Origin of the sequence: Nocardioides sp. NPDC004968 (assembly GCF_040608935.1) — a bacterium.
GTDB lineage: Bacteria > Actinomycetota > Actinomycetes > Propionibacteriales > Nocardioidaceae > Nocardioides.
On record NZ_JBEXJF010000013.1, the window covers coordinates 1 to 57,054 of the forward strand.

The following is a 57,054-nucleotide window of genomic DNA, read 5'->3' on the forward strand; positions in this document are numbered from 1 at the left end:
GTCGGTCTCGTAGGCCCAGTCGTAGAACTTCGAGCCGATCGGGAACGGCAGCGCTGCCGGCATGTGGATGAACGGGTCGATCTTGAAGTCGCTGTTTCTCGTCAGGATGAGCCGACTCGACGGATTAGCCGAAGCGACCGGAGATGTACGCCTCGGTGTCCGGGTTGTCCGGCTTGGTGAACATCTGCTTGGTGGGGTTGAACTCCACCAGACGGCCCGGCTGGCCGGCTGCCTTCAGGTTGAAGAACCCGGTGTCATCGGAGACGCGGGCGGCCTGCTGCATGTTGTGGGTGACGATCACGATCGTGTAGTCGGACTTCAACTCGTGGATGAGGTCCTCGATCGCGGCGGTCGAGATCGGGTCGAGAGCCGAGCACGGCTCGTCCATGAGCAGCACCTCCGGCTGGACCGCGATCGCGCGGGCGATGCAGAGCCGCTGCTGCTGACCACCGGACAGGCCCATGCCGGGCTTGCCGAGACGGTCCTTGACCTCGGTCCACAGGTTGGCGCCGCGCAGCGCCTTCTCCACGATCGAGTCCGCCTCGGACTTCTTGATCCGCTTGGCGTTGAGCCTGTTGCCGGCCAGCACGTTGTCGTAGATCGACATCGTCGGGAACGGGTTCGGCCGCTGGAAGACCATGCCGACCTTGCGGCGTACGGCCACCGGGTCGACGTTCGGCCCGTAGATGTCCTGGCCGGCGATCTGGATCTTCCCCTCGACGTACGCGCCGGGGATGACCTCGTGCATCCGGTTGAGGGTGCGCAGGAAGGTCGACTTGCCGCAGCCGGAGGGCCCGATGAAGGCCGTCACCGACTTCGGCTTGATGGACATGGAGACGTCCTCGACGGCCTTGAAGTCGCCGTAGAAGATGCTGGCGTCCTTGACTTGAATGGACATGTGTTTCTCCTAGCGCCCGGTCTTGGGGGCGAAGATCGTGCCGACGATACGGGCGATGAGGTTGAGGACCATGACGAGGATGAAGAGCACCAGTGCTCCACCCCAGGCGTACTCGACGCCCTTCGCCGTGGCCTCGGACAGCTGGGTGTAGATGAAGACCGGCACGGTCATCATCGGGCTGTCATCGAAGGCGTTGGTGTTCAGGTTCGGGTTGAAGCCCGAGGCGACCAGCAGCGGCGCGGTCTCGCCGATCACGCGCGAGATCGAGAGCACCACACCGGTGACGATGCCGCCGATCGCGGTCGGAAGCACCATCTTGGTGATGGTGCGCCACTTCGGCACCCCGAGGGCGTACGCGGCCTCGCGCAGGTCGTCGGGGACCAGCTTGAGCATCTCCTCGGTCGATCGGACGACGGTCGGGATCATCAGCAGCGAGAGCGCTACACCGCCGCCGAAGCCGAAGCGCGTGCCCGGCCCCATGAGCAGAGTGAAGAGCGCGAACGCGAACAGGCCCGCGACGATGGACGGGATGCCGGTCATGACGTCGACCAGGAATGTGATCGTCTTGGCGAGGCGGTTGCCCTTGCCGTACTCGATCAGGTAGATCGCGGTCATGATGCCGATCGGGATCGAGATCACCGCGGCGATGCCGGTGACGATCAGGGTGCCCATCAGTGCGTGGTAGAGACCGCCCTGCTCGTCGCCGGTGACCGAACGCATCGAGTACGTGAGGAACTCCGGGTTGATGGTCGCGGCGCCCTTGGAGACCACCGTGTAGACCAGCCAGATCAACGGGATGACCGCGACGGCGAAGGCCGTCCACACCAGCCCGGTGACGAGCTTGTCGGTGGCCGAGCGCCGGTTCTCCACCAGCAGCGCCCACAGCGGGTAGCCGATCAGGAACCCGAGCACGCCGATGACCGCTGCCCCGACGATGCTCGCGCCGAGGACGAGCGCCAGGCCGCCGAGAGCGACGGCTGCGACGCCGACCAGCCACTGGGCGCCTCGCGGGAGCGTGGCGTGGGAGAGCTTCGTCTGCTCGTTGGAGAGGTCGGTATTGCTCACTTGGCCCTCCCTCGGGCGACGATCCAGCGGGCGAGTGCGTTGACCAGGAAGGTGAAGGCGAACAGCACGAGGCCGGTCGCGATCAGCACGGAGAGTCGGTCGGGCGTGCTCTCCTTGTAGCCCTGGGCGATGTGCGCCGCGATGGTCTGCGGGTTGTTGGTGCCGATGATGAACAGCGAGATGAGGACCTTCGGCGAGACGATCATCGCGATCGCCATGGTCTCACCGAGAGCCCGGCCGAGGCCGAGCATGACCGCGGAGACCATGCCGGAGCGGGCGTAGGGGAAGACCGCGTAACGGATCATCTCCCAGCGCGTCGCGCCGAGCGCCAGCGCCGCCTCCTCGTGCAGTCGCGGCGTCTGCGCGAAGACCTCGCGGCAGATCGAGGTGATGATCGGCAGGATCATCACGGCCAGCACGATCGATGCGGTGAACAGCGTACGGCCGTTGCCGGAGGGCTGGCCGTCGAAGAACGGCAGCCAGGCCATGTTCTCGGAGAGCCAGGCATGGGCCGGCACCAGGTACGGACCGAGCACCACCGCACCCCACAGGCCGAAGACGACCGACGGGACCGCGGCGAGCAGGTCGATGACGTACGCCACGGGGGTCGCGATGCGCCGCGGGGCGTAGTGGCTGATGAAGAGCGCGATCGCCACGCTGAAGGGGACCGCGACGATCAGTGCCAGTACGGCGGCGTACATGGTGGCGTACAGCAGCGGCACGACCAGGCCCAGGAACGAGCCCTGGCCGGCGTAGTGCTGCTCGTCCACGTTGAAGCCCGGGATGCCCTCGATGCCCAGGAAGATGAAGACGGCTGCCAGCGCCACCATGATGAGAGTGGCGGCGATGACGGCGAGGCCCCGGAAGACGACATCCCCCATCGAGCCACGGCCGGACAGCTCCGACTTCGTGTCAACGCCAGGGTCGGCGCCGGGGTCAGCGGCGACAGTCACAAGGCATTCCTCGACTTTCTTGTTTCGGTTCTCAAGACAGCCGTACGGGCGGCGGCCGCAGCCACCGCCCGAACGGCGATCAGATCAGACGTACCGGCACTTACTTGATGCCGCCGACGAGCTCGAGAGCCTTGTCGGCAGTCTCACGGTCGAGCGGCGCGGAGCCGGCCTCCTCGGCGGCGACCTCCTGGCCGTCCTCGGAGAGGATGTACTCCAGGTAGCCCTTCACGTTGGCCGCGTCCTCGGCGTTCTCGTAGGTCGGGCAGGCCAGCAGGTAGGAGACCAGCACGACCGGGTAGACGCCGGCCTCGGTGGTCGTGCGGGCGACCTCGACGGCCATGTCGTTGTCGCTGGTGCCGACCGGCTTGGAGGCGGCCAGGATCTTCGCAGCGGCCTCGGCGGTCGGCTCGACGAAGTCCTCGCCGACCTTGACCTTGACAGTGGCGAGGTCGTTCTCGCGCGCCGCCGACTCGTCCATGAAGCCGATGTAGCCGGCACCCTGCATGGCGGTCACGACACCGGAGGTGCCGTCGCCGCCCTCGCCACCCTTGATGGAGGCGGGCCACTCACCGGAGGGCTCCTCGGCCCAGCCACCGGCGGCCGCGAGGTACTCGGTGAAGTTCTCCTGGGTGCCGGAGTCGTCCGAGCGGTGGACCGGGGTGATCGCGGTGTCCGGAAGCTTGGCGTCCGGGTTCGTGGCGGCGATCGCCGGGTCGTTCCACTTGGTGATCTTGCCCGCGAAGATGTCGGCGATCGTCTTGGGGTCGAGGTTGAGCTCGTCGACGCCCTCGACATTGAAGACGACGGCGATCGGCGAGACGTAGCCCGGGACCTGGATCGGGTCCGCGCCGCACTGCTCCTTGGCCTTGGCGAGCTCGCCCTCGTCGTCGTTGAGAGCGGAGTCGGTGCCGGCGAAGAGGTAGCCGCCGGTGATGAAGCCCTCACGACCCGAGCCGGAGCCCACGGGCTCGTAGACGACGCTGAGGTCGGGGTTCGCGTCCTGGATGCCGGCGACCCATGCCGCCTGGCCCTTCTCCTGTGAGGAGGCTCCGCCACCCTTGATGGTGCCCGAGAGGGTGCCTTCCCCGTCGCTACCGCTGTTCTGCTCGTTGGCGGCGCCGCAGGCGCTGATCGCAAGGGCAAGGGTCGCAGCAGTGATGCCCGGGACGAGTGCCCGGCGCAGCGAGGTGGTGTTCACGCAAGTCTCCTGATTGATGATGCAGTCGATTCGGAGTTGTCGCGATGACCGTAAGGAGCCGAGGTGGACGGGAAACTCGGTGAAGGTGAACGCAGGCTGAACGAGGAATTCAAAGTCGGTGGCAAATCAGTGTCAGTTCCGGGCACAGGAGATGAACAGGCAGGCCTCAAGCCTCTGCTAGACCTGAAATGCCTCAACAGCACGCACTTCACCGGCGCGCACGTGCAGCACCATCAGCTCGCCCTTCGCCAGCTTCGGGTCACGCATCCCCAGTCCCTCGAAGACCCACGGCAGCACCGGTCGGTGCGTGCAGATCACCGTCGGAACGGCCAGGTCACGCAGGGTGCCGGCAGCCAGGGCCGAAACGCCCCCTTCGTCCGCACCCTCCTCGCTCAGCAGTCTCATCTGCTCGGAAGCGACACCGGCGAGCCCGGCGTACGGCGCGACGGACTGCGTGCAGCGAACGCTGGGCGAGGTGACCACCCGGCGGATGTCGTAGGCCATCAGCAGGCCGGCCAGAGTGACCGCCTGGGTGCGGCCGGTGTCGTCGAGCGGCCGCTCCTGGTCCGCACCGGACCAGGCCGAACGGCCGACGGATGCGGCATGACGGAGGACCACGAGGGGCGTGGTGGGGTGGCGTACGTCCTCGGCCTGCTGCAGCGTCGCCCGATCGTGCGGGTACGTGAGCCGCTGGCGCGCCTCGTCCACCGGCAGCCACTCGACGTCGTCGATCTCGTCGTTGATCAGGTAGCCCTCGACATCGTCGTCGGCGCCGGCAGCGGTGCGGCCGACCCAGTAGTGGACCACCTTCTGACCCGCCTCGACGGGATAGCGCTGCGGCTGGAGCGGGCGGCCGAGCGCGACCCGCAGACCGGTCTCCTCACGCACCTCGCGGATCGCTGCCACCGGCACCGTCTCGCCGGGGTCGACCTTCCCCTTGGGAAAGGACCAGTCGTCGTACTTGGGTCTGTGGACCAGCGCCACCTCCGGCAGGTCTTCGTGCTCGCGAAAAACCACTACGCCGGCGGCCGGGATCTCGGGCATGCGCACAGGGTATGTCGAGAAGGCGGCTGATTCGTCTAAGGTTCCTCGCAATGCTCCGCACCCCCCAGCTTCTCGGCCGCCCCAGGACGTGGGCAGACCGATCATCCCGAGTCGTACGCGCCCACCCCTTGTTGACCATCGCGGTGGGCGTCGTCGTCGTTGCGCTGGTCATCTTCCTGGCCCGCGCATGGGCGACCCGCGGGGGCGACCTCGACGAGGCGCTGCGACTGGCCCCCGCCGAGGCGACACGGGTCTCCTTCACCGACTGGACGGGAATCCGCGAGAGCGTCGGTGCCGACCTCGATGCCGACTCCACACCGGAGGAGGTCCACGAGATGATCGATGAGGCCTATACGAAGGACCTCACCTCGACCTCGGTGCTGCCCGACGCCTCCGGGCTGCTGCAGCAGCACTTCGGCTGGTCACCCGCGACCCTCGACTGGGAGCTCTACACCCAGTCGACCGAGGGGGCGCTCATGGTCGGGCACCTCGAAGACATGGACGCCGACCACCTCGTCGACCAGCTCACCTCGATGGGGTTCACCGCTCCCGAGGACGACCCCGCAGACGGCGGCGTCTGGGACGGCACGCTGGTCCCGTTCTCCAGCTTCACCGACTCCGGGATCGACTCGACGATCAGCCCGCAGCTCACCTACATCGCCTTCCTGCCCGAGGATGACCTCATCCTGGCCTCGGACGGCCGGCGCTACCTGAGCGACCAGGTCGAGAGCCTCGGCGACGGTGACCTGCACGAGCCGATGACGGACGCCGCCGACCGGCTCGGCGACCCTCTCTCGGCGTTCGTGTACGACGGAGACTTCACCTGCACCGAGATCGGGCTGGGCGGTGCCTCGGCCGCGGACCAGGACCAGGCCGACGGCCTCGTCGACGCCGCGGGCGACATCAACCCGGTCGCGGGCTTCGCCATGGCAGCCGAGCCGAACGGCGACGTACGTGTCGCGATGTCGTTCGAGAACGACGACCAGGCGCGTACGAACGCCGACACGCGGGCCAAGCTCGCCGTCGGTCCGGCGCCCGGCCAGGGCGGCACGTTCGACGAGCGGTTCGAGCTCGGGAAGGTCGCGGCCGAGGACGAGGTCGTCACCATGCAGCTGCAGCCGAAGGACGGCACGGCCGTGCTCTCCGACCTGGCGAACGGGCCGCTGCTCTTCGCGACCTGCTGACGTCTTTAGGGGATGATCCCGAGGATGCGGTCGATCTCGTCCTGGGAGAGGTGATCCTCGGACTCGCTGGCGGCGACGATGAGATTGGTGGTGAGCTCGACCTCGAGGAGCAGCTCGGGATCTTCCAGCGTCACATCGAACTGATCAGCCACGCCCGCCTCCTCACCTCGCTCAAAAGCTCGTCTTCACATCATCGCCCAGTCTCGGGGGATCTGCGCGCTGATCCACCAAGAACCATCAAAAGTTGTCACATCAAGCGTGACACAGACGCCTGAGAGGGCTCCAATCAGACCACGAGGCCCCAGCCGAACGGCTGGGGCCTCGTTGCAGATGATCAGTGTCGGCAGGTGCCGAACCCGAGATCTTCTTACTTGTTCAGAGAGGGCGAACGTTCTCCGCCTGCGGGCCCTTCGGGCCCTGGGTGACGTCGAACTCGACCTTCTGGTTCTCGTCCAGCGACTTGTAGCCGTTGGTCTGAATCGCAGAGTAGTGAACGAAGACGTCGTCGCCGCCGTCCTCCTGCGCAATGAAGCCGAAACCCTTCTCGGCGTTGAACCACTTAACGGTGCCCTGAGCCATCTGCTCGTTACTCCTTAGTCGGGGCGAGAGGCCACCAGGTTCGGTAGCCCCGCATCAGGGGCGGGTGACACGTCGCTCCGACCTGTGTTCCCGAACCGGGGTCCGGGCGGGCACAGAGCAGAAACGCCGTTGGATCACAAACTCCGCAGGCGTCAGACCTTCTGGAACTTGCACCTGTTGCGGGAGTGACATTAGCAACTCACGCGCCTGAGCGAACCCCCCTTGACCGATCGTTTTACGCGCGAAGGGGTGAAGGTTGCCCAACAGAGCCGTGAAACGGCCGCTCTGCGGGACGTACGGCCACCGGTTCCGAGGCAGCTTCCGGCCCACGAGAGCCCCGCCGGCTCTGGCCACTGCCGCAATACTTGGCTAGCCACATGATTGGTGTTATGGTCATTATGTGGCTGGCCACATTATTCGCCAGAGCAACGCGACCCGAAGTGGAGTGTTCATGAAAGCGATCATTTTCGATGAGTTCGGCGGTCCGGATGTGCTGCACGAGGCGGACGTCGAAGTCCCGCAGCCCGGCCCCGGCCAGGTCCGAGTACGCGTCAAGGCTGCCGGGCTGAACGCGCTGGACGGCAAGAAGCGCGCCGGGATGCTCGAGGCGGTTTTCCCGACGACGTTCCCCGCCATCCCCGGCGGCGAGGTCGCAGGCGTGGTCGACGCGCTCGGTGAGGGCGTGAGCGACGTACAGGTCGGCGACGAGGTGCTCGGCTGGGCGGACACCGGCTCGTACGCCGAGTACGCCCTGGCCACCGCCGTGGCCCCCAAGCCCGCAGACCTCTCCTGGCAGGTCGCGGCCGCGCTGCCGGTCGCCAGCGAGACCGCCGAACGGGTCCTGGACGAGCTGGAGGTGACCGCCGGGGAGACCGTGCTGATGCACGGCGCCTCCGGAGCGGTCGGCACCGTGGCTGTCCAGCTCGCGACCGCCCGCGGTGCCCGCGTGATCGCCACGGCCGGCGCCTCGAACCAGGACTACCTCACCTCGCTCGGCGCGACCCCGACCACCTACGGCGAGGGCCTGGTCGAGCGGGTGCGGGCCCTGGCTCCCGACGGCGTGGACGCGGTCTTCGACCTGGCCGGCAAGGGCGCCCTGCCCGACTCCATCACCCTGCGCGGCGGCACCGAGCGCATCGTCACCATCGCCGACTTCGGTGCGGGCGAGCTCGGCGTCGCCTTCTCCCCCGGCGGCGGGGACTACCCCGTCGAGCGCCTGGCCGCCGTGGCTCAGGACGCCGCGGCCGGAACGCTGACCACCACCGTCACGGCGTACCCGCTGGCCAAGGCGGCCGACGCCCAGCAGGCCAGCGACGCCGGACACGTACGCGGCAAGCTCGTCCTCACCGTCGACTGAGCGTCCCGCCCCAACCCACCTGTTGCGGTGGCCATTCGGGCCACCACGTTCACCGAAAGAGACTTTTCATGCTGGAATCCCTGTGGGCCCCGATCACCCTCGGCGGCACCTCTCTGCCACACCGTCTGGTCATGGCCCCCATGACCCGTGACCGCTCCACCCCGGAGGGCGTGCCGACGGAGCTGAATGCCGAGTACTACGCACAGCGCGCCTCCAAGGCGCTGATCATCACCGAGGGCACCCAGCCCTCAGCCGATGGCCAGGGCTACCTGCTCACCCCTGGTGTCTACAACGACGCGCAGATCGCCGGGTGGCGCAAGGTCACCGATGCGGTGCACGCGGCAGGCAGCCGGGTGTTCATCCAACTGATGCACGTCGGCCGTATCTCCCACCCCGACAACACTCCGCACCACCGCCAGCCCGTCGCCCCCTCGGCAATCCGCCCGGCCGGCGTGATGTTCACCGGCTCCGGCCCTCAGGAGATGCCGGAGCCTCGTGCGCTCTCGACGCAGGAGGTCATCGAGACCGTCGAGGACTTCCGGCGGGCTGCTGCTGCGGCGGTTGCGGCGGGCGCGGACGGGGTGGAGATCCACGGCGCCAACGGCTACCTCGTCCACCAGTTCCTCTCCGGCAACGCCAACCAGCGCTCAGACCGCTACGGCGGCTCGATCGAGGCCCGTATCCGCTTCGCCGTGGAGGTTGTCGCCGCGGTGGCCGACGAGGTCGGTCCCGAGCGCACCGGCATCCGCATCTCGCCGGGAAACCCGTACAACGACATCGTCGAGTCCGACACCCACGAGCTGTACCCGGCGCTGGTGAAGGCGCTGCGCCCGCTGGGCCTGGCCTACCTGCACCTGATGCATGCGGGCGACGAGCAGCTGCTCGACACGCTCCGCGCGCAGTGGCCCGGCACTCTGATCCTCAACCGGCCAGGCGCCGACATCCCCGCTCGCGCCAAGGACGTCGACAACGGCACGGCCGACCTGGTCTCCGTCGGTGCACTGGCGCTTGCCAACCCCGACCTGGTCGAGCGGCTGCGCGTCGGGGCAGAGTTGAACACTCCCGACCCGGCGACCTTCTACGGTGGCGGAGCGGTCGGATACACCGACTACCCCACCCACACCGGCTGAAGAAGCGGAGACCATGCCCGAGATTCCCACCACTGCCGCAGGCGGGCCGATGAGCTACGCGATCTTCCAGCTCGCCCGCGCCCACCGCGCCTACGCCGGCGCCCTGCTGCGCAAGATGGATCTGCACCCCGGCCAGGAACTGCTCCTGATGCAGCTGCTGGATCGCGAGGGCCAGACCCAGTCCGAGCTTCTCGAGAGCGTCGGCCTCGACCACTCCACCGTCTCCAAGTCCCTGCGCCGCATGCAGGAAGCGGGCCTGCTGGTCCGCGAGCCGGCCGAGCACGACCGGCGGGTGATGGTCGTCCATCTCACGGACAAGGGCCGCGCCATGCGAGAACCCATCGCCGCCCTATGGCAGAGCCTGGAGGGAGCCTCGGCGGGCACTCTGACCGAGGAACAGGCAGCGGCGTTCGTCGAGACTGCCGGCGCGATCACCGACTCGATCAGCAGCCGACCGCTGCCGCAAGAAGAGTCCGGCTGACCCGCATCACACGGCCGAGCCCCGAGTCGCACATGCGGCTCGGGGCTCGATCCCGCTGTAGGCCGTGTCGGTCTCGAACCGACGACCCATGGATTAAAAGTCCACTGCTCTACCAACTGAGCTAACGGCCCGCCGGGAGTCTACCGGAGCGGCGGCCGTGTCCTATTCGTGGTCGCCCAGGCGCGTCGACGACCGTCCGCGCTCGCTGATGATCCGGGCGCATCGCTCGGCGGCCGCCTCGCCGGTCAGCGCATGCTCGAGCAGGAGCTGCGTCCAGCGCTCGTAGCGGGCGACCTCGACCGGATCGGCGATCTCGAGGTCGCCGGCGCTGGTCTCGAGGGTGACGATCCGGTCGCGCTGGTCCCAGCCGTGCTGGACCAGAACGGGGAATCTCTCGAAGGGGACGATCCCGATGGTCGCCTGGGTGGTGGTCGCAAGGTTGGCGATGTGATCGATCTGGGCACGCATGATGTCGGGCGAGCCCACCAGGTGATGGAGGGCGGCCTCGCCGACCAGGACGGTGATCGTCCGGCCGGGCTCGTAGAGGATCGCCGAGCGACGGAGCCTGGCCGCGATCACATGGGAGACCTCTCCGGCAACGGCGTCCCGGTCGCGCGAACCACCCGCCAGCGCCAGCAGAGCACGCGCGTAGTCGGGGGTCTGCAGCAGCTCGGGGACACTGTGCGGCTGGTAGCTGGTCAGGACCTTCGTGGCCACCTCGGTCGCTGCGTACGCGTCCTGGTGCTGCTCCGCACCACCGCCGGTCGGATGAGCGTCGCGGAACGCGGCGTGCTCCTGGTCGGCGCGGGCACGCAGCGCGAGCAGCATCTCCCGGTCGGCACCCACCGCGGCCGCCCAGGCACGGACCTCGGCCTCGGAGACCGACTGCCGGCCGGACTCGATCTTCGACACCTTGGGCTGGGACCAGCCCGAACCCAGGGCATCCGCCAGGCCAGATCCGGTCAGGCCGGCGGCGCGCCGGGCATCCCGGAGCGCCTCGGTCAGCGCTTCACGGGCTCGACGGTTGGGGCGGGGCACGGCGACAGCCTCCTTCGACGGCTTCGACAGGTTCGGCGAACCACCATCGTGCCCGATGGGCATACCGTCCGTCCAGATGCACATCATGATTGGCAAGATCAAAATATTATGCTCTACTGACTCCGGGGTCGACGTCGACAGGAAGGCAGGGCCTCGATGAGCATCCGACGAACCCACCCCGGACGACCACGCCTCGTCCCCTCGAACACAGCAGCCCCACCGCGCGAGCAGGTGCTTCATGCCGCGGCGCAGCTGTTCGTGACCAAGGGCTTCGCGGCAACCTCGACACGGGAGATCGCCGACAAGGTCGGGATCAGACAGGCGTCGCTCTACTACCACTTCACCGGCAAGGACGAGATCCTCGCCGAGCTCTTGGAGCGGTCCGTCCGACCCACCGTCGATCGGGTCGACCAGATCGAGCAGCTGACCGCGTCCGCGAGCCCCGAGGCCGCGCTCTACCTGCTGGCCCTCGTCGACATCCACACGCTCGCCGAGGCGCCGGACAACATCGGCATGCTGGCCACTCATCCCGATGTGACCAGCAGCGAGGCGTTCGATGCCTTTCGCAGCATTCGCGCCGAGCTCGCCGACGCCTACGGGCGGATCGCCACCCGGGCCACGGCGCCCGGGGTCGCAACAGCGGCCGAGCCGGGCCACCTCGGTGAGATGCTCATGCATCTGGTCGAGGTCACCACCACCCTCCGCAGCAGCGGTGTGCCGATCGACGACGCGACCGCCGCCGTCATCGCCTCGACCTGCCTGCGCGCCTGCGGGATCCCCGACAGTCGCATCACCCCGGCAGCCTCGTCAGCTACAACCCTCATGGGCGGGCTGACGACGAGCCGCTCCGGCGACTAGAGATCTCGATGCTGCGCGTCATCGCTCACGCACGGCCTCGCCGTAGGCACCCACGAAGCGCTCGAGCAGTTCGAGGAACTTCTCGGACTCGTCCCCGAGAGCGGCCAGCCCGTCCGCATAGGCGCCCAGCGCCCGCGCCGAGGCCGCCTCGTAGACGGCGAGCCCCTCCTCGGTCGGCTCGATCAGTCGCGCCGAGCGCCCCGGCTCGGCGAACCTCCGCAGATGGCCGGTGGTGAGCGCGGCGTTCACCTGCCGGTTCACGGTCGACTGCTCGAGGTTGAGGCCGTCGGCTATCTCCCGGAGCGTACGCGGCCGGCCGTCGGAGAGGAACCAGAGCAGACGGCCGTCGGCGTGATTGAGCGCGCTGCGGTCCTCGGCGAGACGGCGGTGCACCTCGAGGCGCCCCACCAAGGAGGCCAGACGGCGGTCGGTGGACAGATCCGGGCTGATCGGCCTAAAGAGAGGGTCTTCGGAGGACGGCTTTGTGGACGGCATCACATCTCCGGGCATTGTCGCGTGAACCTCATGATGTGTAGCATACATACGTCAATATGTAGATTACACATCAGAGGTGTGCCTTGAGTTCCTCCCCGTCCCCCACCCGCGAGCCGGCCACGCGCTCGGCGGGTGGCGCCGTGGCCGTCGTCATGGTGCTCTGCTTCGGCAGCCTCTGCGCCGCGCTGATGCAGTCACTGGTCATCCCGATCCAGAGCGAGCTCCCCGAGCTGCTCTCCACCACGGCCAGCACCGCCTCCTGGGTGCTGACCGCCACCCTGCTCGGCGCCGGTGTGACGATGCCGGTCACCGGCCGCCTCGCCGACCTCTACGGCAAGAAGCCGGTCCTGGTGATCTCGGGGATCGTGCTGGTGGTCGGCTCCGTCATCGTGGCACTCTCCGACGCCGTCGGTCCGGTCCTGGTCGGCCGCGTGCTCCAGGGCATGGCGATGGGCTACATCCCGGTCGCGATCAGCCTCGTACGCGAGGTCGCGCCCGAGCACCTGCGCAACACCGCGGTCGCCGGCGTCAGCGCCACCCTCGGGGTCGGCGGCGCGCTCGGTCTGCCGCTGGCCGCCTGGATCGCCCAGGACTTCGACTGGCACACCCTCTTCTGGGTCTCCGCCGGCCTGGCCCTCGCGGTCACCGTGCTGACCGCGGCCGTCGTCCCGCACGTACGCGATGCCCACCCCGGCCGCCTCGACATCATCGGCGCGCTCGGGCTCGCGGCCGGGCTCGTCGGCGTGCTGGTCGGCGTCTCCAAGGGCAACGACTGGGGCTGGGGCGAGCCGAGGACCCTCGGCATGATCGTCGGCGGCGTCGTGATCCTGCTGCTCTGGGGTTGGTACGAGCTGCGCCACGACGACCCGCTCGTCGACCTGCGCACCACAGCTCGCAAGCCGGTGCTGTTCACCAACATCGCGGCCGTCCTCATCGGCTTCGGCATGATGGCGCAGTCGATCGTGGTCCCGCAGCTCCTCCAGATGCCCGAGGCCACCGGCTACGGACTGGGCCAGACCATCTTCCAGGCCGGCATGTGGATGGCGCCGGCCGGTCTGATGATGATGCTCTTCACCCCGGTCTCCTCACGCCTGCTGACCCGCCTCGGCGGACGCGGCACGATGGCGATCGGCGCGGTCGTCCTGGCCGCGGGCTACGTCGTCGCGGTCTTCCTGATGGATGCCCCGTGGCAGCTCATGCTCGCCTCCTGCATCGCCTCGGCAGGCGTCGGGATCGGGTACGCCGCGATGCCCACGCTCATCCTCAGCAACGTCCCGGCCGCCGAGGCCGCCGCGAGCGTCGGGCTGAACAGCCTGATGCGCTCGATGGGCACCACGGTCGCGGGCGCGGTCATGGCCATCGTGCTGACCAGCCGGACAACTGTCCTCGCCCCCGGCATGCCCGAGATTCCGACCGCGGGCGCGTTCCAGCTCTGCTTCGTGATCGGGGCGCTCGCGGCCGGTGTCGGTGCGCTGATCGTGCTCCTCATCCCCAGGCCGCGGCAGGAAGCGGCCGACGACACCGCCGACGACGCGGTGCTCGCCGGATCGCACTGATCGGCAACACGCCGATACGACAGCGGGCCCGACCAGCTCAGAGCTGGTCGGGCCCGCTGCGTACGAACGAATCGTCGTTCAGTGGGTCCCGGTGATGCGGTCGAGCGGGCCCGGGGTGTAGGGCGAGTTGGCCTCCAGGTAGGCGGAGAAGGCGTCGATGTCGAGGCCGCCGTAGTAGGGGTCGGTGCCCTTGGTGAAGGCGGCGAAAGCGTCGCCGCCGCCCTGCAGGAAGTTGTTGGTCACGACCCGGTAGGACGCGGCCTTGTCGATCGGCTGGCCGTTGAGCGTGACCGATCCGTCGACGGGACCCGAGGGGCTGATCTGGTAGGAGAAGCCCTCCGATACCTGCAGGATCTTGTGGGTTGCGGCGTTGGCGCCGGTGACCTGCTGGGTGAGCAGGTCGTAGATGTCCTGGCCGGTCATGGTCAGCGAGACCATGTAGTTGTTGAACGGCTGGACCGTGAACGCCTCGTCGTAGGTCACATCACCGACGGCCTCGCCGTAGGGCGAGTTGGTCGCGGTCAGGTCGGCGCGGATGCCGCCCGGGTTCATGAACGCGATCACCGGCGCCTGCCCGTTGACGACCGTCGACTGGTCGGCGAGCTGGGCATCGGCGATCAGGTCACCGAGGGCGCTCTCGCCGGAGGCGTTGGTGGTGCGGGTGACGTCACCGGAGATCGAACCGAGCACGCGGGAGGCGATCGGGGTGACCAGCTCCTTGTAGGTGTTGATCAGCGTGGTCTGCTCGGGGGCCTTGGCCACGTCGCGGGTGACGAGCAGGTTCGAGCCCTTGACCGAGGAGCGGACGATGTCGCGCTTCTTGAGGTCGTACTTCAGGTTGGTCTCGGTGTAGAGCCGGCCGAAGGACGAGGCCGAGGTGACCAGGCGGGACTTGCCCTTGGGGTCCGGTACGTCGCAGACGTAGGGGTTGTGGGTGTGGCCGGTGACCACCATGTCGATCTCGGGGTCGAGGTCCTGGGCGATCGGCACGATGGGCGAGCCGGCGACCAGCTCGCCGCCGCCCTCGCAGGTGTAGTCGTACCTGGCGTTGACGTCGTAGACCGTGCCGGTGGCGGGATCGGTCCACTTCTCCCTCGGCAGGTTGGCGCCCTCGTGGATCAGGGTGACGATCGCCTTGACGCCCTTCTTCTTCAGCTTGGGCACGAGCGCGTTGGCGGTCTCGACCTCGTCCTTGAAGGTGAGGCCCTTGACCCCCTCGGCGGTGACGATGTCGGGAGTGCCCTCCAGGGTCATGCCGATGAAGCCGATCTTGACGCCGTCGACCTCCTTGATCGCGTAGGACGGCAGGATCGTCTTGCCGCTCGCGTCCTCGATCACGTTGGAGGCGAGGATGTCGAAGTCGGCACCCTCGTACTCGTGGGAGGCGCAGGAGTTCTGGTTGTCCTCGCCGTCGCCGTCATCGATGCAGCCGCCGTCGGCGATGCGCTGCAGCTCCTTGTAGCCCTCGTCGAACTCGTGGTTGCCGACCGAGGTCACGTCCAGGCCGAGCTTGTTGAGCGCCTCGATGGACGGCTCGTCGTGGAAGGCGGCCGAGAGCAGCGGCGAGGCGCCGATCAGGTCGCCCGCGGCGACGGTCAGCGAACGCTTGTGACCCTTGCGGGCCTCGGCCAGGTGGGAGGCGAGGTATTCCACGCCACCGACGTTGACGGTCTCGTCGACCGGCGCGCCGGTTGCCGGGTCGATGTGGTGGCCGGTGACCAGACGCCCGCTCGAACCCGACGGAGCCTCGAGATTGCCGTGGAAGTCGTTGAACGAGAGCAGCTGGACATCGACCAGATGCTTCCCGTGACCGGGCCCCGGCTTGGCCGAGGCAGAGGTCGCCAACGGGGTGGCGACCGCGGCGGCCGCGAGGGCGACCGCGGCAACGGCCACAGCGGGGCGAATTCTTCGGATGTTACGAGACATTGCGGGGCTCCCCATCTCAGTGATCAACGAAGGGAACGATGCCCCTTCGGGTTCTTCTTGGGAAGAGGTAATCGGGTTACCGCTGCCGAATCGTCATCAACCGTTAATCACCCGAAAAATTCGGTAACGCTGACCGTTCCACCGGCCTCCTCGAACTCCTCGCGGACCGTCTCCCGCAGCTTCGCGTCGGAGAGATAGTCGGCAGCGACCCCGGCGAGACCGTAGGCGGCATCGACGAGCACCTCGTCGGCGTACGGCGTGACCGCGGCAGCGGCGAACTCGCGGCTGTGCAGAGACACGTCGGGCTCGGCGATCTTGACCATCGCGTGCAGGCCGGGGACGCGGAAGGAGACGTTGCCGAAGTCGGTGGACCCGGCGAGCAGGTCCGGGACGACGCCGGGCGCGAGGACGGTGTGGTTGCGCTCCTGGTAGCGGCGGTTCCACGCCTGGGCCAGCCCGCTGTTGTTGCGGATCGGCAGGTAGACCGGCGACGTGTCCCAGCTGAACTCGACACCGCAGCCAGTCATCAGCGCCGCGCCCATCGCCATCTCCTCCAATCGCTGGGAGAGGATCTTGAGCGTCTCGGGGTAGGCGGAGCGTACGTAGAACTCGATCGAGGCGTGCTCCGGGATCACGTTGGGGCGCAGGCCGCCGTCGGTGATGATCGCGTGCACCCGGTCGGTCGGCGGCATCTGCTGCCGGTTGAGCGCGACGCCGGTGTAGAGGAGGTTGGTCGCGTCCAGGGCGTTGCGTCCCATGAACGGCTGGATCGAGGCGTGCGCCGGCACCCCGACGTACGTCACCTTCAGCTGCCTCCGGCCCAGGAAGACCGGCTCGGAGCTGTCGTAGGTGAACGGGTGGACCATGATCGCCGCGTCGACGCCGTCGAAGGCGCCCTTCTGCGCCATCAGCTCCTTGCCGCCACCGCCCTCCTCGGCCGGGGTGCCGAGCCAGATCACGCGGCCGCCGAGGCGGTCGATCACGCTCGCGATGGCCAGGAACGCGCCCACGCCGACCGTGGCGATCAGGTTGTGGCCGCAGCCGTGGCCGATGCCGGGGAGCGCGTCGTACTCGGAGAGCACGGCGATCGTCGGACCGTCCTTGGTGCCGCCCGCCGAGGCGTAGAGCGCGGTCGGGAGGCCGTAGGCGCCACGGGCCACCTCGATGCCGTGAGCCTCGACGAACTCGGCCAGCCCGGCCGAGCTCCGGTGCTCCTCGAAGCCGGTCTCCGGGTGCTCCGCAAGGTCGTGGGAGACCGCCACCAGCTCGGGGCCCACGTCCACGAGCTTGTCGCGGATCGCGTCCAGGATCCCCCTCGGCGCACCCGCCGAGCTCGACTCGGCCGCCTTCGTGATGAGCGCCTTGGCGTCTGTTTCGTCGCGGAGCTGGTTGACCAGGAACGGGTTCGGCTGCTGCGGCTGGCTCATGTCCCCAGAGGCTATCGGTGATGTGTCACCGATCGCTGAGGGCCCAGCCGTCGGCGACGATGCGTGCCTCGTCGGCGGGTCGGGAGGAGTCGAACGACGTACGCCGCCCCTGGCTCACCACGATGCCGTCGACGTAGATCCCGCGACCCTGGGAGGACGAGTCGGTCTCGTAGGTCCACCGCACCGTGGTCGTGCCGTCCGGGAGCTCGGCGCGGCCGCGCAGCCACCGGCGGCCGCCGTAGCCGTTGACCGCTTCGCTGGTCTCCCAGCGCCAGTCCCCACCCTCGAGCGTCCAGGGCAGCGGGCTGAAGGTGGTGCCGTCGGTGGAGTACTGCAGCCGGCCGAAGTCGAAGCGTGGCTCGGTGTCGAACCAGTAGCAGAAGGTGAGCTTCGCGTCGTCGGTGGCCGTGAGAGGCACGTCGAGCGTCGCCTTCCTCGCGTTCGTGCGACCCGAGAACCACGACGTACGTCCCCTCGCCGGCCGGACCGCCGAGGCCATGCCGAGCGCGTCGGAGACGGCACGACGGGAGGGGTTGTTGCTGCCCCAGTCGCGGCTGGGGTGGACGCGGTTGGTCATCAGCACGACGAGCTGGTGGCCGATCGGGTCCATCACGAAGCTGGTGCCGGTGTAGCCGGTGTGACCGAAGGAGACCGGCGACCAGATCGGGCCGTGGTACCAGGTCGTGGCGAGCTCCCAGCCGAGACCTCGGCTGCTTCCGGGGAACTGGGTTCCGGTGTAGTCGCGCAGCGACACCCTGACCGTGTCCTCCTTCAGGATCCTGGTGCCGTTGTAGACGCCGCCGTTGAGGTACATCTGGCCGAACCTGGCCATGTCGGCCGCGGTCGAGAAGACGCCCGCGTGACCGGCGACGCCGCCGAGGGCCCAGGCGTTCTCGTCATGCACCTCACCACGGATCATCGGGCGGCCGGCCCAGGGCTGGTACTCGGTGGCGGCGACACGGTCGAGGCGGTCGGCGGGCGGGTTGTACATGGTGTCGCGCATCCCGAGCGGCTCGGTGATGTGGTCGCGGACGTAGACGTCGAGCTTCTTCCCGGAGAGCCGCTCGACCAGCAGCCCGAGGGTGATCAGGTTGATGTCGGAGTAGCGGTAGACCTGCTCGGGCGCGTGCGTCGGCGTCGTGTCCATGATCGCCGCGACCCGCTCCTCGTAGGTGTCGTAGCCCGCCCACAGCGACGGCGACGGGCCGGCGAGCAGGCCGGAGACGTGGGTGAGGAGGTGGCCTACGAGGATCGCGTCCTTGCCGTGCGGCGCGAACTCGGGCAGGTACGTGACCACCGGCGCCTCGAGGTCGAGGCTGCCCTGCTCCATCAGCTGGAGGATCGCGGTCGTGGTGAAGAGCTTCGACATCGAGGCGATGTCCCACATCGTGTCCAGCCCGGCCGCGACCTGCTGCTCGGCCGGGAGCTCGACGACGGTGGTGCCGTCCAGGCCGTATCGGAGCGCCTTGCCCACGCTCTCGTGGGCGACGATGACGCCGTCCTTGACCGCGATCGCGGTGGCCCCGGCGTACAGGGGATGGGCGGGGTTCTCCGTCGTCGGCTCGAGGAACCGGGTCAGCTCGGTGCGCATCCTCGCGATCTGCGCCGGGTCGAGGCCGACCTGGCGGGCGTGGCCGGGACGCAGGACGGTGCGCGGGGTGAAGGTCAGCTCGTCCGGCGTGATCGTCGGTGGCCCGCCGGCCAACGAGGCGAGCGACCTGGTTGCCTTGGTCGGGTCCTCCGGGGTCGAGGCCACCGCGGCACCGCCGAGGAGAGTCATCGCGACTCCGCTCAGGGTGCCGCCGAGAAGCGTGCGCCGAGAGGTCATGAGCATGTCCGGAGACGGTGTCATACCCCGATACTGCCGCTCCGGCGCGAGCTTCGTGCGTGAAAGGAAATTTTCTTTCACGGCGCCGGTCTCAGGTCCGGTCTCTGGTCCGGTCTCAGAGCGTCGGCCAGTGCTCCGCCCACGGCTTCGCCTGCTCCAGCTGAGCAGCGACCTGCAGCAGCAGGCCGTCGTCGCCGAGCTGACCGGAGAGCTGGATGCCCAGCGGCAGTCCGGTGGCGGTCCGGTAGGTCGGCACCGAGATCGCCGGGCGTCCGGTGATGTTGGCGAGCTGGGTGTAGGGCACCCAGCCGAGGTTCTCGTCGACCAGCTGGTCGATCATCCCGGTCGCGCGCATGACCCGCCCGCCGTGCACCTTGTGCAGCACCCGAGCGGCGGTCTGGAGCGCCTTGGGCGTGGTCAGCTGCCCGACCTTCAGCGGCGGCTTCGCCAACGTCGGGGTCAGCAGCAGGTCGTACGTCTCGTGGAACCCGCTGAGGCGGCGTACGTGGTTGCGGCGGTTGATGTGCGCGAGCTCGACGGCGACCACTCCCCCGGCCCGGCCGAGCTCGGCCACGGCCAGGGTGTCGGCCTCGAAGTCGGCGTTCTTGGCTCCGACACGGAGCTTGGCCTCGGCGACCTCGGCAGCGGCGGAGGCGAACCAGATGGTGAGGAAGTCGCGGCCGAGCTCGGCGGCGTCGTAGGGCGCCTCGACCTCCTCGACGTCGTGGCCGAGCGCTTCGAGGGCCTTGGCCGCATCCTCGACGGCCGCGATCGCCTCCGGGTCGGGCGCGGTGATCGAGGACGTCGAGGTGAACCCGATCCGGAGCTTGCGCGGCGCGGCCGCGATGGCCTCGGAGAAGGCCGCGCCGGGGTGCGGCGCGTGGATCATCGCCATCGGCTGGTCACCGATGAGCGCGTCGTAGAGCCCGGCCGCGTCGCGGACCGTGCGGGTCACCACGCCCTGGACGACGAAGCCGTTGGAGGCATCCAGGCTCTGCGGGCCCAGCGGCAGCAGCCCGCGGGTGGTCTTGAGACCGACCAAGCCGTTGCAGGCAGCCGGGATCCGGATGGACCCGCCGCCGTCGTTGGCGCCGGCGGCCGGGACGATCCCGGCGCCCACCGCGGCCCCGGAGCCACCCGAGGAGCCGCCGGGCGTGTGGTCGGTGTTCCACGGGTTGCGCGCGGCGCCGAACAGCTCCGGCTCGGTGATCCCCTTCGACCCGAACTCCGGGGTGTTCGTCTTGCCGAAGATCACCAGGCCGGCGTCCAGGGCACTCTGGGTGAAGTAGGAGTGCTCCTCGGCGACATCGTCGACGAGCGACCGCGAGCCGTAGGTCGTCGGGTGCCCCTGATACTCCTGAGCCAGGTCCTTCACCAGGAACGGCACCCCGGCGAACGGCCCGCTCGGGCCGTCGCCGGCGACCTGGGCGTCGGCCTCCGGGATGTCCGCGACGATCGCGTTGATCCGTGGGTTCACCGCCGCCGCCCGCTCCCGCGCCACGGCCAGGACCTCGGCCGCGGTCACCTCGTTGGCAGCGACCAGCTGCGCCAGCCCGGTGGCGTCGTACGTCAGATACTCATCGACCCGCATGAGCGCAGGTTAGCGGCCAGACCGGCATCGCGGGCCGATGTGAGTCGGTCGATCCTGATTTCGCCTCGGGGCTATGTTTCCGGGCATGGCCATCATCGACGGCGAAGCCGCACCCACGTCGGACAAGACCGCGGACGAGACGGCGATCGAGGCCCTGGTGGGCGCGTTCTTCTCGGCCTTCACCTCAGGACCGGACGCGGCCGCACGCCTGGACGTTCTGCGCCGGATCATGCTTCCCGGCGCGACCGTGGTGCGCACGTGCGGCCTGCCGGTCGAGGTCTACGACGTCGAGTCCTTCATCGCCCCGCGCCTCGCGCTCCTGACCAGTGGCGAGATCAGCGAGTTCGAGGAGTGGCCGGAGCCCGGTCGCACCGACGTCTTCGGCGACATCGCCCATTGGTGGGGCGCCTACGGCAAGCGCTGGGGCGCGGACGGCGAGATCCACACCGGCAGGGGCATCAAGACGATGTCGTTCGTACGCACCGACGACGGCTGGCGGATCAGCTCGGCTGCCTGGGACGACGAGCGTCAGGGTTGATGGCCGGTCAGTTGAAGATCTCCCGGTAGTCACCCTCGACCCGGTCGCGCTTCCACAGGTCGATGCCGGTGGAAGCGGCGTACTCGTCGATCCTGGCCAGCTCCTCGGTGGTGAACTCCGGACCGGAGAGCGCGCCGATGCAGTCGGTGACCTGCTCGGGGCGGGACGCGCCGATGACGACCGAGGTCATCCGCGGATCGCGCAGCGCCCAGGCGAGCGCCATCTGAGCGAGCGTCTGGCCACGGTCGACGGCGAGGGCGTTGAGCGACTCGATCCCGGCGAGCGTCTCGGGCGTGAGCGCCTCCGGGGTCAGGAAGCGGGCCTTGGCAGCGCGCGAGTCCTCCGGGATTCCGCCAGCACCGAGGTACTTGTTCGTCAGCAGACCCTGCGCCAGCGGCGAGAAGGAGATCGCCCCGGCCCCGACCTCGTCGAGCGTGTCCAGCAGCCCGTCGGTCTCGAGCCAGCGGTTGAGGATGGAGTAGGACGGCTGGTGGATCAGCAGCGGCGTACCGAGGTCGCGGAGGATCGCCGCCGCCTCACGGGTCAGCGCCGAGGAGTAGGAGCTCAGTCCGACGTAGAGCGCCTTCCCGGACCGCACGATCTGGTCGAGGGCGCCCATCGTCTCCTCCAGCGGCGTGCTGGGGTCGGGGCGGTGGTGGTAGTAGATGTCGACGTAGTCGAGCCCCATCCGCTTCAGCGACTGGTCGAGGCTGGAGATCAGGTACTTCCGCGAGCCGCCGATCTTGCCGTACGGCCCCGGCCACATGTCCCAGCCGGCCTTGGTCGAGATCACCAGCTCGTCGCGCAGGTTGGCGAAGTCGCCGCGCAGATGGCGCCCGAAGTTCTCCTCGGCGGACCCGTAGGGCGGGCCGTAGTTGTTGGCCAGGTCGAAGTGGGTGATGCCGGCGTCGAATGCCGTACGCAGGATCGCCCGCTGCCGCTCGAACGCCAGGTCGTCACCGAAGTTGTGCCACAGCCCGAGGCTGACCGCCGGCAGATCCAGACCGCTGTGCCCGGTCCGCCGGTACGGCATCGCGTCGTAGCGAGCCTCCGAAGGAACGTACGTCATGCGCCGGTCCCCTTTCCTGCGCGCAGCGCCACCTTGATCATCGGCCACTGCAGCGGCAGCCGCGCGACCGTACCGGCGAAGAACCCGGCCGACTTGGGGGTCCGCTTCCGGTTCGCCCGCTTCCCAGCGTCGACACTCATCTGCACGTTGGCGGGGAACACACCGACCAGCAGCGCGGCACTCGCGAGCCCCGCGATCCGACGGGTCTTCGGGTGCAGCAGCCCCAGCCCGCAGACGATCTCCGCGACCCCGGAGACCTCGACCACCTTGCGCGCATCCGGCAGCGCCGACGGCACGATCGGCTCGAAGACCTGCGGCTTCACCAGATGCAGGGTCCCCGACCCGAGGAACAATGCGGCCAACCCGGCCAGCGGCAGATCGAGCCGCGAAGAAGATTCAGTGCTCACGGGACGACTCTGTCACGCCCGCCCAACGTGGGAGCCGGGGAGTCACCCAGTGACCCTTCGACAGGCTCAGGACACCGCCTCAGGACTCCCGGGTCGGCCTGCTGGATCGCCGTTGCGGAGATTTCTTACGAAGCTCGTTATGTCTTGGTGGAGCCTCGGGTGCGCACCCTCCAGCGGGTCCTCTTTCCCGACCACATCCGCGATGTCCGCGAGGCATTCGGCCACGATGGAGTCGGCACGACGGACGCCCCACTTCGTGATCTCGGCGACCAGATCAGCCGTCGTGAGACCGGCGTGGCGGTAGGCCCCGTTGACGGCGAGAGCCATCTTCCCGTCGATGTCGGCGATGTGGGTCTGGGGTACGACGTCGTAGGCGGGCGCTAGGCGGGGCTCGTTGTCGAGTGGATGGAGGATGCCGAGGTTCTTGGCGTGCATGTCGAGGTTGCCGACGGCGACCGCGAGCACGGCCATCTGCGCGAGGGTCACCATGTCAGCCGACTGCGTGGTCCGCTGGAGCGTGTCGGCGACACGACGCAGGCTCACCAGACCGCCGTACTCCTGGTATTTCTGATCCCCTGAGGCTCCCAGCGCCTGACTGAAGTCCTCTTGGTGGATCCGACCGGCGGCCGAGCGGTCAAAGCGCTCGATGACCAGAGTCGGCAGACCGTCGAAGTCGTCGATCCAGGCGTCGTGACGGGCCAGCCCGAGCGCTCGCGAGATCCGAGCGCCGTACTCCTCGTCGAAGATCACGCTCGGACGCCGATCCAGCCGCGGCTTGAGGATGTGGGTCGTCGGATGACCGCCCAGTGCCTGCGCCCAACCACCGTCCCGACGAACCAGAACGACCTTCGGCTGCACGCCCGCGAGAGACGACTTCCCGAGCAACGGCTCGTTGGCCAGCGGCGCACCGACCGGATCCTCGAGCAGTTGCCGGATTCCGACATCGCCGACGGGTTGAAGCGAAGGCGTCTTCGGTTCCGTCGGGTCATCGAGATCCCAGATCTGGAGCGCTCCCGCGACATCACGACCATAGCGAGCGAGGAAACCCAAGGTGTCCCCGCGACGCAGCCCCGCCTGACTCAGCATGTAGTCGTACTGGTCGCCCTCGGGCAGCAGCTCAGCGAACCAGTTGCGGCGCCGCGAGGCCTGATGTTTGCGTGACACGGCGACGAGCGGAACCGCCACCGAGAGCACAGAGCTGTTCGCGCCGAAACGATCGACTCCGTCACTGCTCGGGACGAAGTCGTACGTCGCAGGCTGGCCGGTCAGCTCGCCGATGACCGTGCCGTAGAGCTCAACGGCGAGACGCATCGCGCTCGTCCTCCCAGGTGGCGGTCAGCTCGACTCCGGTTGCGCGCATCATGTCGAGCAAGCGGCGTACGTAGATCGTCGACTTGCCCGATTCGACGTCACTGACCGTGCTCTGCGGCACGCCGACCGCATCCGCCAGCTCCGTCTGCGTCATCCCGCTAGCCAACCTTGCCTGCTGAACCGCCAGCCCGAAGTCGGCCGGTGCCCGCAATCGCGCACGACTCATCTCGCTCGCTCCTTCCATCGCGATTTCACGATGAACCCAGAGTATCGCGAAATCGCGATAGCACCACGGTATCGTGATTTCCCGATACCCGCACGACAGCACCCGCAATCGATCCGTACCGTGAACCACTGTGGCGAACTCGAAGATCGCAGCCACCTGGTGACTGCGATCTTCGAGTTAGAGGCTGATCAGGCGCCGGCAGCCTCCCGCTCTTCGAGCTTCGTGAGGCAGATGTCGACGATCATGTCCTCCTGGCCGCCCACCAGACCCCGGCGGCCGCACTCCATGAGGATGTCGCGGGTGTCGACGCCGTAGCGGGCGGAGGCGTTCTCGGCGTGGCGGAGGAAGGAGGAGTAGACGCCGGCGTAGCCCATGGTGAGGGTCTCGCGGTCGACGCGTACGGGGCGGTCCTGGAGCGGACGGACGATGTCGTCGGCGGCGTCCTGTAGCTTGAACAGGTCGCAGTTGTGCTTGAAGTCCGACAAGTTGGCGACCGCGATGAACGCCTCGATCGGGCAGTTGCCGGCGCCGGCGCCGTGACCGGCGAGGGAAGCGTCGACGCGATAGACGCCGTTCTCGACCGCGACGACCGAGTTGGCCACCGACAGCGACAGGTTCTCGTGGGCGTGGATGCCGATCTCGGTCTCGTCGTTGAGCACATCGCGATAGGCGCGGGCGCGGTCACGTACGTCGTTCATGGTGAGCCGGCCGCCGGAGTCGGTGATGTAGACGCAGTGGGCGCCGTAGGACTCCATCAGTTTCGCCTGCTGGGCGACCACCTCGGTCGGCGCCATGTGGTTGAGCATCAGAAACCCGGAGACGTCCATTCCCATCTCGCGCGCGGCGGCGATGTGCTGGGCCGACACGTCGGCCTCGGTGCAGTGGGTCGCGACCCGGACCGAGCGGACACCCAGGTCATAGGCACGTTTCAGGTCGTGGATCGTGCCCACACCGGGAAGCAGCAGGGTCGTCAGGCGGGCGTTCTTGATGACCGAGGCGGCGGCCTCGATCCACTCCCAGTCACTGTTGGAGCCGGGGCCGTAGTTGACCGAGCCGCCGGTCAGGCCGTCGCCGTGGGCCACCTCGATGGCATCGACGCCGGCCTCGTCAGCGGCGACGACGATCCGCTTGACGTCCTCGGGCGTGATCCGGTGGCGTACGGCATGCATGCCGTCGCGCAGCGAGACCTCTTGAACGTAGATGGGCGTGCTCATCGCGCGGCCTCCTTGGACGAAGCGATCCGATCAGCCATCTGCAGCGCGGCCGAGGTCATGATGTCGAGATTCCCGGCGTAGGCCGGGAGGTAGTGCGCGGCGCCCTCGACCTCGAGGAACACCGACACCTGATGGGTGGGCCGGGTCGTCTCACCCTCGGCCAGCAGCGTCTCCACCGGCTGATCCGAGGGGATCTCCTGCACCTGCACCTTCTGCTTGAGCCGGTAGCCGGGGACGTACGCAGCGACGTCACCGACCATCTTCTCGACCGACTCGGTGATCTCCGCAGTCAGCTCCTCCAGGGAGCGCGACCCGCCCTCGACCAGCGCATACACGGTGTCGCGCATGATCAGCGGCGGCTCGGCCGGGTTCAGGATGATGATCGCCTTGCCGCGCTTGGCACCGCCGACCTGCACGATCGCGCCCGAGGTGGTCTCGGTGAACTCGTCGATGTTGGCCCGCGTGCCGGGACCGGCCGAGCGCGAGGAGATCGAGGCGACGATCTCGCCGTAGGCGACCGGCACCACCCGCGCGACCGCGGCCACGATCGGGATCGTCGCCTGCCCGCCGCAGGTCACCATGTTCACGTTCGGGGCGTCGATGTGCTCGTCGATGTTGACGGCCGGGATGACGTACGGCCCGATCGCCGCGGGGGTGAGGTCGATCAGCCGCTTCCCGTAGGGCTCCAGAGCTGCCGCGTTGGCGACGTGCGCCTTGGCCGAGGTCGCATCGAAGACGATCTCGATGTCATCGAACTCGGGCAGGTTGATCAGCCCGTCGACACCCTCGTGGGTGGCCGCGAACCCGAACTTCCGCGCCCGAGCCAGACCGTCGGAGTCGGGGTCGATCCCGACCATCGCACCCATCTCCAGGTGCTGTGAGGTACGCATCACCTTGATCATCAGGTCGGTGCCGATGTTGCCCGACCCGATGATCGCCACTTTGCTCTTGCTCATGGAGGTCACTTCCCTACGCTGAAGGCCACCGAGCCGAGGCCCGACACGGTGGAACGAACGGTGTTGCCCGGGGTGATCGGCCGCATCGGGCCGAGCGCGCCGGAGAGGATGAGCTGGCCCGCACGCAGCGGCTCACCGAAGTCACGCGCATAGCGAGCCAGCCACTGGACGGCGTTGACCGGGTCGCCCAGGCACGCCGCCCCGGTCCCGGTCGAGACCTCCTCGTCGTCGATCGACATCGACATGGTGACCTCGCGAGGCTCGAACTCGTCCAGCCGCCGGCGCTCGGTCCCGAGTACGTAGGCACCCGCGGAGGCGTTGTCCGCGACGGTGTCGCCGAAGGCGATCTTCCAGTCGGCGATCCGGCTGCCGCAGATCTCGATCGCGGCGACGGCGTAGTCGATGGCCTCATGGACCTGGTCGTAGGAGAGGTCACCGTCGGCCAGGTCGGCGGCGAGCACGAAGGCGATCTCGGCCTCGGCGCGCGGCTGCAGGATCGCGTCGGCGGGGAGCACTCCCCCGTCCGCGTACGCCATGTCGTCGAAGAGCACGCCGAAGTCGGGGGTGTCCACGCCGATCTGCTCCTGCACCGCCTTCGAGGTGAGCCCGATCTTGCGGCCCACGATCTTCGCCCCGCCCGCGAGCCGGGCGGCGGTGAGGCGCTCCTGGATCGCGTACGCCGTCTTCAGGTCGGTCGCGTCCAGCAGGTCCCGCATCGGCGGCACGGGGATGCCCGTGGCCGAGGCGGTCTGCAGCCGATCTGCCGCGGCATCGACGGCAGCATCGGACGGGGAGGTCACGTCGTTCATGTCCCCACGGTCTCAGCAGTTGGGCGAAAGAAGCGGGGTAGTCGTCCCGCTGACCGGTACGGTGATCTCATGCCGCACCAGCCTGCCGATCTCGACACCGTGCTCGGCAAGGCGGTGACCATCCTGCGGGCCTTCACGGTCGACGATCAGGTGCTCTCGCTGGCCGAGCTCGTACGCCGCACCGGACTCCCCAAGGCGACCGCCCACCGCGTCGCCGGTGACCTGGTCACCAACCGCCTCCTGGACCGCACCAACCTCGGCTACCGCCTCTCCGGCGGCCTCTTCGAGCTCGGCATGCGGGCCTCGGTCGAACGCTCGCTCCTGGAGCTGGCGATGCCGTTCCTCCAGGACCTCTACGAGCGCACCCACGAGACCGTCCACCTGGGCGTACGCGAGGGCCACGACGTCGTCTACGTCGCCAAGATCGGCGGCCACCGCCAGGCGAAGTCACCCTCCCGGCCGGGCGGCCGGATGCCGGTCCACTGCACCGCGATCGGCAAGGTCCTGCTCGCCTACGCCGACCCCGAGGCGCAGCAGGAGATCCTCAGCGGTCCCCTCGAACGGCGTACGCCTCACACGATCGTGGCGCCCGGCCTGCTGGAGCGACAGCTCGCCGCCGTGCTCGAGAACGGCGTCGCCTTCGAGCGCGAGGAGTCGGCCGCAGGCCTGCAGTGCATCGCGGCCCCGGTCCTCGCCGAGGGCGGCGACAAGGCCCTCGCCGCGATCAGCGTCACCGGCCCGGTGGGCCGCTTCCGCCCCGAGGCCCACGTGACCATCGTCCGGGCCGCGGCCCAGGGCCTCTCCAGCCTGGCGAGTCGCCGCCGCTCCCTGTCCAGCTGACGCGGGTCAGTCCGTGCGTGCCGGCGGCAGGTCGGCCAACCTCGCATCCGGATGCGCTCGAACGGCGTCGAGGAGCTCCAGCCAGCCGCGGCCGACCTCGTCGAGCCTGTCCTCGGAGACGAGCCGGAAGGCAGTAGCCCGCAGCACCTCGACACCCACCTCGGGCGTACGTCCGGTGGTGCGCAGCGCCGTCAGCACCTCCTCGACCAGCTCGGCAGGCGCGGCGGGATCGCCCGCCAGCGCCCACTCCACCTCCCCCTCGGTGGCGACACCTTCTTCCCTCACAGCTTGACCCAATAGCGCCGGGTGAGGCCGTAGCCGTACGCAGCCGCGTCGATGACGTCCTGGAGCTCGCCGCCCTGGGACTCGATGGTGCGCGCCGAGGCACCGTTGTCCTCGTCGCAGGTGATCAGGACGCGCTCGAGGCCCAGCGCCCGGGCCTCGTCGAGGACCAGACCCAGCGCTCGCCGGGCATGCCCCTGGCGACGTGACGAGGACCGCACCGAGTAGCCGATGTGCCCGCCGACGTTCTCCAGGAACTCGTTGAGCTCGTGCCGGAGCTGGATGAACCCGACGACCTGGCCGTCGTCGGTGATCCAGAAGGACGAGGCGTGCACCCGCCCGGCGGGCGGCGGGATCGTGAGGTTCCGGTCCCGCGCGGTCTTCGCCACCAGCCGCTCGCACGCCTCGCGGCTCACGTCGGCGGCCTCCTCGTCGGCGATGGCGGCGCCGTCGACATGAGCCCCGCCGAATTCGGCGACGGACGCCGCCCAGGAGTCGTAGAGATCGAGCGTGGGAAGGGCAAGTGCTGTCATGCCGCAAGCAGACCAGCACACGGCCCGCCGGAACAAACCGTTATCGCGGAACGACGGGTGTCAGCCGTCGATCACCACGGTCCCCTTTGCACGCGAGACGCACAGGATCATGTGGCCCTCGCGCTCGTAGTCGGCCAGCGCATGGTCGCGGTGCTCGACCTCGCCCTCCAGCACCCGCACCCGGCAGGTGCCGCAGAACCCCTGCTGACAGGAGTACGCCTGGGCCGGTCGCACCCGGCGGACGGCGGTCAGCGCCGACTCCTCGGCGCCCACCTCCACCTCGACGTCGGAGTCCTCGAGGCGTACCCGGAACGGGCGGCCGCCGAGCACCGGCGGTGGGGAGAACCGCTCGTAGTGCAGCGTGTCGATCTGCGGATCGGGGATCTGCGCGCGGATCGCGTCGATCATCGGCATCGGCCCGCAGCAGTAGAGCGCAGCGCCCTCCGGTGCCAGCGAGATGATCTTGACCGCATCGGGGACGCCCCTCTCGTCGTCGGGCCACAGCTGGATCTCGTGGTCGCCGACGATCTCCCGGATCTCCGCGAGGAACGGCATCGTCTCGCGGGAGCGGCCCGTGTAGACGAACTCGTACGGCACACCCCGGCGCACCACGTCGCGCAGCATCGGCAGGATCGGAGTGATCCCGATGCCACCGGCGACGAAGAGATAGCCGGCGGGAGAGTCGACGAACGGGAAGGCGTTGCGCGGCCCCTTCAGCACGAGCCGGTCACCGACGGAGAGGTGGTGAGCCTCCACGGACCCGAGACCCCCACCGGCCGACGGCTCGATCCGCCGCACGCTGATCCGGTAGGCGGAGAGGTCGTCGGGGTCGGAGTTGAGCGAGTACTGCCGCAGCCGGCCGCTGGGCAGCACCACGTCGACGTGCGCCCCCGGGTCCCAGGCCGGCAGCTCGCTGCCGTCCTCACGCTCGAACCAGATCGCCTTGACGTCGAGGCCCTCCTCGTCGATCCGGCTGACGCGTACGTACAAGTCGCGGTCGATCCTGCCGAGCGGCTTGCGACGCCGCCAGGATCGGTAGGCGGCCTTGGTCCAGTAGCTCCCGACGATCGCCTCGAAGCCCCGGTAGAGCCGCGATTCGGGGATGTCCGGGACGGCGTAGTGCGCCGGCTTGCTCACTTACCCTCCACGTTGTGCGTCTCCGCGATGGCGTCGGCGCGCAGCGCCGCCGGAGACTTGGCCAGGTAGCTCACCGCCTGGGCGGTCGACCCCTCCTTGGACGGGTCGTAGTCGGGCAGGAAGAACTTCCAGGTCGCCCACCCGATGCGTACGACGCCCGGCACCAGCCCACGACGCTCGGCGTCGATCAGCTGGAACAGTCCTGCCCTCGGCCGCTTCGCCGGATCAGGCTCGGTGGGGTCGTTCTTCATCAGGTAGCCGGCGCCGCGCCACCACAGGACTAGCAGGGCGGTGCCGCCGAGCAGGTACGAGCGGACCCGGCGGAGGTAGCGCCCGTCGACATGCTGGAAGACGTCGTAGGCGACGTTGCGGTGCTCGACCTCCTCGGCACCGTGCCAGCGCAGCAGGTCGAGCATCGTCTCGTCGGCGCCGGCCGCGTCGAGCGCGGGCGAGTTGAGGACCCAGTTGCCGAGCACGGCGGTGAGGTGTTCGAGGCCCGCGATGATCGCGGCGCGCTCGATCAGCCACTCCTCCTTGGCCCGGCCGGTCAGGTCGCGGTCACCCAGGATCTTGCGGAACAGCGCCTCGATCTCGGCCGCGAACGGACGTACGTCGAGACCGTTGTCGGTGAAGTAGTCCTGCACCTCCTGGTGGGCGGCGGCATGCACGCCCTCCTGGCCGATGAAGCCGATCACGTCCTCGCGCAGCTGGTCGTCCTCGATCAACGGCAGGATCTCGGAGAACACCTTGACGAACCAGCGCTCGCCCTCGGGCAGCAGCAGATGCAGCACGTTGACGTAGTGGGAGGCGAAGACCTCGCCCGGGATCCACACCAGCGGCAGCTTGCTCCAGTCGAACTTCACGTTCCGAGGATGGAGGGCCACCTTGGCCGGCTCGTGCCCGCGCTTGCTCTCCTTCGTCTCTTTACTCATCGCACACCCTCCTTCTCGATGAAGGCCGCGATCTCGCCCGCGACCAGCTCCGGATCCGCGGCCACCACCCAGTGGCCGCCCTCGACGACCTGGGTGACCAGGGACGTCGCGTACGCCCGGGGTGCCTCGGTCTGCAGCGGCACGGTCACGTAGGCGTCGTCACGCGGGGCGATCACCAGCACCGGCACGTCCGTCGACCGCGCCGACGGACGGAGCAGCTTGCCGAGGAAGTTGGCCCGGTAGAGCTCGACCCCGTTGACCTGGTCCTTCGTCGGCCGCTCCTCGCCACCGACGAACTTGGCGAGCAGCCCCGAGCGCACCATCGCCTCGGGCAGCAGCGGCAGCTGGAAGGCGAAGACGTACCAGGAGTGAGCCAGCTGCCGCAGCGAGCTCTTGGGGTGCGACCGCTCACGCAGCCACGTGGTCGCCATCCCGAGGTCGGGTCCCGAGATCGAGACGTACGTCGCGATCCGGCTGCCCAGGGCCGGGTCGGTCACCGACTCCCAGGTCTGGATCGAGCCCCAGTCGTGCGCCGCGACGTGCACCGGCGCGTCGGGCGAGACGGCGTCGATGACCGCCTTGAAGTCCGCGGAGAGCTGCGCCAGGCGGTAGCCGGTGGTCGAGTCCGGAACCCCCGACTCCCCCGTGCCGCGTACGTCATAGGCGACGACGTGGAATCGCTCGGCGAGCACCTTGGCGACCCCGTCCCAGACGGAGTGGTTGTCGGGGTAGCCGTGGACGAGCACCACGGTCTCGGCATCGGTCGGCCCCTGCTCGTAGACCGCGAGCGTCAGCCCGTCGGTGGTCTCGACCACGCTCTTGGTCACCTCAGTCACGCGCGTCCTCCTCCGATCGCGGGCATCTCACCAACACTTTAATGAGACACCGTGTCCGCGAACAATAGCAAGCACCGATCCTGGATGGCGGAAATGGACCGACCCGCCGCAGACACGGTCTGCGGCGGGTCGGTCAGGAAGCAGTGGCTACGAGGCGCTGTGGGAGTCGGCCAGGCGCGACTCCTCGGCGGCTTGCTCCTCGAGCTCCTTGCGGCGGCGTTCGACCTGCAGAGCGACCTCGGCAGGGTCGTCGATGAGAGCGGCCATGCCGCCTGGGACACGTTCGAGCGCCTCCCGGGCGAAGATCTGCTGCATGGTGGTGGTGCGCTCGGAGCGGTCCTTGCCGATGAACGACATCATCCAGTGCAGCGTCGCGGTGAGCCGGTTGCGGAACCCGGTCATGTAGGCCAGGTGGACGACCAGCCAGCCGAACCAGGCGAGAATGCCGGTCAGCCTGAAGTTGCCCATCATCAGGACCGCGTTGAAGCGGGAGATGGTGGCCATCGAGCCCTTGTCGAAGTACTTGAAGTTGCCGGGCTCGGGCTTGTTCTTCAGACGGGCCTTGATCGTCTTGGCCGAGTGCTTGCCGCCCTGGATCGCGACCTGCGCGACACCGGGAAGGTGGTCGAGGCTGATCATGTCGCCGACCACGAAGATCTCGGGGTGATCCGGCAAGGTCAGGTCGGGGTTGACGGCGATCCGACCGGCGCGGTCGAGCTCGGCACCGGTCTGCTTCGAGAGCGTCTTGCCCAGCTCAGAGGCCTGGACGCCGGCGGCCCAGATCTTCGCGATCGACCCGATCCGCTCGGTCCTGCCGTCCTTGAACTTCATCTCGATGCCGAACTCGTCGACGTGAGTGACCATCGCACCGAGGACGACCTCGACACCGGCCTTCTCCAGCGCCTGCTCCGCCTTGGCGCCGAGCTTCTCCCCGAACGGCGGCAGCACCTGCGGGGCCGCGTCGACGAGCACGACTCGCGCCTTCTCCGAGGAGATGTGGGTGAAGTCGTTCTTCAGCACCCGGTTGGACAGCTCAGCGATCTGGCCGGCCATCTCCACACCGGTCGGGCCGGCACCCACGACGACGAAGGTGAGCAGGTCGCCGATCGGCTCGCCGCGCGAGGCGGTCAGCTCGGCGATCTCGAAGGCACCGAAGATGCGCCCGCGCAGCTCGAGCGCGTCGTCGATCGACTTCATGCCGGGGGCGAACTCGGCGAAGTGGTCGTTGCCGAAGTAGGACTGGCCGGCGCCGGCGGCGACGATCAGCGAGTCGTACTCGACGTTGATCTCCTGGTTGAGGATCTGCGCCGTGACCTGCTTGGCCTCGGTGTCGATCTCGGTCACCTCGCCGAGCAGCACCGTGGCGTTCTTCTGCCGGTGCAGGATGTCTCGGGTCGGCGGGGCGATCTCGCCCTGCGAGAGGATCCCGGTCGCCACCTGGTAGAGCAGCGGCTGGAACAGGTGATGGGTCGTCTTCGCGATCAAGGTGACCTCGACGTCGTCGCGGCCCTTGAACGCCTTCGCGGAGAAAAGACCCCCGAAGCCGGAACCGATGATGACGACCCGGTGCTTTGCCTGGTCCGCTGACATTGACTAATCCCCTACCTCAAACGAGATCTTTTGAACGTTCCACCTCATATTCTGAACCATCCCGGCGGATCTGTTCATTCCCGGGCGCGACTACTTCGTCACAGTCGCTGGACGGCCGCCGAGTATGCGTTCCGACCGCGTGTCCGTTACCCCGTCAGAACCCCTTGACTTTAATCTGTGAGGGCGACCGGGACCTTGGGCCCTAGTGGTCCATGGCCCGGATCAGACACCTTCAAGTGCGGAAAATTCTTTCAACGAACAGCACACAACGAACCGTGTGTATCCCGACCCGCGAGATCGGAGGAGGAGAACATGCCGTTGAGCCGGCCAGCTCTCCTGCTCCGCACCGGTTCCCGCGCCGTTCAGGACGCCCGCGCCTGGGTCCGAGCGGCCTGCGAGGAGATCGAGCGCACCGACCTCGTGGACTGCGCCGAGTACGGCGTCTCCGAGCTCGTCTCCAACGCGCTCTTCCACGGCACCGCCCCGGTCACGATCCGGATGCGCGGCACCGTCGACCACCCCCGCGTCGAGATCCGTGACGGCTCGACCGAGCCGCCCCTGCTGCCGGTCCCGCTCGCCCTCGACGACGAGGACGAGGTCCTGCTGACGGTCGGACGCGGCCTCTCGATCGTGGCCAGCGTCTCGGAGGCCTGGGGCGCCGACATCGACGCGTCCGGCAAGATCGTCTGGTTCACCCCCGCGGCCGAGATCGACGAGGGTGACGGCGTCGAGGGCGTGATCACCGGACCTCCCGGCGCTCCCCCGAAGCCCGAGCGCCTCGGCGCCGAGGCGGTCGAGGTCAGCATCCTCGGCGTACCTCTCGCCCTCTACAGGGGCTTCCAGCACCACTTCCGGGAGCTGCGGCGCGAAGTACGCCTCCTTTCGCTCGCCCACGCCAACGACTACCCGCTCGCCGCGAGCCTCTCGGCCCTGTTCGGCTCGCTGGAGCGCCAGCTCCTCGACGGCCTCGGCCACGGCCAGCTCTCCGGGGTGATCGGGTCGAGCTCGGGCCGCGACCGGGAGACGGCGGACCTGCACGTACGCATGCCGCGGTCCGCGGCCGAGACGATGCGCCGATTCCTCGACATGCTCGACCTCATCGACGAGTTCTGCCGCCAGGAGCGGCTGCTCGTCCTGGCCCGCTCGCCCGAGCAGGTCACCTTCCAGCGCTGGTTCCTCGGCGAATACCTCACCCAGGCCGCCGGCGGCCGCCCCACCAGGTGGAGCGCGGCCCACATGACCGGTCACGCCCGCTAGAACCCGTACGCTGTCCGCGTGCTGCGTGAGCATGGCGACCTGCTCGCCCCCATCGCTGCCGGCGGAGCGCTCGGCTCACTGGCTCGCTGGGGCCTGACCACCGCCCTCCCCCACGGCGGCCACTCCTGGCCGTGGGCGACCTTCCTGACCAACGTCTCTGGCTGCCTGTTGCTGGGCGTGCTGATGGCCTTCATCCTGGGCCCGTGGTCCACTGTCCCGTTCTGGGGCCGCTACCTGCGCCCCTTCCTCGGGGTCGGCGTGCTCGGTGGCTACACCACCTTCTCGACCTACGAGCTCGAGACGTACGTCCTGGGCGGGCATGCGCCCGCTCTCGCGATGCTCTACCTGCTCGCCTCGGTGGTCTCCGGGATCGGCGCCGCCTGGCTCGGGCTGACCCTCGGCCGGGTGGTCGTACTGAACAGCGGCCGAGAGGTCCTGGTCGACGGCATCGACCCCGACCTCGATCCCGACCCTGCCACGGATCCGGGCCGAGGAGAGGACCGGTGACCGCGCTCCTGGTCCTGCTCGGCGGCGCGATCGGCGCGCCGGCGCGCTACCTGACCGACCTGTACGTCCGGGAGTGGACCCGCTCGGACTTCCCGTGGGGGACGATGGCGGTCAACGCCATCGGCTCGCTCGTGCTCGGCATGCTCGCCGGGGCAGCTGCGAGCGGCGTACTCCCCGGGTGGGTGCTCACCCTGGCCGGCACCGGCTTCTGCGGGGCCCTGACGACGTTCTCGACCTTCTCCTACGAGACCGTCCGCCTGGCCGAGAACGGCCAGTGGCGGTCGGCCGCGCTGAACGTCCTCGGCTCCCTCGCCGTCGGGACCGCCGCGGTCAGCCTCGGCTGGTTGATCGGATCGAACCTCTAAGCCCAGCCGAGCTGGTGGAGCTTCTCGTCGTCGATGCCGAAGTGGTGGGCGATCTCGTGGACGACGGTGATGCGGATCTCGGCGGCCAGGTCGATCTCGTCCATGCACATCTGCTGGAGAGGCTGGCGGAAGATGAAGATCCGGTCCGGCAGCGTGAGGCCGTAGAGGTCATTGCGGTCGGTGAGCGCCACGCCGTCGTAGAGACCGAGGGTGTCTTGGGGCTCGCCCTCGGGCGGCCACTCCTCGACGAGCACGACGAGGTTGTGCACCTGAGCGGCGAGCTCATCCGGAATGGCGTCGAGCGCCTGTTCCACTAGTTCGTCGAAGCGCTCTGGGCTTATCTCAATCCCCACAGAGGACATTCTGCCGGGTGACAGGCTACGCCGCTCCCACCGACGAACTTTTCCGCAGATTTGCGCGAGCCTGGCGCTCCAGGTCCCGCTGGTGGAGCTCTCCGTTGCGCGGGCGGCCGCGGGTGCGCTTGCGAGCGACGACGATTCCCTCGTAGAAGACCTCGCCGCCCCACACCCCGTGCGGCTCCTGCCGGGCGATCGCACCCTGCAGGCAGGAGCGCTGCAGCGGACACGTGCCACACAGCTCCTTGGCGCGGTCCGCGTCCACGCTGGTCGCGGCGAACCACAGATCGCCGTCCTCGATCGCGCACGGCAGCTCGCTCCAGTGCACGCCGGTCGTCTCTCTTGCCGCCGCCACAGGCGAACCAGTCATCACAAGCCCCATCCCCTCGCTGATCCCCGTCGTCAGGGATACCCACTGAAGAGGGTGGTCGGATGGCCTGTCAGTTTTCTGTCAATAGGCAGGTGCTTGGACCGGTCGCGCAGAGTTGAGATGTCATCTACATCAGGGGATTCCACAACATCGCGACCCTGCTGGTACAAACTGTCCACACTAGAGGGAGGAAGGGCTAGGGTTTGCGAACATGCGCTCAATGAAAAGGGCCTCGGCGTCCATCACCGTGGGCCACCGACCGGTGGAGGATTTCCACCGACGGATGGCGCATGATCCCAACAGCCGAGCCATCGCGTCGGAGACCCGCGACTGGCTTCTGGTGAAGTCCCTGCTGCAGCCTGGTGAGGTCCAGTGGGCCCGGGTCGCGGTCAAGTTCCCCCACGAGGGAAACGCGTCGGGTCACGCCTTCCTGACCGACCGCCGGGTGATGTTCGAGTTCCACGAGCGCGTCTTCTCCGTCAACCTGGCCGTGCTCACCTTCATCGGCGTTCCGCCGCCCCCCAGCCTGGGCGACTTCATCATCGAGGCGCTGGTCCCCGGATCGTCCTACTCCACGACGATGAAGATCCGGGACAAGGACGCCTTCCACGACTTCTTCCCGACCCTCGACTACGCCGCGCGAGCCGCCGGCGCGCAGGTGAACGTCGACGCCAGCTGGGGTGGCGAATACGGCACCGGGAACCCCTACGGTCAGCCCTCCCCGAACAGCTACGGAGTCGCGCCGGCTCCGGGCTCCTACCCGAACCCGGGCTCCTACCCGAACACCGGCTCCTACTACCCCAACCAGGGTCCGTACGGCACCAACACCGGCTCCTACGGCCAGGCGCCGAACACGGGTGCACAGCGCACCGTCGGCAACGGCCCGTACGTCGGCCAGCAGGGGGCCCAGCAGCGTGCCCGCGAGGAGGCCGCGCTGATCGAGGCCAACCTCGCCCACGCGCTGCCCGCCTTCCTGCACGAGGGTGAGTCGATCCTTGCCGGGGCCGACATGCTCCAGAACATGACCGACGTCGAGATGAAGGTGATGGCCACCGAGTCACGCCTGATCGTCGTCGAGGGCAACATCCTGTGGGCCTCCCCGCTGGAGCACACCCACGTCATCTACGCCGGTGGCGAGCGCAGCCACCTGCGGCTCCTGGCCGACCGGGTCACCGAGACCATGGCGCTGACCCCGGGACCGCCGACGGCCAACCCGTCCGACCGGCGCCGCCTCGTACTTCGTACGCTGCGCGACGCCGCTGCCGGCGAGCAGCTGCACAACCACCTGACCACCAACGGTGGCCAGGTCTTCGACGCCTGGCCTGAGTAGTCGGCCGCGGCGTACGAGATCTGCTTCTACCTACGACGAGAGCCCCAGCCGATCGGCTGGGGCTCTCGTGCGTGAAGCGGGTTCAGTCCTGCGGGTTGAAGAACAGACCGAGCGCGACCGCCCAGACGAGGTGCCACAGGTAGACACCCAGGACGGTGCCCCACCCGAGGTTGATCGAGAAGAAGCCCGGGTCGATGCCGATGACATCCTCCGGGTGCAGGGCCGGGATCCACCAACCGCAGGAAGCGGTGGCGAGGAACATACCCATGCCGAGCGAGCGCGCGAGGTTGCTCGAGGTGGTGTGGGTCTTGCCGAGCCACGGGAAGATCACCAGAGCGTAGGCGAGCGCGAAGACCATGCCGTTGAAGTAGTGGAAGCCCATACCGGCGAACCACTGCGAGACGGCGAAGCCGGCCTCGTTGGCGGTGGCGTTCGGGGTCAGGATGACGCCGTTGAAGAACGCGAAGTCCAGCGGGCCCTCCATGATGCCGAGGCCGTAGATCCAGTAGCCGAACATCGTGGCGAGCTGGGTGGCACCGAAGCCGGCAACGAGCGCGCCGATGAGGCGGTTGTTGTTGACGAACTGCGGCCAGTGCGTGCCGGTGGTCTGCGCCATCACGGCCGGCTGCTGGATCGCCGGCTCCTGGTACTGCGGCTGGGCCTGGGACTGCTGCGGACGCTGGTCCCAACCAAGGGCGGGGGGCTGCTGCTGCGCGGGGGCGGCCGGGGTGCGGTAGGCACCGTTCGTCTGCATCCGTGACGCAAGCTCGTCCGCACTCGCCGCATGGGGCGGCCGATGCGGGTAGTACGACGACATGGTGGTGTTGCCTCCTGAATACCGAACGTCTTAGTCGTTCCCCCGTGCCCTGCCGAATTGCGACGTCGACACAAGCGGCAGAATCCTCTCACGAGAGGACAGCAGCCCGCACGTTACCGCCAAATCGGCTTATATCCCACAGGGACGAACGGCCCGAACCGGGGGTGAGATCGAGGATCTCCGGCCCGAGACTCCTGCCGAAGCAGGACGACCACCCTCCCACGCTCGACACCCGCCGCGCTCGCCACACCCCGGCGTGTCCCCTGCTCCGGGAACAACACCCGACCCACAAGTCACACGCGAAGAAACAAGACCCTTCAGCCACAGCGCCAAGCCAGCGCAAGACGAAGGATCACCACGAGATCCGCCACATCAAGAGCGAACGCTCCCCCGAAGAACCTAAGGGGGTGCGGGGGATATCCCCCGCCGCGGCCGGAGGCCGCCATGGAAATAACGAAGAGGACGTGGTCGCATTTCTGCGACACACGTCCTCTTCGATTCGTTCCGCGACCCTGACGAGACTTGAACTCGCGACCTCCGCCGTGACAGGGCGGCGCGCTAACCAACTGCGCTACAGGGCCTTGTTTGTTTCCGCTGTGTGCGGCAACGGGAAAAACATAGCCCATGGGTGCGGGGGATTCACAATCGGGGAGGGGTCCTACTCCTCGAAGGCCTCTTCGCCCTTCGGCTCCTCGTCGGTGAGGCCCTCGACGAGCCGGTTCTTGACCATGTAGGCCATGGCCCGTTCGGCCGCACGGGCCTTGCGTCGGAGGGCCTCGACACCTGGGGCCTTCTCGTCGCTGTAGGCCGCGAGCCGGGCGACCTCGCGCCCGGTCTGACGCTGGATCTCGGACATCGCGAGCCAGACGCCGAGGTCCTGCTCGAGGCCTTCGCGGGAGCGCAGGATCGCGGCGGTGAGGAGCTGGATGACGGTGACCTCGACGTCCTCGGCGGTGGACGAGCTGGAGACGAGGGTGGCGGCGATCGTGCCGGCGCCGGTGGTGGTGATCGCACCCGCGGTGACGAGTCCGCCGACCATCCCGCCGGGGCCGAAGGCGGAGAGGGCGCCGATGATCGCCGCTCCCCCGGCCAGCCCGGCGGGGGCGGCCAGCGCGAGCCCGATCGGACCTGCGACCAGCACGGCGGCGCCGATCCCGATGCCGACCCACAGCTTCCACTGGTCGACCGGGTAGACGGCCTTCGAGGCGGACTGCATGGCGATGTGCAGGTTCTCGCCGAGCCCGCCCCCGAGCCCCATCCAGACCGTCAGGTCGTGGAATGCCTGGCGGCGTACGTCGTCGGGGACGTCGATCTCATAGGGCCGCACCGGGTTGGCGGTCGCCAGCGCCACCAGGGCGAGGACGGCCTCCTCCTTGGAGAGCTGGGTCAGCGGCTTCGGCCGGGGCAGGTCTCGGTCGCTGGGACCCTCCGGAATCAGCCCTGTCGGTGAGACGCGCAGGTCGAGGAGCTGTTGGGGGATGCGTACGCCGTCGGTCCGGTAGTTCTCGATCAACCGCTCCAGCACCTCGTGCTGGACGACACGCAGAGCGGCGCCGAAGCGCTCCTGGGTGGCGCCCTTGAGGTGGTCGCGCAGGAACTGGGCGTAGGCGAGCCACAGGGCCAGGCGGACCTCGAGCGAGTTCAGGGCGACGTCGGGGGTGCCCTCGACGATCGCGAGCTCCTTGGTGAGGGAGCCGAACAGGCCGCGCCCGATCGCGGTGGCGACCGGCTTGGAACGGAGGTAGGTGGTGGTGCGGTGGTCGAGGCCGAGCCCGACCTGGAGGTCGAGCGCCCACGGGAAGTGGCGCCAGATGCCGCGCAAGCCGGTCACCGCGTCGCCGTTGCTCCAGACGTTGACCCACCAGCCGACGTGGTCGACCGGCAACTTCATCTCGAGGCGGTCGGAGTCCTCGTGGAGGTTCGGGTGGGCGGCCGGGCTGCCGATCGTCACCAGCCCGGTGACCGTCAGCTTCGGCGGGAGCCGGCGCAGCAGGTCGATCGCGATGATCGAGCCGAGACTGTGGCCGACGATGACGATCTCGCCCTCCTCGGGGAGCTCATCGAGGACCATCCGCAGCGTACGTGCCCGGATGCCGGGCTTGGTCACGTAGTTGTGGGCCTGGCGGAGCACGCGCAGCACGATCGGCGCCAGCGAGTCGGTGACGCCGACCGGCGAGGCGGGCACGGGTTCGCCGAGGATCGACTCGAGCTCGGCGGTCGCGCGCTCCACCCGGCGGCGTACGTCCCGCTGGTCGGCGGCACTCAGCCTCGGCGTAGTGACCGGCGGGATCTTGATGGTCTTGTCGCCGTCAACGGTGCGGAGCACGTCGGGATATTTCGGAGCGATCACCTCGACCTCGTCGAGCCCCGGGTAGCCGGCATCCTGCAGCGCGTTGTCCAGCGCGCGGCGCCAGGCGTCGCGGGGGTCGCCGTTGCCGACGCCGTGAAGGTAGAGAAGCGAGACCACCTCTCGATTCTCTCCCATGCCGGGTACTGCTCCGCCTATTTGGACGAGGGGGTCAGTCGGCGTCCAGGCCCTGCTCGATGGCGTAGCGGGTGAGCTCGACGCGGTTGTGCATCTGGAGCTTGCGCAGGGTGTTCTGTACGTGGTTCTGCACCGTGCGATGAGAGAGCACGAGGCGGTCGGCGATCTGGCGGTAGCTCAAGCCCTTGGCGACGAGCTTGAGGATCTCGGTCTCGCGGTCGGTGAGCATGGGCTTGTCACCGCGCACCTCGGTGGCGGCGCTGTGCTGGAACTCGCCAAGGACCAGGCCGGCGAGGCCGGGGGTGAAGACCGGATCACCGGCCGCGACGCGGCGTACGGCCTCCAGGAGCTCGTCGCGGGAGGCGGACTTGACCAGGTAGCCGGTCGCGCCGGCCTTGACCGCGGCGAGCACGTCGTTCTGCTCGCCGGAGGCGGACAGGATGAGGACCTTCGCCATCGGGTGCAGCGCAATGATCTCGGTGGTGACCTGGACACCATCGGGCTCGGGGATGTGCAGGTCGAGCACCACCACCTCCGGCCGGGTCGCGGCGAACCGGGTGATCGCCTCACGGCCGGTGCTGGCGGTGGCCACTACCTCGAAGCCCGCGCCGATCAGGTCGCGCTCCACCGCGTCGCGCCACATCGGGTGGTCGTCGACGACCATCACTCTGCTCATGCATGCACTCCTGTTCGAGGGACCGTGAGCTCCCACTCGGTCCCGGTTGCTCCGGTGATCAGTTCTGCCTTGCCGCCGAGGTCCTCGATCCGGCCACGGATCGACTCGCTGATGCCGAGCCTGCCCTGCGCCCCGGCCTCGACGACCCGGCCGGCCGCGATGCCCGGCCCGTCGTCACGCACCGAGACCTCGACATGGTCGGGGAAGGCCTGCAGGAGCACCCAGGCACGGGCGTCCTCGCCGACGTGGCGACGTACGTTGTCGAGCGCCGCGCGGGTCGCCGCGACGATCTCCTCGGCCGGGCGTGCGGGCATCTCGACGGCGGTCGCGGGACCGGAGACGGTCACGGTGCCGGTCTCGAGCTCGGCGAGAGCGGCGGCGAGGTCGACCATCCCGACGGCCGGGTCCCGGCCGGGCTGTTCGCCGCGGATCAGCGCTCGCAGCTCCCGCTCCTGCTCCCCCGCCAGCCTGCCCAGCTCGGCCGCGTCACCACCCAGCTCGCCGCCGCGGCGCTGGACCAGGGCCAGGACCTGGAGCACCCCGTCGTGGACGGCCCGGGCGAGCCGGGCTCGCTCCTCCGCCCGCGCGGCCGCGCGCTGCGCCTCGTCCCGCTCCAGCGCCATCCGCTGCACCGACTCGCACATGTAGCCGACCACCGGGCCCCCGATGACCAGCAGGAACGCGTTCCCGTAGATCGACTGGTCGATCTCCTGCCGCAGCACCAGGTCGACGCTCGCCAGCGCCACCCCGGCCAGCAGCCCGCCGATCCAGCGGTAGTGGATCGCGCACGCGAGCAGCGCGCCGCTCACCCAGAAACCCGGCACGCTCGCCTGGAACCCCGGCCCCTTCACCAGCGGGGTCACGAGCAGGAGCCCGAGCGCGATCGCCAGGTCTGCGCCGACGAGCACCGCCGTGCGGCGGGCGGGTGCTGCGTACGCCCAGAGGGCGAAGGCCGTCCACCCCACCATGACCAGCGCACAGATCAGCGCGGCCGCGGGCGGGTCGAAGTTGGCGGCGCGGTAGATGGTCAGCGCGATCGCGTTGATGAGCACGACCACGCGCAACACCGCCAGCGCCCTGAAGAGCCGGCTCTCGACCTCGATCGCCGCTGGCGACGTCCACGCACTCACAGTCGGAAGTGTTGCATCCGCGCGACCCGGTGCGTCCCGGATATGAGTATCCGTGCGGATGCCGGCCGGGCCGTCGCGCCGTGAGACTCGAGACATGGAAAGACTGTGTACCCCCTACCGGATTCGAACCGGCGCTACCGCCGTGAAAGGGCGGGGTCCTGGGCCGCTAGACGAAGGGGGCCTGCGGGCACATCCTAGAGGTCTGCGTCCGAGGCCGCCAAAGCGAGGCCGTACGTCCGGTGTCGGGTCCCGATTCGGAACGTCGCGGGAGCTTCCGGTAATGTTTCACCTCGCTTGGGCAGGTAGCTCAGTTGGTACGAGCGATCGCCTGAAAAGTGATAGGTCGGCGGTTCGACCCCGCCCCTGCCCACAAGCAACAACCGGCTTCGACCTGCAGTTATGGGTCGAAGCCGGTTGTCATTCTGGATCAAGTCTCAGCGCACACCCTGCGTTTCCCGCACGCGCATCGGCGGATCTACGCAAGGATGGTGGGCTGTGAAGTACGCCGATCCTGGTCGCTGCCCCGACTGCCGGGAGGCCTTCGAGCCCGGCACCAGCCCCTGCCCGCACTGCGGGCTCCCGCTGGAGAACGCCGTCGCGCAAGAGCTCTACGGCACCCTGCTGCGGGCCGACGTACTCATGACGCGGTTGCGCTCGATCCGGGAGGAGGCGAGCCGAGCCGCGCACCGGACCCCGCCGCCCGCTCCCCTGCCGGTCTCCGCTCCGCCCGCGGCGCCGCCGCAGATCCAGCCCGAGCCCGAGGCCACACCGCTCGCGGACCCGGCCGCGACCGCCGTGGCCGGACCGGCGCCGTTCCCCGGTGCTCCGGTCGCCCGGCGGGCACCGATCACGGTGCCGCTGATCCTGGTCGGCGTCGGCGTGCTCTTCCTGCTGGTCGCTGGCGTCATCTTCCTCGCGGTCGCCTGGGCCACGATGGGCGTCGGCGGCCGCACCACGATGCTGCTCGTCTTCACCGCGCTCTTCACGATCGGTGGCGCGGTGCTGATGCATCTCGAGCTGCGTGCCGGCACCGAAGGCGTCTGGACGCTCGCGCTGGGACTGCTAGCCCTGGACATAGCCGGCATGAAGTACGCCGGTTGGCTCGACGGAGTCGACTGGGACCGGGGCTTCCTGGTCATCGTCGGCGTGGTCGTCTTCCTGGCCGGCACCGCGATGTCCCTGATCGGCGCGCGTAGCGAGAAGCTCACCGCGGTGATCGGGCCACAGGTGGCGGCCGCCGGCGGCGTACTCACCGCCCTGATCGGTCTCGAGCTCATCTCCGACCTGATCTGGTTCCCGCTGATCGCAGCGGTCATCGCCCTCCTCGTGGTGATCGTGGCGAGCAAGACCGACCTGCAGGCGCTGACCCTCGGCTCGATGGTCGTGATGGCGGCTTTCTGGTTGATGCTGCTCGTCCGAGGCCTTGCCGATCCCGCCCTGACCGGCTCCGAGCTGCTGCGGGGCGGCACCCTGCCGCTGCTGCTCGGCGCCGCCGCGGTGCTGACGGTCGTGGCGCTGCTGTTCCCGCTGCCCAAGGACGCGAAGGTCGCGATGGTCGGGGTGTCTCTCCTGATCGCCGCCTACACCTTCACCCAGCCCGCTCTCGATGACGGTGCGGTCACCCTCACGGTCGTGGCCGTGGTGGTCACCCTGATCGCCGCCGGCGCGCTCGTCGCGCTCCCCAGGCCCTGGCGCTGGGCAGCCGCCGCGTTGACGCCGTACGCCGTGGGCCTGGGCATCGCCGTCCTCATCCTGGCGGTCTCGGCCGCCGTCCGGCTCGCGGCCGTGCCCTGGACCGAGTCCGCGTTCTCCCCGGTCACCGGTCCGGAGTCGTTGCTGCCGGGCTGGCTGACGCTGCCGGCGATGCTCGCGATCCTCGCCCTCGGGACCGCCTGGTTCTACCGCTCCAACCCGCCCGCGTTCCGCACCTACCGGCCCACGGTCGGCTGGATCACCTTCTCCGGCGGCGTCACCGGATTCGCGATCACGGCGGCCTGCTACGGCGCCCCGCTGCTGTTCCCGGCGCTGCTGCTGCTCGGTGTCGCCGTCGCGCTGGCCTGGTGGGCGGAGCGGTGGCCACGGCTCCTCGCCGCCGGCATCTTCGGGCTGGTCGCCCTCGGCGCGGCGCTGCCCAGCGACCTGCTCACCGTGGTCGTCGCGCTCGCGCTGGCGGCGGTGGCTGCGTACGCGGGTCAGGGTCTGCTCGGCGCCGACCGCGAGGTCGTCGCCAGCTATTCCGTCGCGACGCTCACCCTCGGTCTGTGGTCGCTCGCGCCGCTGATCGACGTGGAGCGGCAGTGGGCCGCGTGCGTGATCGTCACGGTCCTCGGGCTGATCACGCTCTTCCGCTTCCGGGGATCGGGTTGGTGGGCGGCCGTGGCCTGCGCCGCGATCTCGATCGGGATCGGCGCGGTCGACGTGACCTGGGCGGCGGTCCTACTGACCATCGCGACCATCCTCGCCGCGGCCATCGGCCTGCACCACCGCCAGCCTCCCGCGCTGGCCGTGGCAGGCACCGTCGGGCTCGGCGCGGCCACGGCAGCGGTCCTCTCCAACGACGTGCTCGCGCTGGTCGTGACCCTCATCCTCACCGCCCTGGGCCTCGTCGTCGACCGCGTCCAGTCGGGCACGACCAGGGAGGTCGCGACCGCCTACTGGATCCTCGCCCTGACCGCCACCGTGTGGCAGGCGGCCCGGCTGGCCGACATCGAGCGTCCCTACACCGCTGTGGTGGTCGTCGTGGCGATGGGCGTCATCGTTCTCGTACGCCGCAGCCCCGCCATCGAGGCCGCGGCCGCCACCGGTGCCGCGGTGTCGATCGGCCTGGGTGCCTTCGAGGCCGGGGCGCTCGACACCGACTGGCTGGCGATCCTCCTGCTGATCGCCGGCGTCATGTGCATCGCGACGATCCTGCGACACGAACCGCAGCAGTCCGGGCCACGGCTCACGGTCGCCGGTCTGCTCGGTCTGGGATCGCTCGGCGCCGCCTTCACCAACGAACTGCTGGCACTGGTCGTGGCCGGGGTGCTCACCGCCGCGGCGGTCGCCGTCGACCGGCTCACCCAGGAGCTGCAGACCAAGGCCGTCACCGCGCCCTACTGGATCATCACGCTGACCGCGTTCTGCTGGATGTTCGCCAACCTCAGCGACATCCCCCAGCCGTACGCCGCGGCCGGGATCATCGTCATCCTGACCGTCGTCACCATCTTCCGGCTGCTGCCCTCGGCCGAGATCACCGCCGCAGTCGCCGCGGTCGTCACGATCGTCGTCGGCACGGTCAGCCTTGGACCCACGATCGTCCTGACCCCGGACGGGCCGACCGCGGTCGGATCTCGCGGAGTCGATCTGCCCTGGTTGAGCATCCTGCTGACCCTGGCCGGAGCCGCCGTCTCCGCGCACGCGATCGCCCACCACGAGCGTCGCTGGCTGGGGTGGGCCGGTGCCAGCCTGGCCACCATCGCGCTGTGGATCCGGCTGGCCGACACCTCGGTCACGACCTGGGAGTACTACACCCTGCCGCCCGCGATCGCGCTGGTCGTCTTCGGCGTGGTCAAGCTCCGCCTCGACAGAGACGTCGCCTCGCTGCCGGTGCTCGGGCCGGGCGTCTTCCTCGCGCTCATCCCGTCCGTCCCGGCAGCCCTCCAGGACCCGGTCTCGACGCGGACCGCAGTGCTCGGCATCGCCTGCCTGGTCTTCATCCTCGGCGGCGCCTGGCTGCGCTGGGCAGCACCTCTGGTCGGTGGCGCCCTGGTCGCCTCTGTCCTGGCCCTGGCGCAGATGCCGTCGGCGCAGGCGCTGCAGCAGTGGTGGGTGCTCGGAGCGGCCGGACTCCTGCTGCTCTTCCTCGGCATCACCTGGGAGGCGCGGCTCCACGACCTGCGCCGGGCCACCGCATATGTCCGGGGGCTGCGTTAGGGCGGTGCCCACGCGCCCGGAAGACTGGAGCCGATGTTCCCCGAATTCAAGATCGTACGTCGCCAGCGCCCCGTCACGATCGCGGTCGAGTCCAGCACCTTCCCCCGGCCCGCGGCCAACGCCGCGATCGAGGCGGCGTGTGACGGCCCGGTCTCGCTGAGCTTCACCTCGGGTGGGGACGTGCTCACCGGGTTCTACAACGGGCGGCGGGTGTCGCTGGCGGTGGCGACCGGGTCAGGGCGTACCTCTCACGCGAGTCGGCGCCACGGCCGGGTCGGACGTGGGGTCGGACGGTTCGCGCTGACGCTGACGGGCACGATGCTGACCGCGCTGACCTATGAGGGCGGCGTGTGGGTGGCCCGAGCACGGGTCGATCTCACCGAGGTCGGGATCGAGCCGCGTGACGAGTCGTGGCTCGCCGGCCTGAACACCGGCCACGAGGGCTCCGCCGAGGACGTACGCAGCGGCGCCTTCGGACAGCTCGGCCTACGTGACATCCGGGTGGTGACGTACGCCGACGGCTCGCCGTTCCGCGAAGACGACGGCACCTTGCTGCTCACCGCCACCAGTGCCGGCCCGGGCTTCTTCCCCACGGCGCACACGTCGGTGTGGGCGCTCGACCCGGTGACGTACGACCTCGTCCATCGCGGGGCGCTCTACTTTCTCCGGGACGGGCTCGTCTACGGCGACCACGCCACCCACCTCGTGCGCGACGGCGACGAATGGCTGGTCACGACGAGCACGTGGGGTGGTTTCAAGGCTCCGGACAAGACCGACCCCAGCAAACCGTGGAGCCCGGTCGGGGTCACGATCGCCCGCTCACGCGCGGACCTGACCCGAGGCGAGCACGTCCTCGACTCGACCCCGCTCGCGCTGCCGACGGACGGGCTCATGTCGGTCGGCGTCTGGGATCCCCATGTCGTACGCCGTGACGACCAGTGGCTGGTCGGCTACGTCAGCGCCAGGAAGTACTTCGACTTCCATACGGTGCTCGCCAGCGGACCAAGCCTGGACGCGCTCAGCCTCCGGGCAGCGCGAACCGACCGGACAGCCACCGAGGGCACCACGCTTGTCCCGCTGGGCGGCACAGTCGTCGTCGGCGCCAGCGACGGACGCGACAACCCGCGTCGCGTCCGTGCTCGCTACCCGATCTTCGACCTGGACCTCAACGAGGTCGCAGAGCTCCGATCGGCGTACGTCACGAACCTTCCGTGGCCCACTCTGATCCCGGTGGGGGACGAGTGGTTGCACGTCGCCTTCGACGGCACGCCTCACGGCGGCCGGCTACCCGGCTACGGCACTCACGGGGAAGTAGTGATCAGCCGATCAGTCTGAGGGGATGTCGACCAAGACGTTGCCGCCGTTGGCCGACAAACCCTAGTCGCGCGAGGATCCCGCGTCGTAGTCCGACCAGTCGTCGTAGTCGTCCGGCTTCGGATCGGACTTCTGACTGGTGTCTTCATCACCGTGAAGTTCGCGCGCAAGGGCCCCGAAGTCCGTCTCATAGGTCCGGTACTTCAGGTCGCGTGCGACCTTCGTCTGCTTGGCTTTCGCTCGGCCGCGCCCCATAGGGTCCAGCCCCCTCGTCGCACTTGGCCGGGATAGTCCCGGGCTGTTCACAGGTTTCTCGTAGGGATAACGCTACCGGTTCATGCCAAGAATCCGCACGCCGGGGTGTCGAAAATCCGTTCGCTAGGAGCGAATGTTACTGAGGTCACACGAATCTGAGCCTGACGACTCGTCATTCGCCGTTCATCCGGACGACAGATTGAGGGGTCGGACGGTTGTCTCGCCGCGCATAGCCTCCCTTCCGATTCTTGGGAGACCTGACAACAACGCGTCTTGAACGGAAATGCAGTGACCGAACTGAGCGACATCCAGACCGACACCGCCTGTCCCTCGTGCAGCGACGAGGCTGCGCCCGCCGTCACCGACGGCCGGCGCTCCATGTTGTCCCTGCTTCCCATGGCTGGACACACGCGCGGCAAGCGCAGCGCGGTGACCTGCGCCCTCAAGTGCGACAGCGCTTGCGCCAAGCCCGCCCCCAACACCTCCGACAACGAGTACTTCCGCGACATCGCGGGATCCGTGTTCAGCCGCCGCAAGATGCTCGGGTTCGCCGGCATCGGCGCGGGAGCGATCGCGCTGGGCGCGGCCTCCCCCGCCGCCGCGGCCGCCGCGACCGCTCCGGCGACCGCAGGCGGCCTCCAGACCAAGCCTGGCCACGGTCACGGCCGTCCCGGCAACCTGCCGTTCGCGCCGATCGCCCCGGTGCCGGCCGAGACCGACAAGTTCGTCGTGCCCCGCGGCTACACCTGGGAACCGATCGTGCGTTGGGGCGACCCGATCCTGGCTGGCGGCGAGCCTTTCGACGCCTCCGCGCAGACCGCCGCGAAGCAGGAGCTCGCCTTCGGCTACAACGCCGACTACCTCGACATCATCGTCACCAACAACGCCGGCACCAAGGCGCTGCTCTGCAACAACCACGAGTACGTCAACGCCGGCATCATGTTCCCGCCGGACCTCGACGCCACTGAGGCCGTGAAGATCGCCATGGCCGCTCACGGCTTCTCGATCGTGGAGCTGGAGCGCTCCCGCAAGGGCAAGAAGTGGACGTACGTCCAGGGTGCCCCCAAGAACCGCCGGATCACCGCCACCACGACCTTCACCGCCACCGGACCGGCCGCTGGATCCGACCTGCTCAAGACGGTCGACGACCCGACCGGCAAGACGATCTCCGGCATGGTCGGCAACTGCGCCGGCGGCACCACCCCGTGGGGCACGATCGTCACCGGCGAGGAGAACTTCAACGGCTACTTCCTGACCGCCGGGACCAGCGCCGGCGACAAGCGCTACGGTCTCGCGAACGGGGAGAAGACGACGTACGGCTTCGAGACGGTCGAGGACCGCTGGGACGCCCGCAAGGCGGGCTACGAGAACGAGCCGAACCGGTTCGGCTACATCGTGGAGATCGACCCCACCGACCCGACCTCGACGCCGCGCAAGCACACCAACCTCGGCCGTTTCAAGCACGAGGGCGCCAACGTCACGATCTCCAAGTCCGGTCACGCCGTCGCCTACATGGGCGATGACGAGCGGTTCGACTACCTCTACAAGTTCGTCTCCAAGGGCAAGTACGACCCGCGCAACCGCGCCGCGAACCTCGACCTGCTCACCGAGGGCGACCTCTACGTCGCGCGCCTCTTCGGCGACTCGGCCCCGGCCGAGATCGACGGCTCGGGCACGCTGCCGGCCGACGGCAAGTTCGACGGGTACGGCCAGTGGGTGCCGCTGGTTCTGAACGGCGCGAGCCGGGTCCCGGGCATGACCGTGGCCGACGTGCTCGTCTACACCCGCCTGGCTGCCGATCAGGTCAACGCGACCAAGATGGACCGCTGCGAGGACGTGGAGCCGTCGCCGAAGACCGGCAAGGTGTACGTGGCCTGCACCAACAACACCGACCGCGGCAAGGTGGGCAAGGAGTCGGCCACCGAGCCCAACCCGCGCAACACCAACCGTGACGGCCACATCGTCGAGATCACCGAGGCCCGCGGTGACGCGGCCGCCGGCACGTTCACCTGGTCGCTGCTCCTCGTCGCCGGGGACCCGGCGACCAACAAGTCGACCTACTTCGCCGGCTACCCGGCCGACAAGGTCTCGCCGATCTCCTGCCCCGACAACCTCGCCTTCGACTCCGAGGGCAACCTGTGGATCTCCACGGACGGCGCACCGAGCACCATCCAGAAGTGCGACGGACTGTTCAAGGTCCCGCTGGAGGGACGCGAGCGAGGAAAGGTCCAGCAGTTCCTGTCGGTGCCTCGCGACGCCGAGACCTGCGGTCCGGTCATCCACGACCGCGACGGCTCGGTCTTCGTCGCCGTCCAGCACCCGGGCGAGGATGGCTCCTGGGACGACCAGCGCTCGCTGTTCCCCGACTACGTGGAGGGCGAGGCCGCCGTCGGTGAGTTCGCGGGTCCGCGGCCGTCGGTCGTGCAGGTCTTCAAGCGCTGATCGTCGGCGGGACGGAATACCCGGTTAACCGGTGAAACCTGCACTTCTCAGGCGTTGCAATGCCTGAGAAGTGCAGGAATACCCGGTTAACCGGGTATTCCTACGCGATCACCAGCCGGCGTAGGAGCCGGTCAGCTCGACCTTGCCGCCGGGGGTGGCGGTGACCTCACCGGCGGCCCAAGAGCGGATGTCGTAGCCGGCGAGGATGCGTACAGCCTCGTCGACGTCCTCGGGGTCGATCAGCGCGACCATGCCGACGCCGCAGTTGAGGGTCATCTCCAGATCCTCCAGCGCCACGGAGCCGGTGCGACGTACGAGGTCGAAGACGGGCGCGGGGGTCCAGGTGGTGCGGTCGATGCGCGCGGAGAGCTCCGGCGGCATGACCCGCTCCAGGTTGGCGGCGAGGCCGCCTCCGGTGACGTGGGACATGGCGTGGGTCCGGGTCCCGCGGGCCAGGTCCAGGCACGCCTTGGCGTAGACGCGGGTCGGGGTGAGGAGCTCCTCGCCGAGCGTACGGCCGAACTCGGCGACCTGCGCGTCGAGCGTGTAGGCGCCGGAGTTGAGCAGCACGTGGCGGACCAGGGAGTAGCCGTTGGAGTGCAGGCCGGAGGCCTCCATCGCGAGGACGACGTCGCCTTCCTTGACCAGGTTCGCGCCGAGCAGGTTGTCGGCCTCGACGACGCCCGTGGCCGCGCCGGCCACGTCGTACTCATCGGCCGCGAGCAGCCCCGGGTGCTCGGCGGTCTCGCCGCCGACCAGCGCGCAGCCGGCCTCGACACAGGCCTCAGCGATGCCCTTGACGATCGCCGCGACCCGCTCCGGGACGACCTTCCCGGTGGCGATGTAGTCGGTCATGAACAGCGGCTCGGCGCCGCAGACGACCAGGTCGTCGACGACCATGCCGACCAGGTCGAACCCGATCGTGTCGTGCTTGTCCAGCGCCTGCGCGATCGCGACCTTGGTGCCGACACCGTCGGTGGAGGTGGCCAGCAGCGGGCGCTCGTACGCCTTCAGGGCACTCGCGTCGAAGAGACCGGCGAAGCCACCGACCCCGCCGAGCACCTCGGGGCGCCGGGACTTCTCGATCCAGACCTTCATCAGATCCACGGCGCGGTCGCCGGCGTGGATGTCGACACCTGCTGCGGCGTACGCGTTCTGGCTCTGAGTCACGTCAAGATCTCCGATCACGGGTTGTTCAGGACCGGAAGGGCCTTGCCCTCGGTCGGGGACTGCAGCGAGACCTCGAGGAGGTGCTTGCCGAGCATGCTCTCGTCGGGCAGCTCTACGGGGTATTCGCCGGTGAAGCAGGCGGTGCAGAGCGCGGTGCGCTCCTGGCGGGTCGCCGAGATCATCCCGTCGAGGGAGATGTATCCGAGCGAGTCCGCACCGACCGAGGCGGCGATCTCGTCGACGGAGAGGCCGTTGGCGATCAGCTCGGCGCGGGTGGCGAAGTCGATGCCGTAGAAGCACGGCCACTTGACGGGCGGCGACGAGATCCGCACGTGGACCTCAAGGGCGCCTGCCTCACGCAGCATCCGCACCTGGGCGCGCTGGGTGTTGCCGCGCACGATCGAGTCGTCGACCACGACGACCTTCTTGCCGCGCACCATGTGCTCGAGCACGTTCAGCTTGAGCCGGATGCCGAGCTGGCGCAGGGTCTGGGAGGGCTGGATGAAGGTACGCCCCACGTAGCCGTTCTTCACGAACGCCTGACCGAAGGGCAGGCCGCTCTCCAGCGCGTAGCCGGTCGCGGCGGGGATGCCGGACTCGGGCACCGGGATGACCAGGTCGGCGTCGACCGGGAACTCGCGAGCCAGCTCGCGGCCCATCTCGACGCGGGACTCGTGGACGTTGCGGCCGGCGATGTTGGCGTCGGGGCGGGCCAGGTAGACGTACTCGAAGACGCAGCCCTTGCGGTCGGCCTCGGCGAACCGCACCGAGCGCAGGCCGGACTCGTCGATGATGATCATCTCGCCGGGCTCGACCTCGCGGACCACGCTCGCGCCGACGGTGGCCAGCGCGGCGTCCTCCGAGGCGATCACCCAGCCGCGGTCGAGGCGGCCGAGCACCAGCGGGCGGATGCCCTGCGGGTCACGCGCGGCGAACAGGGTGTCCTCGTTCATCCACACCAGCGAGAAGGCGCCGTTGATCGTCGGCAGCACCTCCAGCGCGCGCGCCTCCAGCGAGGAGTCGGGGTGGAAGGCGAGCAGCTCGGTGAGCAGGGAGGTGTCGTTGGTCGAGACCGGGGCGTGGCGGCCCTCGGAGTGCTCGGGCAGCGCCTCGACGGCCGAACGCATCTCGGCGACGTTGATCAGGTTGCCGTTGTGGCCGAGGGCGACGGAGCCGTCCGGCGTCGGCTTGAAGATCGGCTGCGCGTTCTCCCACACCGAGGCGCCGGTGGTGGAGTAGCGGGCGTGGCCGATGGCGACGTGGCCCTTGAGCGACTCCAGGGTCGGCTCGTCGAAGACCTGGCTGACCAGGCCCATGTCCTTGTAGACGAGGATCTGGCGTCCGTTGCTGACCGCGATACCCGCCGACTCCTGGCCACGGTGCTGCAGCGCGTACAGGCCGAAGTACGTCAGCTTCGCGACGTCCTCGCCCGGCGCCCACACACCGAAGACCCCGCAGTGGTCCTGAGGACCCTGGTCGTGGGGGTCGAGGGCGGCGGTGAGCCGGCCGTCGCCACCCTTGCGTCGGGACACGTGCCTACCTGAGCTGGTGAGGTTGACCACGGCACCGAGTGTAAGGCCGTCCTTCGGCGATCACCGAACCCTTGACCGTCCTGTAAGAGTGGTCACATGAACGTCTCGGGATCACGAATGCAAAGAACTATCCACGTCTGACCTACCGCCCGGGACGGTCTTCCCGGATAATCGACCTGATGACTTCTCCAGCGCCCAAGCCCGCCGGCGGTCACCGACTGACGGTGCCACCGGGATTCGCCCCACCACCGTTGGGCGGGAAACGCGCCAGAAGCGACCTCACCACGACGATGACCACGATCACGACCGATCTGGCCGAGATCGGTGGTCTGCTCACCCCCGGCGAGGATCTCTCCGACCTCCAGCTGATCGCCGACAGCCTGACCGCGCTCGCGGGTTTCGAGGTGGCCTCGATCAGCATCGCCAGGCCCGATGACCATATCCACATCGCGGTGGTCTCCGGGCCTGAGTCCGTACGCAGCGGGAGCCTCGGCATCGCCACCCCGGTGGCCCAGCTGGACAAGGAGCTGGCCCGAGCCGACGACTGGGGCTCGTTCAAGTTCGTGCCCGCCGAACGCCGCGACGCCGATTCCCAGGCCCTCGGCTGGACCCCGGACATCGCCCGCGGTCCCCACCCCAACTCCTGGGACCCGCACGACCTGCTCTTCGCGCCGCTGCGCGATACGCTCGGCCGGCTGCGCGGGGCACTCATGGTCGACCTGCCGACCGACGGCCGCCGACCGGACATGGAGAAGCGGGCGGTGCTCAGCCGGCACGCAGCCCAGGCCCAGCGCGCCATCCTGCTCGCCCTGGAGCGTGAGGAGCTCTCGGAGCAGGTACGCCTCGCCGAGGCCGCCCGCGACGTGATCCGCCGCGCCGGGCGCGAGCTGGACCCCGACGAGATCCTCAACTCGCTGAGCACCGGGCTGGTCGACGTGCTCGACCTGACCGACTTCTGGCTGCACATGTCCAAGCCGGGCGGCCGCGGCATCCGCACCAAGGTCTACCGGGAGGACTTCAAGCTCCCGATCGAGGACCTGACCAGCCCGTTCATGGTCGACTACGGGCAATACCTCTGGGACCAGCGCAGCATCACCGTGCAGACCCCCGACGGCGCCGAGCGGCTCCCCCACCCCGACCCGGAGACGCAGCAGCTGATCACCGACTGGATCCGCCACTACAAGGTCGGCTCGATCGTCGGTGTCCCGATCGGCTCGGGCCAGACGTGGTACGGCGCGATGCTCCTCGGCCGCGGTCCCGACAAGCCCCACTGGAGCGAGCTCGAGCTGATCACGGCCGCCGACCTCGGCCGCGACTTCGGCCGCGTGGTCCACAACTCCAGGGCCTACCTGCGCCAGAAGGCGGCGGTCGACTCCCTGCGCGAGCTCGAGGCCCACAAGAGCCGGCTGATCGCGACGGTCGCCCACGAGCTGAAGAACCCGCTCTCCGCGTTCCGGTGGAACATCGAGTCGCTGCCCTACGCGGAGTCCGAGGAGGAGTACGCCGAGGTGCTGACCGCGCTGACGCGCAACCGCGACCGCACCGAGAAGATCGTGGCCGACCTGGCGATGCTGTCGAAGGTCTCCGACCCCGACCACCTGCCGACCACGGTGCCGATCCAGGTCGCGCCCGTGCTCGAGGAGGTCCACAGCCAGCTCAGCGCCGAGATGCCCACCAGCGACGCCCACGAGCTCGTCTTCGAGATGCCGTCCGACGACGTCTACGTGACCCTTGCTCCGGGCGATCTGGACCGGGTGGTGATCAACCTGGTCACCAACGCGATCAAATACAGCCCCGAGGGCGGTCAGGTCATCGTGAGCACGCGCACCAGCCCCGGCTGGTTCGAGCTCCGGGTGACCGACCACGGCCTCGGGATCTCGCCGGAGGACCAGGACCGGCTCTTCACCGAGTTCTTCCGTTCGACCAACCCCACCGCCCTCAAACAGCCGGGCACCGGACTCGGTCTGACGATCGTGTCTCGAATCGTCAGTCGACGCGGCGGACTGATATCCGTCGACTCGACCCCTGGTGTGGGAAGCACATTCCGTGTGACGCTGCCCATTGTTTAACCTTACGCACCGGTAACGGGTTGCGTTTCCATCTCGGCGGAGAACTCATGACCAGTACGCCCTCAGAGGGTCCGGACGCGCCAAGCGGCGCCTCCGAGGCGTACCCGAGCCCGGATCCCGGTCTGCAGCTGATCGCGGAGGGGGTCACCGAGCTCGTCGGCTTCGGCGCCGCCGTGATCAACATCCGTCGCGGGGACGAGTTCGAGATCGTCGCGGCGTACGGGGACGAGAGCGGCCACACCGTCGAGGGCGAGATGACCGTCGCCGAGATGCTCGGCACCCGGTTCCCGGTCTCGGTGGTCACCGACCTGCTGGACATGTCCGTGGACTGGGGCGACATCAAGTTCGTGCCCCACGAGAAGAACACCATCGGTGAGGCGGAGGGCTACTGGGTCCCCGACACCGACGAGGACATCCTGAAGGACCCGCAGGACTGGCACCGGCTCGACGAGCTCCTGGCGCCCTTCTACGACGAGAACGGCGAGCTCGTCGGCGTACTCTCGATCGACCGCCCGACCAACGGCCGCAGGCCCGGCCGGCGCCAGCAGCGGATCCTCAACCGGTTCGCCCGCCAGGCGCGGCGTACGGTGCTGCTCACCCTGCAGCGCGAATACCTCGAGGAGCGGGCCAACAACCTGATCGAGGCCCAGAGCTTCCTGCGCGAGGCCAACTCCCAGCTCGGTCTCACCGGGGTGCTCGAGGCCACCCAGGAGGCGATGAGCCGCGGTCTCGACGCCGACGGCCTCTACGTGCAGGCCCAGGACGGCGAGGGCGGGTCCGTGGCGTACGCCTCGCCCGGCCTGGGGTGGACCGCCACCGAGAGCAACATCGCGGCCGGTCAGGCCTACCAGAGCACTCGGCTGTGGAACGAGGGCCAGCACGCCATCGTCAACCGCGAGCTGCTCCTCCACACGCTGCATCACGGTGGTGCCGAGCGAAGGAAGTTCGCCAGGCTCGGCATCGAGTTCCTCGATGCCGTCGGGGCCGACTCGCTCCTGGTCGTGCCGATCGGCGTGGAGACCACCGCGCTGGGTCATCTCGTGCTGGTGCGTGGCTCGGGCCGGCCGCGGTGGACCGACGCCGAGGGGCGCCTCGCGATGGAGTTCGGTCGCGACTTCGGGCGCATCGTGCTCACCTCCAACGCCTACACCCAGGAGCGTGACCTCGCCCAGAGGCTCGCCACCGCCGACAAGGTGCACAGCCGGCTCATCGAGGCCGTCGCGCAGGAGCTGCACAACCCGCTGACCGCCCTCACCACCGGCATCGACGCGATGCGTCACGAGGACCGCGGATCGCCGACCTGGTTCCAGCAGGTCGGCAACCTGATCAGCCGGTCCGACCAGCTGGTCGCGATGGTCGACGACCTGTTGCTGTTCTCCCGCTTCTCCGACCCCTCCTCGCGCCCGACGCTGACCTACGTCGACCTGACCTCGCTCCTGCAGGAGATCTTCGAGCAGAGGACGTACGAGTCGGAGAAGCGTGGCATCGAGGTGAGCCTCGACGTGCCCTCGCGCAGCGTCCAGGTGCTGGGCGACCGCAGCGAGATCAAGGCGGCGATCCTCCGGCTGGTCGACAACGCGCTGGTCTACACCCACCGCGGCGGCCACGTGCGGCTCTACATCGTGGAGAGCGCCAGCGAGGCGGCCATCTCGGTGACCGACAACGGGGTCGGCATCCCGGCGGCGGAGCAGATCCAGGTCTTCACCGAGTTCTACCGCGGGTCCAGCCAGGCGATCGGCGGCCGGAAGGGCGTCGGCCTCGGGCTCAGCATCGTCG

Annotated in this window: 52 protein-coding genes and 4 tRNA genes (1 of these 56 only partly in view); 18 read left to right on the forward strand and 38 right to left on the reverse strand. The window is 68.9% G+C overall.

Annotated features, from left to right (window positions below):
* Positions 1–124: 124 nt before the first annotated feature.
* The 5 genes from pstB to ABZU72_RS14565 form a co-directional block, all read right to left on the reverse strand.
* On the reverse strand, positions 125–898 hold the full coding sequence (pstB, locus tag ABZU72_RS14545) for a phosphate ABC transporter ATP-binding protein PstB (RefSeq protein WP_355019553.1): 774 nt from the start codon (positions 896–898) through the stop codon (positions 125–127).
* 9 nt (positions 899–907) lie between these two features.
* On the reverse strand, positions 908–1,963 hold the full coding sequence (pstA, locus tag ABZU72_RS14550; RefSeq protein WP_355019554.1) for a phosphate ABC transporter permease PstA: 1,056 nt from the start codon (positions 1,961–1,963) through the stop codon (positions 908–910).
* Positions 1,960–2,916 carry a phosphate ABC transporter permease subunit PstC gene (gene pstC, locus ABZU72_RS14555; protein ID WP_355019555.1) on the reverse strand — a complete coding sequence of 319 codons (957 nt, stop codon included), beginning with the start codon at positions 2,914–2,916 and terminating at the stop codon, positions 1,960–1,962. The genes pstA and pstC overlap by 4 nt, the downstream gene beginning before the upstream one ends.
* A 100-nt stretch (positions 2,917–3,016) precedes the next feature.
* Entirely contained in the window at positions 3,017–4,114 is a 1,098-nt protein-coding gene (locus tag ABZU72_RS14560; RefSeq protein WP_355019556.1) for a phosphate ABC transporter substrate-binding protein PstS, read from the reverse strand.
* Positions 4,115–4,291: 177 nt separating this feature from the next.
* On the reverse strand, positions 4,292–5,158 hold the full coding sequence (locus ABZU72_RS14565) for an NUDIX hydrolase (protein ID WP_355019557.1): 867 nt from the start codon (positions 5,156–5,158) through the stop codon (positions 4,292–4,294).
* Positions 5,159–5,208: 50 nt separating this feature from the next.
* Here ABZU72_RS14565 and ABZU72_RS14570 point away from each other — a divergent pair, with 50 nt between their 5' ends.
* A complete protein-coding gene (locus ABZU72_RS14570) occupies positions 5,209–6,342 on the forward strand; it encodes a hypothetical protein (RefSeq protein ID WP_355019558.1) in 1,134 nt (377 codons plus the stop codon).
* A 5-nt stretch (positions 6,343–6,347) separates the two neighbouring features.
* Here the strand turns inward: ABZU72_RS14570 and ABZU72_RS14575 are convergent, their stop codons facing one another.
* Positions 6,348–6,494 carry a hypothetical protein gene (locus tag ABZU72_RS14575; protein WP_008360628.1) on the reverse strand — a complete coding sequence of 49 codons (147 nt, stop codon included), beginning with the start codon at positions 6,492–6,494 and terminating at the stop codon, positions 6,348–6,350.
* A gap of 223 nt (positions 6,495–6,717) precedes the next feature.
* Complete coding sequence (locus ABZU72_RS14580; protein ID WP_045548871.1) at positions 6,718–6,921, reverse strand: cold-shock protein; 204 nt, start codon at positions 6,919–6,921, stop codon at positions 6,718–6,720.
* 451 nt (positions 6,922–7,372) lie between these two features.
* On the opposite strand from ABZU72_RS14580, the gene ABZU72_RS14585 reads away from it, so the two are divergent.
* The 3 genes from ABZU72_RS14585 to ABZU72_RS14595 all read left to right on the forward strand — a co-directional run bounded on the left by ABZU72_RS14585 (position 7,373) and on the right by ABZU72_RS14595 (position 9,889).
* Entirely contained in the window at positions 7,373–8,278 is a 906-nt protein-coding gene (locus ABZU72_RS14585) for an NADP-dependent oxidoreductase (protein ID WP_355019559.1), read from the forward strand.
* A 68-nt stretch (positions 8,279–8,346) separates the two neighbouring features.
* A complete protein-coding gene (locus ABZU72_RS14590) occupies positions 8,347–9,408 on the forward strand; it encodes an alkene reductase (protein WP_355019560.1) in 1,062 nt (353 codons plus the stop codon).
* Between the two features lie 13 nt (positions 9,409–9,421).
* Positions 9,422–9,889 carry a MarR family winged helix-turn-helix transcriptional regulator gene (locus ABZU72_RS14595; RefSeq protein ID WP_355019561.1) on the forward strand — a complete coding sequence of 156 codons (468 nt, stop codon included), beginning with the start codon at positions 9,422–9,424 and terminating at the stop codon, positions 9,887–9,889.
* 58 nt (positions 9,890–9,947) lie between these two features.
* On the opposite strand, the gene ABZU72_RS14600 is transcribed toward ABZU72_RS14595, so the two are convergent.
* A tRNA-Lys gene (locus ABZU72_RS14600) sits at positions 9,948–10,020 on the reverse strand.
* Positions 10,021–10,051: 31 nt separating this feature from the next.
* On the reverse strand, positions 10,052–10,927 hold the full coding sequence (locus ABZU72_RS14605) for a helix-turn-helix transcriptional regulator (RefSeq protein WP_355019562.1): 876 nt from the start codon (positions 10,925–10,927) through the stop codon (positions 10,052–10,054).
* Between the two features lie 156 nt (positions 10,928–11,083).
* Here ABZU72_RS14605 and ABZU72_RS14610 point away from each other — a divergent pair, with 156 nt between their 5' ends.
* Entirely contained in the window at positions 11,084–11,785 is a 702-nt protein-coding gene (locus ABZU72_RS14610; RefSeq protein WP_355019563.1) for a TetR/AcrR family transcriptional regulator, read from the forward strand.
* Positions 11,786–11,803: 18 nt separating this feature from the next.
* Here ABZU72_RS14610 and ABZU72_RS14615 read toward each other — a convergent pair whose 3' ends face one another.
* On the reverse strand, positions 11,804–12,280 hold the full coding sequence (locus ABZU72_RS14615; RefSeq protein ID WP_355019564.1) for a MarR family winged helix-turn-helix transcriptional regulator: 477 nt from the start codon (positions 12,278–12,280) through the stop codon (positions 11,804–11,806).
* An 83-nt stretch (positions 12,281–12,363) separates the two neighbouring features.
* Here ABZU72_RS14615 and ABZU72_RS14620 point away from each other — a divergent pair, with 83 nt between their 5' ends.
* Positions 12,364–13,836: an MFS transporter gene (locus tag ABZU72_RS14620; RefSeq protein WP_355019565.1), complete on the forward strand. Its 1,473-nt coding sequence runs from the start codon at positions 12,364–12,366 to the stop codon at positions 13,834–13,836.
* A 78-nt stretch (positions 13,837–13,914) separates the two neighbouring features.
* Here ABZU72_RS14620 and ABZU72_RS14625 read toward each other — a convergent pair whose 3' ends face one another.
* The 4 genes from ABZU72_RS14625 to ABZU72_RS14640 all read right to left on the reverse strand — a co-directional run bounded on the left by ABZU72_RS14625 (position 13,915) and on the right by ABZU72_RS14640 (position 20,608).
* Positions 13,915–15,729 carry a bifunctional metallophosphatase/5'-nucleotidase gene (locus ABZU72_RS14625; protein WP_355019566.1) on the reverse strand — a complete coding sequence of 605 codons (1,815 nt, stop codon included), beginning with the start codon at positions 15,727–15,729 and terminating at the stop codon, positions 13,915–13,917.
* 140 nt (positions 15,730–15,869) lie between these two features.
* The gene (locus tag ABZU72_RS14630; RefSeq protein WP_355019567.1) at positions 15,870–17,189 is read right to left on the reverse strand and encodes a M20 family metallopeptidase; all 1,320 of its coding nucleotides are present in this window, start codon (positions 17,187–17,189) and stop codon (positions 15,870–15,872) included.
* 25 nt (positions 17,190–17,214) lie between these two features.
* Complete coding sequence (locus tag ABZU72_RS14635) at positions 17,215–19,041, reverse strand: serine hydrolase (protein WP_355019568.1); 1,827 nt, start codon at positions 19,039–19,041, stop codon at positions 17,215–17,217.
* Positions 19,042–19,132: 91 nt separating this feature from the next.
* Positions 19,133–20,608, reverse strand: coding sequence for an amidase (locus tag ABZU72_RS14640; protein WP_355019569.1), 1,476 nt, complete (start codon positions 20,606–20,608; stop codon positions 19,133–19,135).
* A gap of 85 nt (positions 20,609–20,693) precedes the next feature.
* On the opposite strand from ABZU72_RS14640, the gene ABZU72_RS14645 reads away from it, so the two are divergent.
* The gene (locus ABZU72_RS14645; protein WP_355019570.1) at positions 20,694–21,146 is read left to right on the forward strand and encodes a DUF4440 domain-containing protein; all 453 of its coding nucleotides are present in this window, start codon (positions 20,694–20,696) and stop codon (positions 21,144–21,146) included.
* A 7-nt stretch (positions 21,147–21,153) separates the two neighbouring features.
* Here ABZU72_RS14645 and mgrA read toward each other — a convergent pair whose 3' ends face one another.
* The 7 genes from mgrA to ABZU72_RS14680 form a co-directional block, all read right to left on the reverse strand.
* Complete coding sequence (gene mgrA, locus ABZU72_RS14650) at positions 21,154–22,215, reverse strand: L-glyceraldehyde 3-phosphate reductase (RefSeq protein ID WP_355019571.1); 1,062 nt, start codon at positions 22,213–22,215, stop codon at positions 21,154–21,156.
* Complete coding sequence (locus tag ABZU72_RS14655; RefSeq protein ID WP_355019572.1) at positions 22,212–22,622, reverse strand: DoxX family protein; 411 nt, start codon at positions 22,620–22,622, stop codon at positions 22,212–22,214. Before ABZU72_RS14655 ends, mgrA begins: the two co-directional genes overlap by 4 nt.
* Positions 22,623–22,688: 66 nt before the next feature.
* Positions 22,689–23,933 (reverse strand): HipA domain-containing protein, encoded by a 1,245-nt coding sequence (locus ABZU72_RS14660; RefSeq protein ID WP_355019573.1) that lies wholly within the window; start codon positions 23,931–23,933, stop codon positions 22,689–22,691.
* Positions 23,917–24,315, reverse strand: coding sequence for a helix-turn-helix transcriptional regulator (locus ABZU72_RS14665; RefSeq protein WP_355019574.1), 399 nt, complete (start codon positions 24,313–24,315; stop codon positions 23,917–23,919). The genes ABZU72_RS14660 and ABZU72_RS14665 overlap by 17 nt, the downstream gene beginning before the upstream one ends.
* Before the next feature lie 32 nt (positions 24,316–24,347).
* A complete protein-coding gene (gene dmpG / locus ABZU72_RS14670) occupies positions 24,348–25,373 on the reverse strand; it encodes a 4-hydroxy-2-oxovalerate aldolase (RefSeq protein ID WP_355019575.1) in 1,026 nt (341 codons plus the stop codon).
* Entirely contained in the window at positions 25,370–26,329 is a 960-nt protein-coding gene (locus ABZU72_RS14675; RefSeq protein ID WP_355019576.1) for an acetaldehyde dehydrogenase (acetylating), read from the reverse strand. Before ABZU72_RS14675 ends, dmpG begins: the two co-directional genes overlap by 4 nt.
* A 5-nt stretch (positions 26,330–26,334) precedes the next feature.
* Entirely contained in the window at positions 26,335–27,138 is an 804-nt protein-coding gene (locus tag ABZU72_RS14680) for a fumarylacetoacetate hydrolase family protein (RefSeq protein ID WP_355019577.1), read from the reverse strand.
* Positions 27,139–27,207: 69 nt separating this feature from the next.
* Between ABZU72_RS14680 and ABZU72_RS14685 the strand changes: the two genes are divergently transcribed.
* Entirely contained in the window at positions 27,208–27,978 is a 771-nt protein-coding gene (locus ABZU72_RS14685; RefSeq protein ID WP_355019578.1) for an IclR family transcriptional regulator, read from the forward strand.
* Positions 27,979–27,984: 6 nt separating this feature from the next.
* Here the strand turns inward: ABZU72_RS14685 and ABZU72_RS14690 are convergent, their stop codons facing one another.
* From ABZU72_RS14690 to ABZU72_RS14715, 6 genes are all read right to left on the reverse strand, one after another.
* On the reverse strand, positions 27,985–28,263 hold the full coding sequence (locus tag ABZU72_RS14690) for a hypothetical protein (protein WP_355019579.1): 279 nt from the start codon (positions 28,261–28,263) through the stop codon (positions 27,985–27,987).
* Complete coding sequence (locus tag ABZU72_RS14695) at positions 28,260–28,793, reverse strand: GNAT family N-acetyltransferase (protein ID WP_355019580.1); 534 nt, start codon at positions 28,791–28,793, stop codon at positions 28,260–28,262. The genes ABZU72_RS14690 and ABZU72_RS14695 overlap by 4 nt, the downstream gene beginning before the upstream one ends.
* 60 nt (positions 28,794–28,853) lie before the next feature.
* Positions 28,854–29,930, reverse strand: a complete 1,077-nt coding sequence (locus tag ABZU72_RS14700; RefSeq protein ID WP_355019581.1) for a PDR/VanB family oxidoreductase — start codon at positions 29,928–29,930, stop codon at positions 28,854–28,856.
* Positions 29,927–30,862, reverse strand: a complete 936-nt coding sequence (locus ABZU72_RS14705; RefSeq protein ID WP_355019582.1) for a metal-dependent hydrolase — start codon at positions 30,860–30,862, stop codon at positions 29,927–29,929. The genes ABZU72_RS14700 and ABZU72_RS14705 overlap by 4 nt, the downstream gene beginning before the upstream one ends.
* On the reverse strand, positions 30,859–31,698 hold the full coding sequence (locus tag ABZU72_RS14710; protein ID WP_355019583.1) for an alpha/beta fold hydrolase: 840 nt from the start codon (positions 31,696–31,698) through the stop codon (positions 30,859–30,861). The genes ABZU72_RS14705 and ABZU72_RS14710 overlap by 4 nt, the downstream gene beginning before the upstream one ends.
* 147 nt (positions 31,699–31,845) lie before the next feature.
* Positions 31,846–33,288: an NAD(P)/FAD-dependent oxidoreductase gene (locus ABZU72_RS14715; protein WP_355019584.1), complete on the reverse strand. Its 1,443-nt coding sequence runs from the start codon at positions 33,286–33,288 to the stop codon at positions 31,846–31,848.
* Between the two features lie 312 nt (positions 33,289–33,600).
* Here ABZU72_RS14715 and ABZU72_RS14720 point away from each other — a divergent pair, with 312 nt between their 5' ends.
* From ABZU72_RS14720 to crcB, 3 genes are read left to right on the forward strand one after another with little or no spacing between them, the layout of a single operon-like run.
* Positions 33,601–34,545, forward strand: coding sequence for an ATP-binding protein (locus ABZU72_RS14720; RefSeq protein ID WP_355019585.1), 945 nt, complete (start codon positions 33,601–33,603; stop codon positions 34,543–34,545).
* An 18-nt stretch (positions 34,546–34,563) separates the two neighbouring features.
* Entirely contained in the window at positions 34,564–35,052 is a 489-nt protein-coding gene (locus ABZU72_RS14725) for a CrcB family protein (protein WP_355019586.1), read from the forward strand.
* A complete protein-coding gene (gene crcB, locus ABZU72_RS14730) occupies positions 35,049–35,417 on the forward strand; it encodes a fluoride efflux transporter CrcB (protein WP_355019587.1) in 369 nt (122 codons plus the stop codon). The genes ABZU72_RS14725 and crcB overlap by 4 nt, the downstream gene beginning before the upstream one ends.
* On the opposite strand, the gene ABZU72_RS14735 is transcribed toward crcB, so the two are convergent.
* Positions 35,414–35,779 (reverse strand): metallopeptidase family protein, encoded by a 366-nt coding sequence (locus ABZU72_RS14735; RefSeq protein ID WP_355019588.1) that lies wholly within the window; start codon positions 35,777–35,779, stop codon positions 35,414–35,416. The genes crcB and ABZU72_RS14735 overlap by 4 nt on opposite strands.
* A gap of 16 nt (positions 35,780–35,795) precedes the next feature.
* The gene (locus ABZU72_RS14740) at positions 35,796–36,143 is read right to left on the reverse strand and encodes a WhiB family transcriptional regulator (protein ID WP_355019589.1); all 348 of its coding nucleotides are present in this window, start codon (positions 36,141–36,143) and stop codon (positions 35,796–35,798) included.
* A 283-nt stretch (positions 36,144–36,426) separates the two neighbouring features.
* Between ABZU72_RS14740 and ABZU72_RS14745 the strand changes: the two genes are divergently transcribed.
* Complete coding sequence (locus tag ABZU72_RS14745) at positions 36,427–37,473, forward strand: hypothetical protein (RefSeq protein ID WP_355019590.1); 1,047 nt, start codon at positions 36,427–36,429, stop codon at positions 37,471–37,473.
* An 82-nt stretch (positions 37,474–37,555) separates the two neighbouring features.
* Here the strand turns inward: ABZU72_RS14745 and ABZU72_RS14750 are convergent, their stop codons facing one another.
* From ABZU72_RS14750 to ABZU72_RS14775, 6 genes are all read right to left on the reverse strand, one after another.
* Positions 37,556–38,290, reverse strand: coding sequence for a hypothetical protein (locus ABZU72_RS14750; RefSeq protein WP_355019591.1), 735 nt, complete (start codon positions 38,288–38,290; stop codon positions 37,556–37,558).
* A gap of 507 nt (positions 38,291–38,797) precedes the next feature.
* Positions 38,798–38,871: transfer RNA gene (locus tag ABZU72_RS14755), tRNA-Asp, on the reverse strand.
* Positions 38,872–38,948: 77 nt separating this feature from the next.
* Entirely contained in the window at positions 38,949–40,775 is a 1,827-nt protein-coding gene (locus tag ABZU72_RS14760; RefSeq protein ID WP_355019592.1) for a hypothetical protein, read from the reverse strand.
* Positions 40,776–40,809: 34 nt separating this feature from the next.
* Positions 40,810–41,451 carry a response regulator transcription factor gene (locus tag ABZU72_RS14765; protein ID WP_355019593.1) on the reverse strand — a complete coding sequence of 214 codons (642 nt, stop codon included), beginning with the start codon at positions 41,449–41,451 and terminating at the stop codon, positions 40,810–40,812.
* Entirely contained in the window at positions 41,448–42,581 is a 1,134-nt protein-coding gene (locus ABZU72_RS14770; protein ID WP_355019594.1) for a DUF5931 domain-containing protein, read from the reverse strand. Before ABZU72_RS14770 ends, ABZU72_RS14765 begins: the two co-directional genes overlap by 4 nt.
* A gap of 108 nt (positions 42,582–42,689) precedes the next feature.
* Positions 42,690–42,762: transfer RNA gene (locus ABZU72_RS14775), tRNA-Glu, on the reverse strand.
* 115 nt (positions 42,763–42,877) lie between these two features.
* Between ABZU72_RS14775 and ABZU72_RS14780 the strand changes: the two genes are divergently transcribed.
* The 3 genes from ABZU72_RS14780 (at position 42,878) to ABZU72_RS14790 (ending at position 47,831) form a co-directional block, all read left to right on the forward strand.
* A tRNA-Phe gene (locus ABZU72_RS14780) sits at positions 42,878–42,951 on the forward strand.
* A gap of 125 nt (positions 42,952–43,076) precedes the next feature.
* Entirely contained in the window at positions 43,077–46,496 is a 3,420-nt protein-coding gene (locus ABZU72_RS14785) for a hypothetical protein (protein WP_355019595.1), read from the forward strand.
* Positions 46,497–46,529: 33 nt separating this feature from the next.
* Positions 46,530–47,831 (forward strand): hypothetical protein, encoded by a 1,302-nt coding sequence (locus ABZU72_RS14790; RefSeq protein WP_355019596.1) that lies wholly within the window; start codon positions 46,530–46,532, stop codon positions 47,829–47,831.
* A gap of 42 nt (positions 47,832–47,873) precedes the next feature.
* Here the strand turns inward: ABZU72_RS14790 and ABZU72_RS14795 are convergent, their stop codons facing one another.
* Positions 47,874–48,065: a DUF3073 family protein gene (locus ABZU72_RS14795; RefSeq protein ID WP_160026710.1), complete on the reverse strand. Its 192-nt coding sequence runs from the start codon at positions 48,063–48,065 to the stop codon at positions 47,874–47,876.
* Between the two features lie 288 nt (positions 48,066–48,353).
* On the opposite strand from ABZU72_RS14795, the gene ABZU72_RS14800 reads away from it, so the two are divergent.
* Positions 48,354–50,507, forward strand: coding sequence for a PhoX family phosphatase (locus ABZU72_RS14800; protein ID WP_355019597.1), 2,154 nt, complete (start codon positions 48,354–48,356; stop codon positions 50,505–50,507).
* Positions 50,508–50,615: 108 nt separating this feature from the next.
* Here ABZU72_RS14800 and purM read toward each other — a convergent pair whose 3' ends face one another.
* Complete coding sequence (purM, locus tag ABZU72_RS14805) at positions 50,616–51,677, reverse strand: phosphoribosylformylglycinamidine cyclo-ligase (protein ID WP_355019598.1); 1,062 nt, start codon at positions 51,675–51,677, stop codon at positions 50,616–50,618.
* A gap of 14 nt (positions 51,678–51,691) precedes the next feature.
* The gene (purF, locus tag ABZU72_RS14810) at positions 51,692–53,209 is read right to left on the reverse strand and encodes an amidophosphoribosyltransferase (RefSeq protein WP_355019599.1); all 1,518 of its coding nucleotides are present in this window, start codon (positions 53,207–53,209) and stop codon (positions 51,692–51,694) included.
* Between the two features lie 179 nt (positions 53,210–53,388).
* Here purF and ABZU72_RS14815 point away from each other — a divergent pair, with 179 nt between their 5' ends.
* Positions 53,389–55,278 carry a HAMP domain-containing sensor histidine kinase gene (locus ABZU72_RS14815; RefSeq protein WP_355019600.1) on the forward strand — a complete coding sequence of 630 codons (1,890 nt, stop codon included), beginning with the start codon at positions 53,389–53,391 and terminating at the stop codon, positions 55,276–55,278.
* 47 nt (positions 55,279–55,325) lie between these two features.
* Positions 55,326–57,054, forward strand: partial view of a HAMP domain-containing sensor histidine kinase gene (locus ABZU72_RS14820; protein ID WP_355019601.1) — the 5' portion only. Its footprint extends 113 nt past the window's final position; only the first 1,729 of its 1,842 coding nucleotides appear in the window; its start codon is at positions 55,326–55,328; its stop codon lies beyond the right edge, outside the window.

Coding starts and splice junctions, on each gene's coding strand:
- pstB (WP_355019553.1), bottom strand. CDS start 898: ATGTCCATTCAAGTCAAGGACGCCAGCATCTTCTACGGCGACTTCAAG.
- ABZU72_RS14565 (WP_355019557.1), bottom strand. CDS start 5,158: ATGCCCGAGATCCCGGCCGCCGGCGTAGTGGTTTTTCGCGAGCACGAA.
- ABZU72_RS14570 (WP_355019558.1), top strand. CDS start 5,209: ATGCTCCGCACCCCCCAGCTTCTCGGCCGCCCCAGGACGTGGGCAGAC.
- ABZU72_RS14580 (WP_045548871.1), bottom strand. CDS start 6,921: ATGGCTCAGGGCACCGTTAAGTGGTTCAACGCCGAGAAGGGTTTCGGC.
- ABZU72_RS14585 (WP_355019559.1), top strand. CDS start 7,373: ATGAAAGCGATCATTTTCGATGAGTTCGGCGGTCCGGATGTGCTGCAC.
- ABZU72_RS14590 (WP_355019560.1), top strand. CDS start 8,347: ATGCTGGAATCCCTGTGGGCCCCGATCACCCTCGGCGGCACCTCTCTG.
- ABZU72_RS14595 (WP_355019561.1), top strand. CDS start 9,422: ATGCCCGAGATTCCCACCACTGCCGCAGGCGGGCCGATGAGCTACGCG.
- ABZU72_RS14610 (WP_355019563.1), top strand. CDS start 11,084: ATGAGCATCCGACGAACCCACCCCGGACGACCACGCCTCGTCCCCTCG.
- ABZU72_RS14615 (WP_355019564.1), bottom strand. CDS start 12,280: ATGCCGTCCACAAAGCCGTCCTCCGAAGACCCTCTCTTTAGGCCGATC.
- ABZU72_RS14630 (WP_355019567.1), bottom strand. CDS start 17,189: ATGAGCCAGCCGCAGCAGCCGAACCCGTTCCTGGTCAACCAGCTCCGC.
- ABZU72_RS14635 (WP_355019568.1), bottom strand. CDS start 19,041: ATGACACCGTCTCCGGACATGCTCATGACCTCTCGGCGCACGCTTCTC.
- ABZU72_RS14640 (WP_355019569.1), bottom strand. CDS start 20,608: ATGCGGGTCGATGAGTATCTGACGTACGACGCCACCGGGCTGGCGCAG.
- ABZU72_RS14645 (WP_355019570.1), top strand. CDS start 20,694: ATGGCCATCATCGACGGCGAAGCCGCACCCACGTCGGACAAGACCGCG.
- mgrA (WP_355019571.1), bottom strand. CDS start 22,215: ATGACGTACGTTCCTTCGGAGGCTCGCTACGACGCGATGCCGTACCGG.
- ABZU72_RS14660 (WP_355019573.1), bottom strand. CDS start 23,933: ATGCGTCTCGCCGTTGAGCTCTACGGCACGGTCATCGGCGAGCTGACC.
- dmpG (WP_355019575.1), bottom strand. CDS start 25,373: ATGAGCACGCCCATCTACGTTCAAGAGGTCTCGCTGCGCGACGGCATG.
- ABZU72_RS14675 (WP_355019576.1), bottom strand. CDS start 26,329: ATGAGCAAGAGCAAAGTGGCGATCATCGGGTCGGGCAACATCGGCACC.
- ABZU72_RS14680 (WP_355019577.1), bottom strand. CDS start 27,138: ATGAACGACGTGACCTCCCCGTCCGATGCTGCCGTCGATGCCGCGGCA.
- ABZU72_RS14685 (WP_355019578.1), top strand. CDS start 27,208: ATGCCGCACCAGCCTGCCGATCTCGACACCGTGCTCGGCAAGGCGGTG.
- ABZU72_RS14695 (WP_355019580.1), bottom strand. CDS start 28,793: ATGACAGCACTTGCCCTTCCCACGCTCGATCTCTACGACTCCTGGGCG.
- ABZU72_RS14705 (WP_355019582.1), bottom strand. CDS start 30,862: ATGAGTAAAGAGACGAAGGAGAGCAAGCGCGGGCACGAGCCGGCCAAG.
- ABZU72_RS14715 (WP_355019584.1), bottom strand. CDS start 33,288: ATGTCAGCGGACCAGGCAAAGCACCGGGTCGTCATCATCGGTTCCGGC.
- ABZU72_RS14720 (WP_355019585.1), top strand. CDS start 33,601: ATGCCGTTGAGCCGGCCAGCTCTCCTGCTCCGCACCGGTTCCCGCGCC.
- ABZU72_RS14735 (WP_355019588.1), bottom strand. CDS start 35,779: ATGTCCTCTGTGGGGATTGAGATAAGCCCAGAGCGCTTCGACGAACTA.
- ABZU72_RS14740 (WP_355019589.1), bottom strand. CDS start 36,143: ATGACTGGTTCGCCTGTGGCGGCGGCAAGAGAGACGACCGGCGTGCAC.
- ABZU72_RS14745 (WP_355019590.1), top strand. CDS start 36,427: ATGGCGCATGATCCCAACAGCCGAGCCATCGCGTCGGAGACCCGCGAC.
- ABZU72_RS14750 (WP_355019591.1), bottom strand. CDS start 38,290: ATGTCGTCGTACTACCCGCATCGGCCGCCCCATGCGGCGAGTGCGGAC.
- ABZU72_RS14760 (WP_355019592.1), bottom strand. CDS start 40,775: ATGGGAGAGAATCGAGAGGTGGTCTCGCTTCTCTACCTTCACGGCGTC.
- ABZU72_RS14765 (WP_355019593.1), bottom strand. CDS start 41,451: ATGAGCAGAGTGATGGTCGTCGACGACCACCCGATGTGGCGCGACGCG.
- ABZU72_RS14790 (WP_355019596.1), top strand. CDS start 46,530: ATGTTCCCCGAATTCAAGATCGTACGTCGCCAGCGCCCCGTCACGATC.
- ABZU72_RS14795 (WP_160026710.1), bottom strand. CDS start 48,065: ATGGGGCGCGGCCGAGCGAAAGCCAAGCAGACGAAGGTCGCACGCGAC.
- ABZU72_RS14815 (WP_355019600.1), top strand. CDS start 53,389: ATGACTTCTCCAGCGCCCAAGCCCGCCGGCGGTCACCGACTGACGGTG.